48 protein-coding genes and 1 tRNA gene (1 of these 49 running past the window's edge) are annotated in these 57,671 nt (G+C 56.0%); 20 read left to right on the top strand and 29 right to left on the bottom strand.

Annotation, left to right across the window (positions count from 1 at the left end; all coding sequences use genetic code 11):
• The 4 genes from mdtC to SB13_RS09105 all read right to left on the bottom strand — a co-directional run.
• Positions 1–978: the start of a multidrug efflux RND transporter permease subunit MdtC gene (gene mdtC / locus SB13_RS09120; protein ID WP_026740055.1), read on the bottom strand. Its footprint begins 2,103 nt before the window's first position; the window shows 978 of its 3,081 coding nt (coding positions 1–978); its start codon is at positions 976–978; its stop codon lies beyond the left edge, outside the window.
• Complete coding sequence (locus tag SB13_RS09115) at positions 978–4,100, bottom strand: MdtB/MuxB family multidrug efflux RND transporter permease subunit (protein ID WP_026740054.1); 3,123 nt, start codon at positions 4,098–4,100, stop codon at positions 978–980. Before SB13_RS09115 ends, mdtC begins: the two co-directional genes overlap by 1 nt.
• Positions 4,100–5,326, bottom strand: a complete 1,227-nt coding sequence (locus SB13_RS09110; protein ID WP_026740053.1) for an MdtA/MuxA family multidrug efflux RND transporter periplasmic adaptor subunit — start codon at positions 5,324–5,326, stop codon at positions 4,100–4,102. The genes SB13_RS09115 and SB13_RS09110 overlap by 1 nt, the downstream gene beginning before the upstream one ends.
• A 209-nt stretch (positions 5,327–5,535) precedes the next feature.
• Positions 5,536–6,720, bottom strand: coding sequence for a NupC/NupG family nucleoside CNT transporter (locus tag SB13_RS09105; RefSeq protein ID WP_026740052.1), 1,185 nt, complete (start codon positions 6,718–6,720; stop codon positions 5,536–5,538).
• Between the two features lie 255 nt (positions 6,721–6,975).
• Here SB13_RS09105 and SB13_RS09100 point away from each other — a divergent pair, with 255 nt between their 5' ends.
• Positions 6,976–7,941, top strand: a complete 966-nt coding sequence (locus SB13_RS09100) for an aldo/keto reductase (protein WP_026740051.1) — start codon at positions 6,976–6,978, stop codon at positions 7,939–7,941.
• A 616-nt stretch (positions 7,942–8,557) separates the two neighbouring features.
• Here the strand turns inward: SB13_RS09100 and ompA are convergent.
• Positions 8,558–9,610: a porin OmpA gene (ompA, locus tag SB13_RS09095; protein ID WP_026740050.1), complete on the bottom strand. Its 1,053-nt coding sequence runs from the start codon at positions 9,608–9,610 to the stop codon at positions 8,558–8,560.
• Positions 9,611–9,967: 357 nt separating this feature from the next.
• Positions 9,968–10,465 carry an SOS-induced cell division inhibitor SulA gene (gene sulA / locus SB13_RS09090; protein ID WP_026740049.1) on the bottom strand — a complete coding sequence of 166 codons (498 nt, stop codon included), beginning with the start codon at positions 10,463–10,465 and terminating at the stop codon, positions 9,968–9,970.
• A 216-nt stretch (positions 10,466–10,681) separates the two neighbouring features.
• Between sulA and SB13_RS09085 the strand changes: the two genes are divergently transcribed.
• The gene (locus SB13_RS09085) at positions 10,682–11,308 is read left to right on the top strand and encodes a TfoX/Sxy family DNA transformation protein (protein WP_026740048.1); all 627 of its coding nucleotides are present in this window, start codon (positions 10,682–10,684) and stop codon (positions 11,306–11,308) included.
• A 112-nt stretch (positions 11,309–11,420) separates the two neighbouring features.
• Here the strand turns inward: SB13_RS09085 and yccS are convergent, their stop codons facing one another.
• A complete protein-coding gene (yccS, locus tag SB13_RS09080; RefSeq protein WP_152545797.1) occupies positions 11,421–13,553 on the bottom strand; it encodes a YccS family putative transporter in 2,133 nt (710 codons plus the stop codon).
• A 39-nt stretch (positions 13,554–13,592) separates the two neighbouring features.
• Positions 13,593–14,039, bottom strand: a complete 447-nt coding sequence (locus tag SB13_RS09075; RefSeq protein WP_026740046.1) for a YccF domain-containing protein — start codon at positions 14,037–14,039, stop codon at positions 13,593–13,595.
• A gap of 166 nt (positions 14,040–14,205) precedes the next feature.
• Between SB13_RS09075 and helD the strand changes: the two genes are divergently transcribed.
• Positions 14,206–16,263, top strand: coding sequence for a DNA helicase IV (gene helD / locus SB13_RS09070; protein ID WP_026740045.1), 2,058 nt, complete (start codon positions 14,206–14,208; stop codon positions 16,261–16,263).
• Between the two features lie 102 nt (positions 16,264–16,365).
• On the opposite strand, the gene SB13_RS09065 is transcribed toward helD, so the two are convergent.
• A complete protein-coding gene (locus tag SB13_RS09065) occupies positions 16,366–16,830 on the bottom strand; it encodes a methylglyoxal synthase (protein ID WP_036150203.1) in 465 nt (154 codons plus the stop codon).
• 124 nt (positions 16,831–16,954) lie between these two features.
• Positions 16,955–17,626 carry a DUF2057 family protein gene (locus SB13_RS09060; protein ID WP_026740043.1) on the bottom strand — a complete coding sequence of 224 codons (672 nt, stop codon included), beginning with the start codon at positions 17,624–17,626 and terminating at the stop codon, positions 16,955–16,957.
• 222 nt (positions 17,627–17,848) lie between these two features.
• Between SB13_RS09060 and SB13_RS09055 the strand changes: the two genes are divergently transcribed.
• Positions 17,849–18,265 carry a CoA-binding protein gene (locus SB13_RS09055; protein WP_036150205.1) on the top strand — a complete coding sequence of 139 codons (417 nt, stop codon included), beginning with the start codon at positions 17,849–17,851 and terminating at the stop codon, positions 18,263–18,265.
• A gap of 55 nt (positions 18,266–18,320) precedes the next feature.
• Here the strand turns inward: SB13_RS09055 and hspQ are convergent, their stop codons facing one another.
• Positions 18,321–18,632: a heat shock protein HspQ gene (hspQ, locus tag SB13_RS09050; protein ID WP_026740041.1), complete on the bottom strand. Its 312-nt coding sequence runs from the start codon at positions 18,630–18,632 to the stop codon at positions 18,321–18,323.
• Between the two features lie 159 nt (positions 18,633–18,791).
• Here hspQ and yccX point away from each other — a divergent pair, with 159 nt between their 5' ends.
• The gene (gene yccX, locus SB13_RS09045) at positions 18,792–19,070 is read left to right on the top strand and encodes an acylphosphatase (RefSeq protein ID WP_026740040.1); all 279 of its coding nucleotides are present in this window, start codon (positions 18,792–18,794) and stop codon (positions 19,068–19,070) included.
• 2 nt (positions 19,071–19,072) lie between these two features.
• On the opposite strand, the gene tusE is transcribed toward yccX, so the two are convergent.
• Both tusE and yccA read right to left on the bottom strand, forming a co-directional pair.
• Positions 19,073–19,402 (bottom strand): sulfurtransferase TusE, encoded by a 330-nt coding sequence (tusE, locus tag SB13_RS09040; RefSeq protein WP_026740039.1) that lies wholly within the window; start codon positions 19,400–19,402, stop codon positions 19,073–19,075.
• A gap of 119 nt (positions 19,403–19,521) precedes the next feature.
• The gene (yccA, locus tag SB13_RS09035) at positions 19,522–20,178 is read right to left on the bottom strand and encodes an FtsH protease modulator YccA (RefSeq protein WP_026740038.1); all 657 of its coding nucleotides are present in this window, start codon (positions 20,176–20,178) and stop codon (positions 19,522–19,524) included.
• A 234-nt stretch (positions 20,179–20,412) separates the two neighbouring features.
• Between yccA and SB13_RS09030 the strand changes: the two genes are divergently transcribed.
• Positions 20,413–20,500 (top strand) — tRNA-Ser (locus tag SB13_RS09030).
• A 476-nt stretch (positions 20,501–20,976) separates the two neighbouring features.
• Here SB13_RS09030 and SB13_RS09025 read toward each other — a convergent pair.
• Positions 20,977–21,678 carry a LexA family transcriptional regulator gene (locus SB13_RS09025; protein ID WP_152545796.1) on the bottom strand — a complete coding sequence of 234 codons (702 nt, stop codon included), beginning with the start codon at positions 21,676–21,678 and terminating at the stop codon, positions 20,977–20,979.
• A 365-nt stretch (positions 21,679–22,043) separates the two neighbouring features.
• On the opposite strand from SB13_RS09025, the gene SB13_RS17025 reads away from it, so the two are divergent.
• A complete protein-coding gene (locus tag SB13_RS17025) occupies positions 22,044–23,438 on the top strand; it encodes a glycoside hydrolase family 32 protein (RefSeq protein WP_051619087.1) in 1,395 nt (464 codons plus the stop codon).
• Positions 23,439–23,583: 145 nt separating this feature from the next.
• Here the strand turns inward: SB13_RS17025 and SB13_RS09015 are convergent, their stop codons facing one another.
• Positions 23,584–23,946 (bottom strand): DUF4186 domain-containing protein, encoded by a 363-nt coding sequence (locus SB13_RS09015; protein WP_026740036.1) that lies wholly within the window; start codon positions 23,944–23,946, stop codon positions 23,584–23,586.
• Between the two features lie 219 nt (positions 23,947–24,165).
• Between SB13_RS09015 and SB13_RS09010 the strand changes: the two genes are divergently transcribed.
• Positions 24,166–24,594, top strand: a complete 429-nt coding sequence (locus tag SB13_RS09010) for a universal stress protein (RefSeq protein WP_026740035.1) — start codon at positions 24,166–24,168, stop codon at positions 24,592–24,594.
• A 37-nt stretch (positions 24,595–24,631) separates the two neighbouring features.
• Here SB13_RS09010 and SB13_RS09005 read toward each other — a convergent pair whose 3' ends face one another.
• From SB13_RS09005 to ppiB, 9 genes are all read right to left on the bottom strand, one after another.
• Positions 24,632–24,898, bottom strand: coding sequence for a DksA/TraR family C4-type zinc finger protein (locus tag SB13_RS09005; RefSeq protein ID WP_026740034.1), 267 nt, complete (start codon positions 24,896–24,898; stop codon positions 24,632–24,634).
• A gap of 132 nt (positions 24,899–25,030) precedes the next feature.
• Positions 25,031–25,222 (bottom strand): YfgG family protein, encoded by a 192-nt coding sequence (locus SB13_RS18030; protein ID WP_235202396.1) that lies wholly within the window; start codon positions 25,220–25,222, stop codon positions 25,031–25,033.
• A gap of 193 nt (positions 25,223–25,415) precedes the next feature.
• Positions 25,416–26,960: an exopolyphosphatase gene (ppx, locus tag SB13_RS09000; protein ID WP_026740033.1), complete on the bottom strand. Its 1,545-nt coding sequence runs from the start codon at positions 26,958–26,960 to the stop codon at positions 25,416–25,418.
• 9 nt (positions 26,961–26,969) lie between these two features.
• The gene (gene ppk1, locus SB13_RS08995; RefSeq protein WP_026740032.1) at positions 26,970–29,033 is read right to left on the bottom strand and encodes a polyphosphate kinase 1; all 2,064 of its coding nucleotides are present in this window, start codon (positions 29,031–29,033) and stop codon (positions 26,970–26,972) included.
• Between the two features lie 193 nt (positions 29,034–29,226).
• On the bottom strand, positions 29,227–30,510 hold the full coding sequence (locus SB13_RS08990; RefSeq protein ID WP_026740031.1) for an HAAAP family serine/threonine permease: 1,284 nt from the start codon (positions 30,508–30,510) through the stop codon (positions 29,227–29,229).
• Positions 30,511–30,981: 471 nt separating this feature from the next.
• A complete protein-coding gene (gene purK, locus SB13_RS08985; RefSeq protein WP_026740030.1) occupies positions 30,982–32,052 on the bottom strand; it encodes a 5-(carboxyamino)imidazole ribonucleotide synthase in 1,071 nt (356 codons plus the stop codon).
• On the bottom strand, positions 32,049–32,558 hold the full coding sequence (gene purE / locus SB13_RS08980) for a 5-(carboxyamino)imidazole ribonucleotide mutase (protein WP_026740029.1): 510 nt from the start codon (positions 32,556–32,558) through the stop codon (positions 32,049–32,051). The genes purK and purE overlap by 4 nt, the downstream gene beginning before the upstream one ends.
• A gap of 183 nt (positions 32,559–32,741) precedes the next feature.
• Entirely contained in the window at positions 32,742–33,464 is a 723-nt protein-coding gene (gene lpxH / locus SB13_RS08975) for a UDP-2,3-diacylglucosamine diphosphatase (RefSeq protein WP_026740028.1), read from the bottom strand.
• Between the two features lie 10 nt (positions 33,465–33,474).
• On the bottom strand, positions 33,475–33,969 hold the full coding sequence (gene ppiB, locus SB13_RS08970; protein WP_026740027.1) for a peptidylprolyl isomerase B: 495 nt from the start codon (positions 33,967–33,969) through the stop codon (positions 33,475–33,477).
• 341 nt (positions 33,970–34,310) lie between these two features.
• Between ppiB and SB13_RS08965 the strand changes: the two genes are divergently transcribed.
• Together SB13_RS08965 and cysS are read left to right on the top strand one after the other, a co-directional pair.
• Positions 34,311–34,733 (top strand): DoxX family protein, encoded by a 423-nt coding sequence (locus SB13_RS08965; protein WP_081821844.1) that lies wholly within the window; start codon positions 34,311–34,313, stop codon positions 34,731–34,733.
• A gap of 340 nt (positions 34,734–35,073) precedes the next feature.
• The gene (cysS, locus tag SB13_RS08960) at positions 35,074–36,459 is read left to right on the top strand and encodes a cysteine--tRNA ligase (RefSeq protein WP_026740025.1); all 1,386 of its coding nucleotides are present in this window, start codon (positions 35,074–35,076) and stop codon (positions 36,457–36,459) included.
• 306 nt (positions 36,460–36,765) lie between these two features.
• On the opposite strand, the gene ybcJ is transcribed toward cysS, so the two are convergent.
• Together ybcJ and folD are read right to left on the bottom strand one after the other, a co-directional pair.
• Entirely contained in the window at positions 36,766–36,978 is a 213-nt protein-coding gene (gene ybcJ / locus SB13_RS08955) for a ribosome-associated protein YbcJ (RefSeq protein WP_026740024.1), read from the bottom strand.
• 9 nt (positions 36,979–36,987) lie between these two features.
• Complete coding sequence (gene folD, locus SB13_RS08950) at positions 36,988–37,857, bottom strand: bifunctional methylenetetrahydrofolate dehydrogenase/methenyltetrahydrofolate cyclohydrolase FolD (protein WP_026740023.1); 870 nt, start codon at positions 37,855–37,857, stop codon at positions 36,988–36,990.
• 345 nt (positions 37,858–38,202) lie between these two features.
• On the opposite strand from folD, the gene SB13_RS08945 reads away from it, so the two are divergent.
• Positions 38,203–39,291, top strand: coding sequence for an iron-containing alcohol dehydrogenase family protein (locus SB13_RS08945; RefSeq protein WP_026740022.1), 1,089 nt, complete (start codon positions 38,203–38,205; stop codon positions 39,289–39,291).
• A gap of 39 nt (positions 39,292–39,330) precedes the next feature.
• Here SB13_RS08945 and SB13_RS08940 read toward each other — a convergent pair whose 3' ends face one another.
• Positions 39,331–39,963, bottom strand: a complete 633-nt coding sequence (locus SB13_RS08940; RefSeq protein ID WP_026740021.1) for a LysE/ArgO family amino acid transporter — start codon at positions 39,961–39,963, stop codon at positions 39,331–39,333.
• Positions 39,964–41,209: 1,246 nt separating this feature from the next.
• Here SB13_RS08940 and SB13_RS08935 point away from each other — a divergent pair.
• The 8 genes from SB13_RS08935 (at position 41,210) to SB13_RS08900 (ending at position 50,454) form a co-directional block, all read left to right on the top strand.
• Entirely contained in the window at positions 41,210–42,742 is a 1,533-nt protein-coding gene (locus SB13_RS08935; RefSeq protein ID WP_026740020.1) for an ABC transporter substrate-binding protein, read from the top strand.
• A gap of 63 nt (positions 42,743–42,805) precedes the next feature.
• Complete coding sequence (locus SB13_RS08930) at positions 42,806–43,723, top strand: ABC transporter permease (RefSeq protein ID WP_026740019.1); 918 nt, start codon at positions 42,806–42,808, stop codon at positions 43,721–43,723.
• A 9-nt stretch (positions 43,724–43,732) separates the two neighbouring features.
• Positions 43,733–44,662 (top strand): ABC transporter permease, encoded by a 930-nt coding sequence (locus SB13_RS08925; RefSeq protein WP_026740018.1) that lies wholly within the window; start codon positions 43,733–43,735, stop codon positions 44,660–44,662.
• Positions 44,663–44,672: 10 nt separating this feature from the next.
• The gene (locus SB13_RS08920) at positions 44,673–45,662 is read left to right on the top strand and encodes an ABC transporter ATP-binding protein (RefSeq protein ID WP_026740017.1); all 990 of its coding nucleotides are present in this window, start codon (positions 44,673–44,675) and stop codon (positions 45,660–45,662) included.
• Positions 45,659–46,534 (top strand): ATP-binding cassette domain-containing protein, encoded by an 876-nt coding sequence (locus SB13_RS08915; RefSeq protein WP_036151612.1) that lies wholly within the window; start codon positions 45,659–45,661, stop codon positions 46,532–46,534. The genes SB13_RS08920 and SB13_RS08915 overlap by 4 nt, the downstream gene beginning before the upstream one ends.
• A gap of 104 nt (positions 46,535–46,638) precedes the next feature.
• Positions 46,639–48,069: a M20 family metallopeptidase gene (locus SB13_RS08910; RefSeq protein ID WP_026740015.1), complete on the top strand. Its 1,431-nt coding sequence runs from the start codon at positions 46,639–46,641 to the stop codon at positions 48,067–48,069.
• A 127-nt stretch (positions 48,070–48,196) separates the two neighbouring features.
• Complete coding sequence (locus SB13_RS08905) at positions 48,197–49,129, top strand: LysR family transcriptional regulator (RefSeq protein WP_026740014.1); 933 nt, start codon at positions 48,197–48,199, stop codon at positions 49,127–49,129.
• 308 nt (positions 49,130–49,437) lie between these two features.
• A complete protein-coding gene (locus SB13_RS08900; RefSeq protein ID WP_026740013.1) occupies positions 49,438–50,454 on the top strand; it encodes a 1-aminocyclopropane-1-carboxylate deaminase in 1,017 nt (338 codons plus the stop codon).
• An 89-nt stretch (positions 50,455–50,543) separates the two neighbouring features.
• Here SB13_RS08900 and SB13_RS08895 read toward each other — a convergent pair whose 3' ends face one another.
• Complete coding sequence (locus tag SB13_RS08895) at positions 50,544–51,056, bottom strand: Lrp/AsnC family transcriptional regulator (RefSeq protein WP_026740012.1); 513 nt, start codon at positions 51,054–51,056, stop codon at positions 50,544–50,546.
• Between the two features lie 273 nt (positions 51,057–51,329).
• Positions 51,330–53,003 (bottom strand): methyl-accepting chemotaxis protein, encoded by a 1,674-nt coding sequence (locus tag SB13_RS08890; protein WP_026740011.1) that lies wholly within the window; start codon positions 53,001–53,003, stop codon positions 51,330–51,332.
• Positions 53,004–54,852: 1,849 nt separating this feature from the next.
• Between SB13_RS08890 and SB13_RS08885 the strand changes: the two genes are divergently transcribed.
• The gene (locus tag SB13_RS08885; RefSeq protein ID WP_026740010.1) at positions 54,853–57,633 is read left to right on the top strand and encodes a flavocytochrome c; all 2,781 of its coding nucleotides are present in this window, start codon (positions 54,853–54,855) and stop codon (positions 57,631–57,633) included.
• Positions 57,634–57,671 lie beyond the last annotated feature (38 nt).

Raw genomic sequence — 57,671 nt, 5'->3', positions numbered from 1 at the left:
CGTGGGGGAGCGGTCTTGCGCGACGTTTAAATGCACGGATGCGGGCAGTGTGGCGCTCAATTCGGGTAATGCGGCGCGGATGCTGTCGACGGTGGAGATGATGTTGGCTTCGGGCGCGCGGCGGATAATGACCAGCACGGCGGGTTCACCGTTCGTCATCCCCGCGTTGAGCGTGTCCTGCACGGAGTCTTCGACTTTCGCGACATCGCTGAGTCGCACCGGCGCGCCGTTATTGTAGTGAACGATGAGCGGACGATAGACCTTCGCCGTCTTCAGCTCGTCGTTGGTTTCAATCTGCCAGTGTGTCGTCTTGTCATTCACGCTGCCGACGGGCAGGCGCACATTGGCGTTATCAATCGCCTGGCGGACTTCATCCAGCGATACGCCCTGATTGAACAGCGCCAGCGGGTTAAGCGATACCCTCACTGCCGGGAGCGAACTGCCGCCGATGGTGACATCCCCCACGCCCTCCAGCTGTGAAATGCGCGGATAGACCTGATTGGTGGCGATATCGTACAGCTGGCTGGGGGAGTAGGTGTCCGAAGTCAGCGTCATAATCATGATCGGCGCGTCTGACGGATTCACCTTACGGTAGGTAGGGCGGCTGGCCATGCCGGAAGGCAACAGACTCTGGGCGGCGTTGATGGCGGCCTGCACGTCGCGGGCGGCGCCGTTGATATCACGATCCAGCTCAAACTGCAGAATGATGCGGGTGCTGCCGAGTGAGCTCATGGAGGTCATTTCGGTGATGCCCGCAATGCGGCCGAGCGCCCGCTCCAGCGGCGTCGCCACCGAGGATGCCATGGTTTCCGGCGAGGCGCCCGACAACGAGGCCGAGACCGAGATCACCGGGAAGTCGACCTGCGGCAGCGGCGAGACCGGCAGCAGTCGGAAGCCGAGCACGCCGCACAGCGCAATCGCCAGCGCCAGCAACGTGGTCGCGACGGGACGATGAATAAACAGCGCGAACAGCTTCATCAGACTTCTCCCTGCGTTTCAGCCGGTTTGCGGCGAAGACGAAGAGAAAGGCGGTCAAACAGCAGGTAGATCACCGGCGTGGTAAACAGCGTCAGCACCTGGCTCATCACCAGGCCGCCGACCATACAGATGCCCAGCGGACGCCGCAGTTCGGCGCCGACCCCGGTGCTGAGCATCAGCGGCAGCGCGCTGAGCAGCGCGGCCATTGTGGTCATCAGGATGGGGCGGAAACGCAGCAGACAGGCCTGATAAATCGCGTCATACGGCGACATGCCCTGTTGGCGTTCGGCGGCCAGCGCGAAGTCGATCATCATGATCGCATTCTTTTTCACGATCCCGATCAGCAGGATGATGCCGATGATAGCGATAATATCCAAATCGCTTCCGGCGACCAGCAAGGCTAGCAGCGCGCCAACGCCCGCCGTCGGGAGGGTGGAGAGGATGGTGACCGGATGAATGAAGCTTTCGTACAGCACGCCGAGCACGATATACATCGCGATCACCGCGGCGACAACCAGCCAGACGGTGCTGGTCAGTGCGGACTGGAAGGCGAGGGTGCTGCCCTGGAAACGCGTCGTCATTTCCGACGGCAGTTCCATGCTCTGCTGCGCTTTCTCGATGGCTTTGACCGCATCTCCCAGCGCATAACCGGGCGCCAGATTAAAGGAGACCGTCGCGGCCGGGAAGCGGTCGATGTGGTTGATCGCGAGCGGTCCCTGACGCTGTTCCACCGTGGCGATACTGCCCAGCGGGACGACGCCGCCATCGCTATTGATCAGCCGGATATCGTCGAGGGCCGCTAATCCGTCGCGCTGGCGGGTGTCTTGTTCCAGAACGACGCGGTACTGGTTCGACTGCGTGTAGATGGTGGAAATCAGCCGCTGTCCGAAGGCGTTGTAGAGCGCGTTGTCGATATCCGACATCGAAATACCGAGCCGGGTGGCGCTGTCCCTGTCTACCTTCACGTAAGCGACGGCGGCTTCGTCCTGCCAGTCGCTGCTGACGTCCTGCAGTTCGGGCAGGGCGGAGAGCTGTTCCACCAGCTTCGGCACCCAGGCGCTGAGCGTATCCAGCGAAAGCGTTTGGACGGTTAGCTGGTACTGGGTTTTGCTGATCTGGGTATCGATAGTCAGATCCTGAACCGGCTGCAGATACAGCGTAACGCCCGGCAGCTGCGCCGTCTGCTGCTGCAAGCGCGTGATGACCTCGGTCATGCTGTCGCTGCGCTCGTTCTGCGGCTTAAGGTTGATTTGCAGACGTCCGCTGTTGAGCGACGGGTTAGTGCCATCCACGCCGATCAGCGACGAGACGCTTTGTACGTCCGGATCTTTCATGATGATGGAGGCGACCTGCTGCTGTTTTTGCGCCATCGTGGTGAAAGATACGGTCTGGGAGGCGTGTACGGTGCCCTGAATGATCCCGTTATCCTGCTGGGGGAAAAAGCCTTTCGGAATCACCAGATAGAGTAAAACGGTCAGTACGAGGGTGCTTAACGCCACACAGAGCGTCAGCCAGGGATGTTGCAGCACGCGTGTTAGCCCGCGGCCATAGGCGGCAATTACCCGGTCGAAGAAGCGTTCGCTGGCGCGCGTGAAACGGTTTTGACGACTCAGGCCTTTGTGGCTCAGCATGCGGGCGCACATCATCGGCGTCAGGGTGAGCGACACCACGGCGGAAATCAAAATGGAGATTGCCAACGTCATCGCAAATTCGCGGAAGAGCCTGCCGATGATATCCCCCATAAACAGCAGCGGGATCAGTACAGCGATAAGTGAAAACGTCAGGGAGATAATGGTAAAACCGATTTCGCCTGCCCCCTTCAGCGCCGCGTTCAGCGGTTTCTCCCCGCGTTCGATGTACCGGGCGATGTTCTCGATCACCACGATGGCATCGTCCACCACGAAACCGGTGGCGATGGTCAGCGCCATCAGCGTGAGGTTGTTGATGGAGAAGCCGAGGAAATACATGGCGGCGAAGGTGCCGATCAGCGACAGCGGCACCACGATGCTGGGGATGAGCGTGGCGACCGCGTTACGCAGGAACAGGTAGATCACCATGATAACCAGCGCGATGGCCAGAATCAGTTCGAACTGCACGTCATCGACCGAAGCACGGATGGTGGTGGTGCGGTCCGTCAGCAGCGACATTTCAACCGATTTTGGCAGGCTGGCCTGCAAAGACGGCAGCAGGCGACGGATATTGTCCGCCGTCTCGATAACGTTGGCGCCCGGCTGGCGCTGCACGTTGATAATGATGGCCTGTTGGCGGTTCGCCCACGCGGACAGATAGGTGTTTTCCGGCGCCTGTTCAACCGTGGCGACGTCGCGTAGCCTGACCGGCGCGCTGTTGCTCCAACTGATGATGAGCTGGCGATAGTCGTCAATCGAGCGCATCTGGTCGTTGGCGGAGAGCGTTACCGAGCGGGCTGGGCCATCGAAGCTCCCTTTCGGCGCGTTGACGTTCGCGGCGGTGATGGCGGTGCGCACGGTTTCGCTGCTCAGGCCATAGGCCGCCAGCGCGGTTGGATTCAGGCGTACCCGAACCGAGGGGCGTTGCCCGCCCGCGAGCGATACCAGCCCGACGCCGGAGACCTGAGAGATTTTCTGGGCGATGCGGGTTTCCACCAGATCCTGCACCTGCGTCATCGGCATGGCGGTGGAGGTCACCGCCAACGTCATAATCGGCGGATCGGCCGGGTTGACCTTACTGTAAACCGGCGGGTTCGGCAGATCGCTGGGCAGCAAATTGGTGGCGGCGTTGATGGCGGCCTGAACATCTTGCTCCGCTACGTCGAGCGCCAGATTGAGCTGGAACTGCAGCGTGATGACCGAGGCGCCGCCGGCGCTTTGGCTCGACATCTGCTTTAGCCCGGAGATGCCGCCGAACTGCCGTTCCAGCGGCGCGGTCACCGCAGACGTCATGACGTCCGGGCTGGCGCCGGGATAGAGCGTGACCACCTGAATCGTCGGGTAATCGACTTCCGGCAGCGCGGAGACGGGCAGGGCGCGATAGCCGATGATCCCGGCCAGCAGAATCGCCACCATCAACAGCGTGGTGGCGACCGGACGCAGAATGAAGAGTCTCGACGGGCCGCCGCCCTGATTCGGCGTGCTCTCCTGCATCAGGGCGTCTCCGCTTTTTTCGCCTGACGATCGTCAACGGCGGTCGCTGAAGTGCGTTCGGTCGTGGAGGATGGAATGACGTCCACCTGCATGCCTTCCGTCAGGCGGTCGATACCGTCCGTCACCACCTGTTCGCCCGCGTTCAGACCGCTATTAACGACGACGTTTTGTCCATACTGGATACCGATGGAAATCAGATGCTTACTCGCCTGATTTTTGTCATTCAACAGCCAGACGAAGTGGCCTTCGTTACCCATTTGCACGGCGGCGGCGGGCGCGATGACCGCGTTCAGCAGCGTATCCACCTTCATCCGGATATTCACAAACTGATTGGGAAACAGGAGGTCGTCGCTGTTTGCGAAACGCGCTTTCAGTTTGATAGTACCGGTGGTGGTGTCGATCTGGTTATCCATGCTGAGCAACTGGCCCTGCGACAGCATCTGCTGATTGGCGCGGTCCCAGGCTTCGACGACGACGGGCTGGCCGGATTTCTGCGCTTTGATAATGGTGGCGATGCTGTCTTCCGGCAGCGAGAAAACGGCGTCGATAGGATGCGTTTGCGTCAGCACCAGCAGGTTATCCGTACTGGTAATGTAGTTGCCGATATCCACCTGACGTAGCCCGACGCGTCCGCTGGCGGGCGCGGTAATCTTGCTGTAGTCCAGCTGTAGTTGGGCGCTGTCCAGTGCGCCCTGATCTGACTGGACGGTGGCTTCGTACTGTTTCACCAGCGAGGTCTGAGTATCCAGCTCCTGACGGGATACCAGATTGGTTTTCACTAGTCCCTGGTAACGCGCCAGATCCTGACGCGCGTTGGCGAGCAGCGCTTTGTCTTTGGCCAACTGTCCTTTCGCTTGCGTCACCTCGACGTCGAACGGGCGCGGGTCAATTTCCGCGAGTAGCGCGCCGGCGGCGACCTGTTGGCCTTCTTCGAAGTGCAGTGCCATCAATTGTCCGCTGACCCGGCTGCGTACGGTGACGGTATTCGCCGATGTGACGGTGCCAAGCCCAGTCAGGTAGTAAGGAACCGAGGAGGTAAACGAGCGAGCCACCTGCACGGGCGGCGTGGTCATGGATCGACGGCCTTCTCCTCTGCCGCTGCTGGACGCAGTTTTCGCCGTTGAACCCGCGGGTGGGGTAGTGGAGTGGAAATACCGCCACGCAATGACGGCGATGGCGACAACGGCGATCAATGACAGCCAGCGAAAGAGACGTTTGGTATTCATAGTAATGAAACGAGATCTCCAATGCCCCAAACTGGGGGAGTTAGCAAAGGGNTAAGTGCTTATGCTATCGGGTGAAGTGCGTATAACTATAGAGAGTAAATAAGAAACATAAATGAAGACAATAGGGAAGAGATCTTCGTGCGGATAAAAAATACCCGGTCAGTGTTTTTGACCGGGTTGAGTGAAGTCAGATGTTCAGCAGGACGGGGTTATAGTACCAGTCCTGCGATGGCCGCAGACAGCAGGCTCACCAGCGTGGAGCCGTAAACCAGTTTCAGTCCGAAGCGGGATACCGCGTTGCCCTGTTGTTCGTTCAGGCCCTTGATCGCGCCTGCCACAATGCCGATGGAAGAGAAGTTGGCGAAGGAAACCAGGAACACAGACAGAATCCCAACGCTACGCGGAGACAGCTGAGCGGAAACTTTCTGCAATTCCATCATGGCGACGAATTCGTTAGACACCAGCTTGGTCGCCATAATACCGCCAACCTGGAGGGCTTCATTCGCCGGAATACCCATGATCCAGGCAAAGGGGTAGAAGAAGTAGCCGAGAATTTCCTGGAAGCTAAGGCCGAAGATCGCACTGAACAGGGCGTTAATGGCGGCGATCAGCGCGATAAAGCCAATCAACATGGCGGAGACGATGACGGCCACTTTGAAGCCGGTCAGAATGTAATCCCCCAGCATTTCGAAGAAGCTCTGATTTTCGTGCATGTTGCTGAGCTGCAGTTCAGGCTCATCGTTGACGCTGTAGGGGTTGATCAGAGACAGTACGATAAACGTACTGAACATGTTGAGCACCAGCGCGGCTACCACATATTTGGCGTCCAGCATGGTCATGTAGGCGCCGACGATAGACATGGAGACGGTGGACATCGCCGTCGCCGCCATCGTGTACATCCGTTTTTCCGACATTTTGCCCAGAATATCTTTATAGGCGATGAAGTTTTCCGACTGTCCCAAAATCAGCGAGCTTACCGCGTTGAAGGATTCCAGTTTGCCCATTCCGTTTACTTTTGACACGACGGTACCGATTACGCGGATGATAAAAGGCAGAACTTTGATGTATTGCAGGATACCGATCAACGCAGAGATGAAGACGATGGGGCAGAGTACTTTGAGGAAGAAAAAGGCCAGACCTTGAGCATTCATGTTGCCAAAGACAAAGTTGGTGCCTTCAGCGGCAAAACCGAGCAACTTGTCGAACATGCCCGCGAATCCGGTGACGAAACCCAACCCGACGGAAGAGTAAAGGAAGAAATAGGCCAGTACGATTTCGATGACTAAGAGCTGGATGATGTAGCGGATACGGATGCTTTTTCGATCGCGGCAGATCAAAAGCGATAGGCCGGCGATAACGATTAGCGCCAGGACGAATTGCACGAGATGGGACATGTTTGCTCCAGATATGATACAGGCCAAATTTTCACGTTAGGTTGGTAACGTCGGCGTCAACATTGAGAGTAGGGACGCTGGGCGCGAATTATATATTGGAAAATAACCTAAACTAAAGCGTTGGTCTCATAGCATTAACTTTTATTCGGCGCGGTGGTGCCGGAGACCAGCGCTTCGTTGACTAAGTCTTGTACGAATACGGCCGCTTTTTCCGCGGCCACCTTAAGGCGAGTTTAAGTAAAAAGGAGATTGCCTATGACTGCTTCAACCCCTTCCCGAGAGCTTGGACGTTCTGGGATCCACGTTCCTCTGATCACTTTTGGCGGTAACGTTTTCGGCTGGACCATCGATGAGCCGACCTCGTTTAATCTGCTGGACGCATTGGTGGATCAGGGACTCAATTTCATCGATACGGCGGATGTGTACTCCGTATGGGCTGATGGCAACCAGGGCGGCGAATCGGAAACAATTATCGGCCACTGGCTAAAGAAAAGCGGTCAACGCGACAAGGTCATCATCGCGACCAAAGTTGGCATGGAGATGGGAAATGGCGCCAAGGGGCTGGCGCCTGCCTACATTCGTCGCGCCGTTGAGGACTCTCTGCGTCGTCTGAACACGGACTATATCGACCTCTATCAGGCCCATACCGACGATAAATCGACGCCGCTGGAAGATACGCTGTCAACGTTCGATGCGTTGATTCGTGAGGGTAAAGTTCGCGCTATCGGCGCCTCGAATTATGAGGCTGACCGATTGGCTCAGGCGCTACAGATTAGCAAAGACCACCAGTTGGCTCGTTACGAAACGCTGCAACCTGAATACAACCTGTACGACAGACAGCATTATGAGTCGGGTCTAGAAGCGATCGCCAAAGAGCATGGACTAGGCGTGATCAGTTATTACTCGCTGGCTAGCGGATTCTTGTCCGGTAAATATCGCCACCCGGAAGATGCCTCCAAGAGCTTACGCGGTAAAGGCGTCGTAGATCGTTATCTCAATGATCGGGGTATCAAGATTGTTGAGGCTCTGGATCAGGTCGCGAAGGCGCATAACGTATCGTCCAGCCAGGTCGCGCTGGCCTGGTTGATCGCGCGCCCGAGCGTGACTTCGCCCATTGCCAGCGCCACGTCGGTTCAACAGGTCGCCGACCTGGCTGCTGCGACCCGGTTGTCTCTGACAGCGGAAGATATTGCTGTGCTGAATAGCGCAAGCCAGTATTGATGAGGTAAACATAAGCGCGCGTACTTGTTTTTACAGGGCGCGCGCGTCCCCCCCATTACGGCGGCGCACTTTCATCTGACGTCTACAATCGCCTAAAAGAGGAAGAAAACAACCGAAGATTACCTATGTTGTTATTCCTGCTCACTTATTTTCTGTCGTTCCACTTTTTAATGGCAAGCACTTCGGTCTTGTCATAGACCCCATTGTTATTTTTTGCACTTTCCCTTTCCTCTTTTTTATTCGTTTATTTAGTTTTCATATTATTTATTGGCACGATAAAAGTGTGCCTAATCCTTCGCTGGGTTAAAAATTAGCAGGAAAAGGAGTTGGTCATCAGGGAATGAAAGCGGCATTGAAAATTAATGGCGTATTTTATTTTAACGTCACTCGATTAATAAAAATCACACGATGACTTTTTGGCAGATAAAAATAGTTTGACGTGGGAAGGTGAAATAAAAACAGCAGTAAGCGAGGCAGTTTGCCCAGTCGGTGATTAGGCATGAATCGACATGTAAAAATAAAAAAATGGCCCCTGAAAATCAGGGGCCATTAATCATTCTTGGAATATGACGCAGTGAGTCACTACGTCATTATCTTCCATGAAAAGCGATTGCGATTAAGCCTGCGGCTGAGTCACAACGTCTTTGATACCTTTCACTTCGATTTCTACACGGCGATCCGGGGCCAGGCAGTCGATCAGGGCTTTACGGCCTTTCACGCTGTCACAGGTAGAACCGGTAACCGGGTTAGATTCGCCAAGACCACGGGCAGAGATTTTGTCAGCCGGGATGCCTTTGGCAACCAGGTAGTCAACGACGCTCTGAGCACGGCGAGTGGACAGGCCTTCGTTGTACTGTTCTGAACCCAGACGGTCAGTGAAGCCCAGAACGACTACGGAACCGTCTTTAGGATCCATGGTGCTCAGCTGAGTGTACAGCTGGTCCAGAGAGCTCTGGCCTTCAGGACGCAGTTCTGCTTTGTTGAAAGTGAAAAGTACGTCAGATTTCAGAGTGAAGCGTTTGGTCTGAACAACCGGAGCCGGAGCCGGAGTCGGCGCTACGACAGGAGCCGGAGTTTCCTGACCGAAACGGTAAGAAACGCCAACGCTCAGCATGCCGTTATCAGGACGACCACCAACGGTGCCTGCGTCGCCGATGTTGTTAACCCACTGGTAGTCCAGACGAGTAGCCCAGTTTTTGGTTACTGCGTATTCCAGACCTACTGCAGCCAGCGGAGAAATACCGGTGTCGTTGCCGCCGCGGCCAGTCACGTCATCGTGGCTGTCAGCACGCCAGAAGAAACCACCCAGACGAGTGTAAACGTCCAGATCGTCAACGATCGGGTAGCTCAGTTTAGCAGCCAGCTGAACGCCCTGTGCTTTGAAGTTACCACGGTTTTCGCCGGTGTACTTCATACGGCCCAGCCAGTCGTAACCCAGCTCGAAGCCCAGGTATTGGTTAGCCTGGTAACCACCGAAGGCGCCTGCGCCCAGCTGGTTTTCGTGCGGGGAGTTAGTGGTTTGGTAACCGTTGCCGTACAGACCAGTGTCATGGAACTGAGACCAGCCCAGTTTGGCGCCTGCGTACCAGGTATTGTCGTTAGGTGCTGCTTGAGCTACGGAAGCCAAGCCAGCCAGTGCCACTGCAACTGCGATAGCTGTTTTTTTCATTTTACGCCTCATTATCATCCAAACAGGTAATTAGCTCTTCGAGATAATAAACCTTTGGTTAAAATCTTTTGAAGGAGACATTGCTCTTAATTATTCTCACCAGTCAGCTGATGTTATATGAAGAGCAACTCCTGCGGGTAAAGTCTACAACGTGATGCAAAAGTTACAAGTATGATGTTAGAAGCCTCAGACAAAAACCTAGCGTTTCACACATACTTACTAACAAATAATAGATTAATTTGTCAGTTTGAACAGATTATTTATGGGCGGTGATGAGAGGCGGGGAGTAAAGAACTCAATGCCTGCGGGGGATCTTTAACTTGGCGGTCTTCCCCCGTAGGAATACTCTTAATTTACTTAATGATACAATCTGGAGTGAATTTTTAACGTAGAAAATGGTCTGTTGATGGCTTTTCGCTCTGGTCGCATGATAAATCCGTAGGTATTTCCGCTTTCCGCCGCCTCGCGCAGGCGCATTTTTTCTTCGTTTTCCAGCTCCGTCGGCAACCAGCACAACACCGCGCTATAGTTCCCCGTTCTTAAGGCTTTTTCCATTGCCTCTAACGTCCCCGCCGGATCGATATGATGAAGTTCAATCATCTTATCGAGCGGCAAGCCAGCTTGCTGCAGCCAGGTACGGCTGAGTTTTTGCTGGGGCGCCAGCCATAACAACCAGCGAGACTGCATCCCTAATTGCTGTAGCAACGGCAGCAGCAGGGGCGCCAGAATCGGCTGATCGTCGCTGTAGACAATCTCACTGATGATGCCGCCGCCGATGGGCGCGACCGCGGGCGCCTCTTGCGTGCGTAAAGATGAGTGAGAGAAGCGGCGAGCATTGACGAGTTGTGTGCGCATAAGTGAATTCCACCGGCAGGGTTACTGTATGCGCATACAGTAATGCGTGTATAAATAAAGATCAATCGGAATTTGAAAGCGCCTCGCATAATTTACAGGGAATGTCTAGCAACGCCATTTTGTATTTGAGGCAACCGTTTTCGTATGCTTAATTACTTGTTCCCGTTACGTATATTGCGATTTGGCAATCAGGGTGAACATGATAAGGACAATGTTATGAAGCAGTTATGTGAAAAAAGGATTCGGCAGTCTAAGTACGTTTTTTCCCCTTTGGGAACCATTAGTTCCCGGTCTCAATTTGGCGGCTACAGCATCGCAGCAGACAAGATTATCTTCGCGCTGGTGTCCAATGGTGAACTCTATCTGCGGGCGTCGCGACAAAATGAAGTGCATTTTCGCGCCCGGGAGATGGCGAGCATGGTTTACACCAACCGCGGTGTGCCTGTCCCGCTGAACTATTACGAGGTGGACAACACATTATGGAACAACGAGCCGGAACTCCTGCAACTGGCGTCGATGTCGCTGGAGGGGGCCCGGCAAGATAAAGCCATCAAGACGCGAAGTCTCAGGCTGAAAGACCTTCCCAATCTTAACCACTACACAGAGCGGCAGCTGTGGAAAGCGGGGATCCGCAACATTGAACAGTTGCATGAACTGGGGGAGATACAGAGCTTTCTTCGTTTAAGCGCTGTCAGACACGACCTTAATCTCAGCGTGTTGCTGGCGCTGGCAGGCGCCATTCGNGGCGTTCATCAGGCGGCGCTGCCGGAGCATGTTCGTCAGGAGTTGACTCAGTGGTTCGAATATCACCTCGCGAGCCAGGGAAAGCGACCTAAACACTGATTAGGTTGGTTATTCAGCCTGAGGCGTAAGGTCCCGTGNGCGCAGGGATACTGCGGCGCGCACGGGTTTTCGCTGAATAGCGATGAGGATGGGATCGCCAAAGTCGACGCGATTAAGCCTGCGCGGGTCCGGCCGGCGATTCCGCCATTTGGACTTTCAAGGCTTCTAACTCCGGCAGTAGCTCGCTCATCAGGCCAATCTGCTGCAAGACCAGCTGATCTTTGCTTTCAGACTCTGGATTGGCGGCGCGAATGCGCTCCTCCAGTGACTCCAGCCGTTGGCTGAGTTGTTCCCGATCGTTGCCTTCGTGATGCAAGGCGTCGTCCACGTAGCAAACGGCGTCATCCAGCAGCTGTAGCGTTTCCGGCGACGTGAGTTTTTCCCGGTGGGCGCCCAGCGTGGAGATATAGCTTAGCAACGTGTGGTTCAGACACATCAAGCGGAAAGCATGCTCGCGTATCTCTTTAGTGGCATGCGGCTCGGCGGACATATTAGAGACCACGGACGCCAGTTCGGCATCGCTGTTGTGTGCATCGCGGCGGGCGATACGATACGCCAGGCTGTTATTTTTCCCCTGGTGGTACTGCTCCATGATCGCATCCAGATAGCGGCAGTTGGCAAACAGCGTTTTATTGACGACCGCCGGCAGAGAGCGAAAACGCCAGTCGGGCCAAATAAAGCTGACTGCCGCCCAGGCGATGCCGCAGCCGATTAGCGTATCAAGCACCCTTGGCACGGTCACTTCGTACCCTTCGCCCAGCAGGTTGAAGCACAGCAGCACCAGCAGGGTGATGAATAGCGTCGCGTGGGCGTACTGGACGGTACGGAAGGCGAAAAACAGCACACCGCTGATGACGATCAGCGTCATTTGTCCTTCTATCGACGGTACGAAATAGAGGATGGGCAGTCCGAATAGCACCCCGGCCAGCGTGCCGATGACGCGCAGCGTAAGGCGATGACGAGTGGCGTTATAGTTCGGCTGGCAGACAAACAGGCTGGTAAGCAAAATCCAATAGCCGTGCTGCAGATGAGTGACCTGAATAAGCGCATAACCGCCGCACAGCAGCACGGACATACGCACCGCGTGGCGGAACAGCGCCGACTTCGGCGTCAGATGCCGGCTGATACGCAGGCAGATATCGCCCCAGCCGGTGATTTTATCATCCGCCAGCAGCCGGTTTTCCTTTTGACCGTCCGGTTCCACGGATTGTTCGGATTCAATGGTGGCTAGCTGGGCGTCGATGGCGCGCAGATTGTTGATCAGGTGGCGCATGGCCTTCAGTTGCGCGGCGGCCGTACCTTGCGTCGCCAGCTTTTCAAGGGTCAACTCCAGATGCGCGAAGGCTTTTTCAATACGCGGATCGTGCTGATATTTTTGGTGCAGCAAGATGGACTGAGCCATCTGTTCACAGGCGCGAGATTGCATCGATAGCAGTCGCTGGAAACGAAACAGCGCATCGCTGTAGCGCAGCGTTTCACGTAGCTGCGCATATTGCACATGGGAAGAGCTGGCGCGCTCGTGAATATCCTGCGCGACGAAATAGTAGTGCAGCGTTCTGCGGGTGCTGCGTTGACCTCGATCTCCCCGCAGACGAGTCAGCAGCGAAGACTTAGCCTGGTTGAGCGTCTCGACCAGTTGGCTGTTGGCCATCGCCACATCGATCAGCGGTTGATTGTCGTCTTCGATGTCGGGATCAAACAGATTCGATTTAGCATCAAGGTAGTGCGCAAGCTGGTGATAGCAGCGGGCCAGGCTATCCTGCAGAGGACGGATGGGAAAGAGGATATGCCCGAGCAGCGTGAGCAGGTTGTACCAGAGCGCGCCGACTAGCAGTAATGCGGGCTGCTGATACCAATTGTCGTAAAGCGAAATCCCGAGCATGGTGTAAATGGCGATCAGCAACGCGCCGAATGCAATCGTGGCATAGCGCTGCCCGAGCGCGCCCAGCAGAATAAATCCGCAGGTGGAAAGCGCGAGCCCAAGGCCAAACAGCCACGGGTAGGGAAACAACAGCTCGATGGAGACGGAGGCGATCAAAAAACAGCCCAGCGTGATGAGCAGATTCATCAGGCGGCCGGTCAGGCGATCGTCGAGATCCGCCAGCGCCGCGGCGACCACACCGAGCGTGAGCGGGATGGTGGTGGTTGGAATATCCAGCCACCAAGGAACGACGGCGGCGCCGGCCAGCGCCAGAAAAATACGGATGTTATAGAGCCAGTTACTGTTATAGATGTACCGGCGCATAGAGGCTGTAAGGGTTAGGATCACAATACTTCCGCCTGATTACTGAAAACGGCGTCGGGCATTCGCTTCCCGCGCGGCTCGGGCTTCTTCCACGGAGACCACGCGGCGACCGACCGGCCAGAGTGCGATGGCGGCAATTTTGAAGTTGGCGATACCGACGGGAATACCGATGACGGTCAGGCACTGTGCAATCCCGCAGGCGATGTGTGAAAGACAAAGCCACCATCCGAAAAAGATCACCCAAAAGACATTCAACAGCGTGCCGCCCACATTAAGTAAAGGGTTTTTTTCTGAAGGACGCAACTCGTCGACGTGTACGGCTTCATTGCCGTAGGGCAGCAGCGACAGTTTGGTGATTTCCCAGCAGGAGCGGGTCAGGGGGAGCGTAAAAATCAAGACGATGCTAATGCAGGTTGCCGCGAGCCAGGCTAGCGTGGTGAAAAAACCGCCCAGGACAAAATTCAGAATGTTGAGCACGGTGCGCATAGTTACTCCAGGACCTGTGTTTTGAATCAAACGCTATGATGGAGAAAGAATTATCACATTATTGGCAACGATATCCTAACGCGTTTTTATGGCTAGAGCGTGCGGTGAAATAGCGGTTAAACTAGCGGCTAAACAGCAAGATCTCACAAGGTACGGCGCGGAGATAATGGAACTTAAATCAACCTCAATGGGTAAGCATTTGGCGCAGCACCCTTATAACCGGGTGAGGTTGCTCAATGCCGGAGTCAAAGTCAGCGGCGACAAACATGAATACCTTATTCCGTTCAATCAACTGATGGCGATCCGTTGCAAAAAAGGGCTGATTTGGGGCGAGCTGGAATTCGAATTGCCTGCGCAAAAAGTGGTGCGCCTCCACGGCACGGAATGGCAGGAAACGCAGCAGTTCTTTCACTATGTCACGAAAGCCTGGCAGGGATGGAGCGAAGAAATGAGCCAGGTCAGCGCCGAGGTGCTGACGCGCCAAATTGAGGCGATTCACCGCCTGGAAACACGCGACCGCTGGTTTGGGCGTAAAGAGCTGGCGCAGTTGCAGCAAGCTATTCGCGATGCATTTTCCGCGTTACCGTTGCCGCTGGAGAGGCTCCGCGAATTCGACAACTGCCGGGATCACTATTTACGCTGCCGGCAGTGGCTGGAGGCGGGAGAACCGCAGCGTGAGAAGGCGAACCAGCACTGGACGGCGCAGACACTCGATGCGCAGCAGCATTTTTTCGCCAACGTGGAAACTTCGCCGCTGAATCCGTCCCAATGTCAGGCCGTCATCAACGGCGAAGACGCCGTGCTGGTCCTCGCGGGCGCGGGCAGCGGCAAAACGTCGGTGCTGGTGGCGCGGGCCGCATGGTTGCTCTATCGCGGCGAAGCGACGCCGGACCAGATTCTGCTGCTGGCCTTCGGCCGGCAGGCGGCGGAGGAGATGAACGAGCGCATTCAGGCGCGCCTCAATACCGACGATATCAAAGCCAAAACCTTCCATGCGCTGGCGCTGCACATTATTCAAAGCTGCAGCCGCAGCGTTCCCGCCATCAGTAAATTGGAGACCGACTCAGAGCATCGCCGTCACTTTTTGATCAAAGAGTGGCAGAAGCAGTGCAACGATAAGAAAGCACAGGCTAAAGGATGGCGGCAGTGGTTGACTGATGAACTGGCGTGGGAGGTGCCTGAAGGCGACTTTTGGCGAGATAAATCGCTGTCCTCGCGCCTGGCGGGCCGTCTTGAGCGTTGGCTGGGGCTGATGCGTTCTCATGGCGGTACGCAGAGCGAAATGGTGGAACTGGCGGATGAGGAGCGGCGCGCGGTATTCCAACAGCGCATCAGGCTGATGGCTCCGCTGTTGAAAGCCTGGAAAAAAGCATTGAAAGAGGAAGGGGCGGTCGACTTCCCGGGATTGATCCATCAGGCCGTGAATCTGCTGGATAAAGGGCGTTTTATCAGTCCCTGGAAACACATTCTGGTCGATGAGTTTCAGGATATCTCGCCTCAGCGAGCGATGCTGTTGTCTGCGCTGCGGCGGCAAAATCGTGAAACCAGTCTATTCGCAGTGGGGGATGACTGGCAGGCTATTTATCGTTTCAGCGGCGCCGAACTGGCGCTGACGACCGCGTTTGAGCGCCATTTTGGCGTTGGGGCGCAGTGCGTGCTGGATACGACCTACCGTTTCAACCGGCGTATTGGCGAGGTCGCCAGTCAATTCGTTCAGCAGAATCCCAGCCAATTAAAAAAGGCGCTTCACAGTCTGCGCGAGGGGAACAAGAAGTCGGTTGTGCTGCTGCCTGACGAGCAGTTGGAAGGGCTGCTGGATAAAATGAGTGGTTATGTGAAGCCCGAAGAGCGCATTTTGGTGCTTGCGCGTTATCACCACTTACGACCCGAGGCGCTGCAAAAAGCCTCCACCCGCTGGCCCAAGCTGAATATCGATTTCATGACCATCCACGCCAGTAAAGGGCAGCAGGCCGACTTTGTGATTATCGTTGGGTTGCAAGATGGCAAGGATGGTTTTCCCGCGCCGGGACGAGAGTCAATGCTGGAAGACGTGCTGTTGCCGAAGCCGGAAGATTTTCCCGACGCCGAGGAGCGTCGACTGCTTTACGTGGCGCTGACGAGGGCGAAACATCAGGTCTGGCTGCTGTTCCGTAAAGATGAACCGTCGGTCTTCGTCGAACAGCTGCATCGTCTGGGCGTGCCTAAGCAGCGCAAGCCGAGTTGAAATCCTGCGGCAATGCGGTAGAAGAAGCGTGCGTTGAGGGGGGGGATCGCGTCTGAGCAGGAAGGCGGGCCAGCAGCGGCCCGCGTTTCTCCGTCCTGACGCTTATCTCAGGCGGGCCTGCAGGTAGCGCTGGTAGTCAGGAATGGCGATATCGACGGGTTGAGTGAACAGATCGGAGTTCACCAAGAAATCCGCCGTGGAACGGTTGGTGGCGACGGGGATATTCCAGACGGTGGCCAGACGCAGCAGCGCCTTCACATCCGGGTCGTGCGGTACGGCATTCAACGGATCCCAGAAAAATATCATCATGTCGATTTTACTCTCCGCGATCAGCGCGCCGACCTGCTGATCGCCGCCCATCGGTCCACTCATCATGCTTTTAACCGGCAGGCCGGTGTGGAGCTCAATCAGGTTTCCGGTCGTGCCCGTCGCATAGAGGTGGTGTCCGACGAACTTCGGTTTATTGGCGGTAATCCATTCCAGCAGCGATTCTTTGCAGTGGTCGTGGGCGACCAGCGCAATGTGTTTGCGCGCTTCGATTTTACGGGTAGTGAGCTTGAGCTCCATCATGACTTCCTTAGCACTGTGTGTCTGTCAGGTGACAAAACCAGATTTTCAATTGAATTCAAAAAGGGTGATGCCTGCACGGATTTCCGGGGACCGTTTCTCAACGTCCGGAAGTGTGTTCCGGCTATTGACCGTCTTTGCCCGCTGCCCATTGAAGAAAACGTTGTCGGGTTTTTTGGTCGGCTTTTTGAAACCAGTACTGCATCAGGATAAATGGATCGGTTTTATCCGCAGCGGGCGTCAGCGGCTCGGCATTGACATCCTTTGCAGGCGGCATCACGGGCTGCGACGGCGGCAGGGCAGTGAGCGCCGGGACGGAGGCCGGGTGCGCTGCGCTGTTATAGGCAATCATTTTTTTCTCGATGTCGCCGCTCAGATCGGCCTCGGTCAGCGTTATCCGGTCGGTCGTCGCGCTGATGGGCTGGTTGTTATCGCCCATCAGCTGATAGTGCGCTTTTTGCTTAAACTGTTTGCGTAACTTTTGCGTAGAAAGATCCGGCAGGTGGATGGTTATCGCGCTTTGATTGTGGGTATTGAAGGTGGCGATCAGCCCATTGCTGTGGAAAACCTCTTTCATGCCTTTACGGACGTCGATCGTTTTACTCACCCGGAACAGGAGTTGGTGGTCGCCGCCATTTAATTCCAAACTGCCCGCGCCTTTAAGCAGCGAGGCGGGCACTTTTCTGCCATCGACGACGATCAGCTCGACATCGGGGCCGAGTTTCAACGTCGTGGCCATCGCAGGCGTTGCGCACATGACCAGTGACAGGCAGATAAAGGCAAACTTGAATTTCATCATTTCCCCAGAATATTCGGCGACCGCAATATTGTTTAGTAAGGTGCTGCATGTGTCAAAGTTTCCACCGAGAAACCCCACACAGTTTATGTTTCGTTAAAAGACGGCGAAGAATAGCGTTTTGTTGACCCGGCGGAAAATGATATTTCATGGGAGGCTCTGCCTGCCCGGGAGATGAGATACACTAAAATCATCGTCTCTGTATCGATGAGGGGTAGCAAGATGTTAAACGACGTTGAGATTCAATCGGTGCTCGGCTCCGTCAAGACCATCGCACTGGTCGGCGCCAGCGAGAAAAGTACGCGGCCCAGCTATGGCGTCATGGCTTATTTGCTGGGTCAGGGATATGACGTGATCCCGGTGAGTCCCAAACTTGCCGGACAGACGCTGTTGGGGCAAACGGCCTATGCCTCGCTGAGCGATATTCCCCGGCCGGTGGACATGGTGGATGTCTTCCGCCAGCCCGAAGCGGCGTTCGGCGTTGCACAAGACGCCATCGCGATTGGCGCGAAGGTGCTGTGGCTGCAGTTAGGCGTTATCAATGAAGAGGCTGCCGTGCTAGCCAGCGACGCGGGGCTGAAGGTCATCATGGACCGCTGTCCGAAAATTGAAATCCCGCGGTTGGGACTGGAGAAATAGCCTGCCGGGCCTTATGACTTACGGGAAGTGATAAGGCGGGCAGTGTGCGATGAGGTTAGTGCAGCAGCTTAGGGGCTCGGCTTTTGATGCGGGCCGCAAGCTCATCCAGCGGCGAGTCCGATTCCGTTTCGGCATGCTCATTCTGCTGCAACTGCTCTTCCGCCAGATAGGTATGGACCGGCTGCCCGGCTTCATCTTCCATGACCACGTGATACCACGGCGCCGTGCGCTGCGTCTCGGCAGCGGCTAGCTCCTCCCACGCGGGCTTTTCCAACGAATACTCAGGGTCGATGTCGACCACTACTCCGGGAAATCCCAGCAGTTTATGACGAATCTGCTGTCCGATGCCAAATTTACAGATAATCATATAACCTCCCGAGAGACGAATTTGACTTACTATAAATGGGGTACGCCAACGGCAATTTCAAGCGTGGCGAACAGGCGTTTTTCAGGGGTATGTGGCACGGCTAAGGCGCGTTGCGCCAAGGTATAAGGCGTAGCTTTAAGACGAAATTGAGGAGTGTGGATGTCTCAGGTGGCGGTGAAAGTCTATGTTTACGGTCTGGTTCAGGGGGTAGGGTTTCGTTTCCATACGCAGACCCGGGCGCAAATATTGGGGCTGACCGGGTACGTCAAAAACTGTGATGACGGTAGCGTCGAGCTGGTCGCCTGCGGCGAGTCAGACACGGTGGAAGAATTAGTGGAATGGGTGAGGGAAGGTGGGCCGAAACATGCCCGCGTCGACCGGGTGTTGACCGAGCCGCACGGCAATACCGACTACCGTGCGTTCGATATTCGCTATTGAATTCAGATACATTTCACCGGTTTCGGCAATCCGGCGATTTTGGTGGCCTGCTTGGCGGGACCTTTGGGGAATAAACGATAAAGGTAGCGGCTATTCCCTTTTTCCTCGCCATATTTCTGCGCCATCGCTTTGACCAACATCCGGATCGCGGGCGAGGTGTTGAACTCCAGATAAAACGCCCGCACAAAGCGCAGCACTTCCCAATGGGCTTCCGTCAGCGCGATCCCCTCTTCTTCCGCCAGCAGGGGCGCCATCTCTTCCTGCCAGTCCTGGCTATTTTTCAAATATCCCTGCGCGTCTGTCTCGATGACGCGGCCTTCAAACGTAAACATAACACCTCGGAATGACGTCAAAACGCGCCTAGTTTACCAAACTTTGGCTGAGGGAAGGCGGCGCAAAAACAAAAGCCCCACCGGAGTGGGGCTCTGACGAGAGGGGAAGGCACTAAAAGTTAGTTACTGCGGCTCATCCCCAGCAAGCTCAGCAGGCTGACGAACACGTTGTAGATGGAAACGTACAGGCTGACCGTGGCGCGGATGTAGTTGGTTTCGCCGCCGTGAATGATATTGCTGGTTTCCCACAAAATGGCGCCGGCGGAGAACAGAATAAACATGACGCTAATCGCCATCTGCAGCGCAGGAATGTGCAGGAACAGGTTGGCGATGGTGGCGACCAGCAGCACGACAAAACCGGTGATCATCATCCCGGACAGGAACGACATATCTTTACGCGTGGTCAATACGTAGGCGGAACAGCAGAAGAACACCAACGCGGTGCCGCCCAAGGCCAGCATGATGATGTCGCCCGCGCCGGACGCGATGAGCGTGCTCAGAATCGGTCCCAGTGTATATCCCATAAAGCCGGTCAGCGCGAAAACAGCCAAAATCCCCGCCGGGCTGTTCGCCAGCTTATAGGTCAGGAACATCAGACCATAGAATCCCACCAGCATTAGCAGGAGGCCAGGGGCAGGAAGGTTGAAGACGGTGCTGAGCGTCGCGGTGACGGCGGAAAAGCCCAGCGTCAGCGACAGCAGGAAGTAAGTATTGCGCAGCACTTTGTGGGTACTGAGCAGCGATTGTTCACGTGATGAGGTAACAATGCGATCCATAATGGCGACTCTCTCTTTAAGGGGTCTTTATTTCACGCCTAGATTAGGTAGTCACGCTGTGTGATTAAAGGTGTTTTACCCTTCTTTACTTGTGTTCGCCGCCGTCCACAGAAGAAAGAGTGAGCGAAATGCTGAATTTGCAGCCATTTAATCGCCATCAGCCTATTTTTAAGGCAGTTGAACCGGTTGTCGCTTTACAATATCAGGCGCTCTGTTTATAGTTCGCCTCGTTGCGGAGGAGTGGCCGAGTGGTTGAAGGCACCGGTCTTGAAAACCGGCGACGGGAAACCGTTCTAGAGTTCGAATCTCTACTCCTCCGCCATCCATTTCAAGGGGTTGCTTAATAGCAGCCCCTTTTCTTTTTGCGTTATTCTACGCGTGATTCCCCCCGGCGTTGTTTCTCGTTTTTTATCAATAGGATTGCCCAGCGCTGTTTAGCCTGAGCTGGCGCATCATCACTGCACTTACTGCACTTACTGCACTTACTGCACTTACTGCACTTACTGCACTTACTGCACTTACTGCACTTACTGCACTTACTGCACTTACTGCACTTACTGCACTTGCACCCACGGCACCCAGTTTTTCCGTCTATCGTATGCCCGATTATGGACGAAGCGACGTGGCGCCGGAACGCGCTGCGCTACCGGCGTTGTGTCAGCAGAGTCGTTTCTTGGATGGGGAAGGCGGTGAATGCGTCTTGGCGAGGATGAAATGCCCCGGTTTTACGCGGTGTCGTGGTGACGCGCGGTCAGGGCGCCTCTTTCGTTGGGCGGTCTGCGACCGGCATGATGTTGCTTACCCGAACCGCTTGAAGTTGACGGACTGACTGAGCAGCACTTTCGCAATGACGTGAAATTCGTCTTGCTCCCCATCTTCGATATGCCAGGACTGGTATTTAGCGTTGTCGGAGAGCACCAGCAGCCGATGTTTCAGCATTTGCAGACGTTTGACATACAGCATATTGCCGAAGACAAATACATAGATCCCATCTCCGTCGAAGGTGTCGACAGACACATCGACAAAAATCATATCCCCCGGCTCTATCGTGGGCGCCATGCTGTCGCCTTTGACCGTCACCATTTTGATGGCGCTGGCGGGTTTGCCNCCAAACAGCTGCCGCGCCTGTTCATGGGTGTATTCAATGGCTTTCACGGTTTCAACAAACTCGGAGGAAGACACGGCGCCATGTCCCGCGCTGACCTGAATGGGCAGCATATCAACGCGATAGCGCTGGCTTTCGCCGCGCTTGGCGGGTAGCTGTGCAGCCGGCGGCGTAGCGGGAGAAACCACGGTATCAGCGGCGGCGTCCCGGGGCATAAAGAACCAATGCGCAGGATAGCCGCTAACCTGAGACAGCTTTTGCAGGTGAATGCCGCGCGGCATTGTTTTACCCGACACCCAGCCCTGAACGGCCTGAGGAGTAATCGACAGTTTGCGAGCCAGATCAGACTGGCTCCAGCTTTTCTCTGCAAGTAAATCCGCGATGCGCGATGCCATAAGTAGGCGATTCTCTTCGTTCATTTTATCTATGTTACAAGTGTATCTTTAAATTTTCATTTAAATTAATATTTGTAATTCTGTCGATCTGTTGTAAGTTTAAATTGTCAACAACCTATAAGGAGCCAATATGACAACTTGTATCAACGTATTAATAAACAACGCCGCCAATTCATTACACGGTATTTGGCCGCATACGCCCACTGTGAGGGAGAGCGAAATCGCTGCATCTCACGCCTTACTGCCAGAGGATTTCTGCGTCTCACGTAGCGAATCCGCCAAATTAAACGCTCTGGAATCCTTAGGAAAAGCTTTCGTCAGAGTCTGCAGAAGATGGTTTATGAGCAAACGAGAGGAGGTTCACCATGGCCGAAGTCATTGAACAATTTGTTTTCAGCAACGGTTTTCACCTATCCAGTGAAGAACCGGGTTTTATGAATGATATCCAGACGTTTCTGTACGACAGCGAGACCTCTCTGTGGCACGGATACTTTTTATGGAATGGGGACTATTCCTGGGGGGGTAATGGCACGGAGTGGCGTCATTTCACGACGTCTGACTGGGTGACATTCGAAGATCATGGAGTGGCAATCCCGAAATACACCACGCCACAGGGAGACATCGCCACCGGTTCGGTGGTGATCGATCAAAATAATCTGGTGGGTTACGGCGCGGGTGCTTGGTTGGCTTATGTCACCAGCTATAGCGATGGCGTGCAAACCACCAACCTGTGGTACTCAAACGATAAGGGTTATACCTTCAAATCCTGCGAGTCCAATCCCGTACAACCTAATGAACTGCAACTTGAAAATTATCGCGACCCGTTTGCGTTCATTCAGAATGGCGCGGTATATATCTATCTGGCCGAAGGCGGCAAGATCGGCATCTATCGTTCCCTGACGGGTAAAGCGCCGTTCACCTATATCGACAGCATAGTGATTGACAATATGGGGTTAATCGAGTGCCCTACGTTGTTAGAAGTGCGGTGCAGCGATCTTGGATACAACAAGTCCGTACTGGTATTCGGTGCCAACGGCGGAACGTTGGGGACGACGGGGACGTTTATGCATGTGGGAACGGTGGATTACGACACGATGGTGTTCGGCAATATCGAAACACCTGCGCCGGTGGTCATCGACCATGGTCCCGATTTCTACGGCGCGCGTGCCGGGTATGATGAGATGAAAAGCTTCGATCGTCTGTACTGCCTCGGTTGGGCCTCAAATTGGGGTTATTGGCAGGATGCGGATGCGCAGCCCATCGTCGACAAGTCCAGCAACATCGGCATTGCGACCCTCATGCGTAAACTCAAACTGCGCTACGTGGACAATGAGTACTACATCGAAAACAAACCGGTATCTTCTTTCTCGGATGCGATTGTTTCAGAAATTACTGAAACCCTCGACAGCGGGGATACTGCGCTGCCCTTAGTGATTGATGGGCGGGGCTATATCGGCTTTGACTTTCAGGGCAGTACCGCCAGCGAGATCAAAATCGAGGNGGGAGGTAGTGACTGGAATTTTGTCGTGACCTATATCCCCGCGACCCGCGATTGCAGCATTGTTCGCCGGTCGGCAAAAGCTGAGGGGATCACCGAGTTTGAAAAACCTCATGCGTTCACGTTAAGCAAAGACATTTCATGGATGAACATGTTTATTGACTTTGGCGTGATCGAACTGTTTTTCAGTTCGGGCGAATCCTGCACGTATGTCACTTTTTCTTCGGCAGGCGATGTTCAGGTTAATATCGTGAGTATGTAATTGCCCACACGGTCCGCTTTCTCTTTCGAGAAACGGACCGATAAAAGTTTGTCCCTCGCTGTCGCGCCAACAGAAACGACAGCGCTTATCAATCAGGTAGGGGTTTTCTTGCTACCCGCCATTGTTTCCCGAGCCGGGTTTCTACCTAAGATACAGCGGCTAAATCTCTTTCAATCCACGCCAAAACCACCTCGACGATATAGCGTTGCTCCTCCGCCGTCAGCGGCCGTTGTTTGGCTATGCCGTGCCATTTCAACAAGCACCCTCGGCAGCACGTCGCTGTGGCATGTTGGGCGATAAAGACCGGATGCCCGCGCATCGGCGTCTGTTTTCCATCATTGTTCGGCGTCGCGGGCGCCAGCCGTTGCGCGATGAAGTCGGCGGCGTGTGAAGCGACCACGCTTTTGCCTTTGCTGTAGCAATAATCACGCTCTTTGGGGCCGAGATGGAACCGCTGGCGAAAAGTAGAGCGCGAAAGGCGGAGAAACAAATCGTGATTGGCAGACATGATGTAATGCTCGTAAACGTCGGTGTACGGAAACAGAGGAAGCATAAAGGCTTTTGGACGACAGGCAAATGGTGATGGAGTAACTATTTGTATGTTAAGTATATTTAATTCATGTGACGCATTGCCTTCCCTCTCACAAAAGTGATCTCTCGCCATTTATCTCAACGGAAAACAGAGCTACGCTGAAAGTGTCAAAGTACACAGTCAAAGGGGGCTGTTATGTATAAGACTATCTTAGTGCCTGTCGATATCGATGAAGAAGATTTGACCCAAAACGCACTGTCTCAGGCCACGTTTCTGGCAAAATTATCCGGTGCGAAACTGCATATTTTTCATGTTCTTCCGGATGTTTCCGCCTATATTTCCGCGTATGCGTTCGGTCTGGAGGAGTTTGAAAACGAGGCGGTGGTCAAGGCGGATGAAAAGCTGCATGAACTATTGAACCAAATCGATCTTCCGGCCGAGCAGCTCGACCACAGTATTACCTTTGGTACGCCGCGTGATGAGGTATTGGCGCTGGCCGAGGAGATCAAGGCCGATCTGATCGTGGTCGGTTCACGCCGTCCAAGCGTGAAAACCTACCTGCTGGGGTCCAACTCCTCGGCGATTGTGCGCCACGCCAAAACGTCGGTGCTGGTGGCGCGGTAACAACGTAACGATGCTGCGCAGTCGCGGCGTCCGCCACTCAACGAAGCTGGCTGTCTTTACTGCCGCGGCGGTTGTAGCCAGCATTGATGCTGCGCTGTTTGTCGATTTTCCCCTGACAGGCAACGCAGTAGCGCACGCCCGGTAACGCCTTACGCCGGGCTTCCGGTATGGGCTCTCCACACTCCTCGCAATAGTCAGCGCTTTCGCCTCGATGTAACTGGCTGCGCGCCTGCGCGATGGCATCATCGACGGTGGCGTCGATTTGTTCCTGTACGGAACCATCACTTGACCAACCACTTGCCATTATTGACCTCCTGCCTGCTGGATGACGCGGTCATCGTTTGCATCGTCTGTAACACGAATGCACAACGTCCGCCTCGATGCGAGTCGGTAATCATAAAATAGCTGAAATCAGCAGAACGCGTGGGCTAAGCGACTATTCTCGTTGAGCAGGGGTGGTGACGGTAGATGTGGCCAGGGAATGCTCAACGCGTGTTTGCTGCTGAATTTCCTGGTGATAAAGAAAGGCGCCGACGGCGGAATAAACAAAGCGACCTAACAGAATGATGAGACTGATCATGAGTACGGTACGGGCTATACGCGTACTACTTCGTCGTTGACGTAACATGATTCTTCGCCTGTGGGTAACCGTAGACATTACCGGATGTATTCCTGATGAAAGCGGACATTCGCTGTTGTTTATTTAGGCACAAGCTGACAGCGGGGTCAATGCGCCTGGGGCAAAAAATCACCCCCAGGCGAAAATGTGAAAAATTTCACAATGTGAAGCAGGAGTAAGGCGCTGGGGCTGCCGACCTGCCCTAAATCTGCGTCGGCGACTCTTTTTCCTCTTCAATCAACAACGTCCAGTCGCTGATGCCTTGCCAGTATTCCTGCTCTTTTTCCAGATCGAGCTGCACCAGCGTATTTTGACTGAAATAGCCGAACGGGAAAATCAGAGTCCAGGTGCGATCGTCCGTCGCCAGACGCAGCATTTGCGGCGATGTCGTGGCCTGGCGCTGATTGTTCAGCAGCGTAGCCAGCCGCAGCAGCAGTATCATCGGCATGTACTGCTTCTTTTTGAACTGATTCAGGCGCGGCAGCTCGTCTGTTTTTATCGCCTTGCGATGCCAGCGCACCAACAGCGACAGCACCATCTGCTGTTCCTGATTGAAGCCCGGCAGATTGGTATTTTGCAGTATGTAAGCGGAGTGGCGATGCATTCCGCTGTGATTGATGCCGAGGCCCACTTCATACAGCATGGCTGCCCATTTCAAAATGGCCTCCAACTGCGGATTCACCAGCGAGGGATTCTGTTCTTCCCACTGGGTGTACAGCAACTCTGCCGTTTCACGTACGCGATTGGCCTGCTCGCGGTCGATGTTGTAATGGCTGGCCAGACTTTTCGCGGTGCGGATACGGATATCCTGATGACGGAAGCGGCCCTCCATTTCATACAGCACGCCTTCGCGCAACGCACCGTCCGACAGCCTGAGCTTATCGATAGCCAGCGTATCGAAGACTCCGCAGAGGATGGCAAGGCCGGGAACCAGCACGTTCTGTCGCTCATCCGTCAGGCCCGGGAGACTTAGCGCCTTCACGTTCTTATGCTTCAGGATCTCATCGCGTAGCATTTCGAGACGTTCCAGCGTTATTTGACCGTCTTTTTCGCCCATCGCCAGCAGGATCTCGTTGGCGGCTTTAATGGTGCCGGAGGCGCCCAGCGCATAGTCCCATCCGTAGATGCGGTATTGCCAGGCCAGATTTTCCAGCTGCTGCGCGGCGGCAAGACGGGCGCGTTTGAAGTTGTTGGCGTTGATTTCGCCGTCGGGGAAAAACAGTTGGGCGAAGCTGACGCAGCCCATGCGGCGGCTTTCCACCAGCTTAGGCTCGAAATCTTCACCTATCACCAGCTCCGTCGACCCGCCGCCGATGTCGATCACCAGCTTACGGCCTTTTTCCGGCTGCGTGTGCTCCACGCCCATAAAGATCAGTCGTGCTTCCTCATGTCCGGAAATAATAGAAATCGGATAGGGAATGATTTTGGCGGCGCGATGCAGAAATTCCTGCGCGTTATGCGCTTCTCGCAGGGCGTGCGTGCCGACGATAGAGACATTGGCCGCCGGGAATCCCTGCAGGCGCTCGGCGAACAGCGCAAGACAGTTCAGACCCCGTTCCATGGACTCCTCGCTCAACCGATTCTGGCTGTCGAGTCCGTCTACCATATGCACCCGTTGTTTCAGGCGGCTAAGCACCTGAAGCGCGCCATTGACCACGCGGGCGACCACCATATGAAAACTGTTGGAGCCCAGGTCGATGGCGGCGAATTCCTGGGGTTTTTCAGCGATATTGTCGGTTAAAGGCATGGCTCTGGCCTACTCTTCGGGTTGCTCAAGGACCTTAAGATATTCATAGATCGCATTCTGGGCGCGGACTTTGCGCCGGTTGCCACGGGTGACATAGTGATTGTTTAACTCTTTGTCCAGCACGCGGGCTTTGACCGTATCGCTGAACAGAATCTCCAGAATGTCGAGGATTCGCGCTTTCAGCGTCTGGTCCAGCACTTCCACGGCGACTTCGATGCGGTAATCGATGTTGCGGGTCATCCAGTCGGCGGAGGAGAGAAACACCTGCTGGTCGCCGCCGTTGTGGAAAACGTACAGCCGGTCATGCTCCAGATAACGGTCTATGATGCTGGTGACGCGGATATTATCACTGATCCCCGGGATACCGGGAATGAGCGAGCACATCCCGCGGACCAACAGGTTCATTTTCACTCCGGCGCCGGACGCGGTATACAGCCGGTCCACCAAACCCTTGTCCACGAGGTTGTTCACCTTCAGGGTGATTTTCGCCTCCACTCCGTTCTGCGCGTTGGCAATTTCGCGGTCGATCAGCTCATAGAGACGGCTGCGGGAGTTCTGGGGGGACACCAGAAGGTGATCGAAGCTCACCGGCCGGTACGGGTTTTCGATGAAGTTGAAGACTCGGCGCACTTCGTTGGTGATACGCTCGTCGGCGGTCAGCAGCGAATAGTCGGTATACAGCCGCGCGGTTTTTTCGTTGAAGTTACCCGTGCCGATATGCGCATAGCGCACCACGTTGTCGCCTTCACGCCGCGAGATCAAAAACAGCTTGGCGTGAATTTTCAGCCCGGGGATGGAGAAGATAACGTGCACGCCGGCTTCCGTCAGTCTTTTCGCCCAGTGGATGTTGGCGGCCTCATCGAAACGCGCCTGCAATTCCACCACCACCGTGACCTTTTTGCCGTTGTGCGCGGCGTGGATCATGGAGTTGATAATGCGCGAATCCTTGGCGACACGATAGATGTTGATTTTGATCGCCAGCACGCTGGGGTCGAAGGACGCCTGCCGCAGAATCTCCAGCACGTGCTCGAAGGTATGGTAGGGGTAGTAGAGCAGCACATCGCGCTCGCGGATAGCGTCAAAGCCGTTGCGGAAGTGGTTGAACCCCAGATGACGCAGGCGCGGCAGCGGCTTGTTGACCAGATTGGCGCGGCCCACGTTCGGAAAGCCGATAAAGTCTTTGAAGTTGTGATAGCGGCCGCCGGGAATGACCGAGTCGTAAGAGGTGATATCCAGTTTCTTCAGCAGGCACTCCACCATCGCATCCGGCATGTCGCGCTGATAGACGAAGCGGACCGGCTTGGCCGTCAGCCGCTGTTTAAGGCTGGACGACATCAGCTCCAGCAGGCTGGACTCCATTTCCGTCACCAGATCGTACTCGGCGTCGCGGGTCATCTTCATGGAGTAGGCGTTTAGTTCGTCGTAATCGAAAAAGCCCCAGAAAATATCATCCAGACAGTAACGGAGGATATTGTCGATGAGAATCATGGTTTTGCGACGATGTGGCGCTTCCGGCGGCAGATCGACGAAGCGAGCGACCTTGTCGGACGGGATTTCCAACAGCGCGTAGTCCGTCTTCTCACCGCGAATGATTTCGATAGCCAGATAGGTGTAATCGTCTTTCAAAAACTGAATCAGATTGGTTTCAGGCAGCAGCAGAATCGGGGTGATATGCGGACGCAGGTAGTGCTTGAAATAGTCGCGTAGCCACGCTTGCTGGTTGGGCGACACCTGCCGCTCGTTGACCAAAAAAATCTGGTTGCGCGCCATCTCCAGCAGCAGCTCGTTATACAGGTTGTCGAACAGCTGGTCGGTTTTCAGTACGCGCATCTGAATTTTGCTCAGCAGATGACGTAGTCCGCTGGCGGAACCTTGTTCTTCGTTAATCAGAATACGACGTTTCAGTTCGGCGAATCGGACCTTGTAAAATTCGTCCAAATTGCTGGAGTAGATGCCCAGAAAGCGCATACGTTCAATCAGCGGATTATTCTTGTCGGCGGCTTCTTGAAGTACGCGTTCATTGAAAGATAACCAACTCAACTCTTTGTCTATGTAGAGTTTGTCCTGACTCATTCTCACTCCGTTAAATGATTTTACTGAAGTGTTTCTACTATCCATTACCATTATGGCGCGTGAATGACGGGCATGGCGAGTATTCAAATGGACTTTTTATTACGCCGTTGAGCGAGGGCGGGGATGTGTTGTGTGCATTAACCTGTATAAAAAACGTCAACGGTGTGCGGCGCGAAACGCCGCACACCGGGGCTTACTGACACAGGCTGTAGATAATTGCGGTCATTGCAATCAGTCCCGTCAGCGTCACGAAGAGATTGCTGAGCTGACCGCTGTAGCGCCGCATCGCAGGGACGCGATGGATCGCATACATCGGCATCAAAAACAGCAGGCAGGCGATAATCGGGCCGCCCAGCGTTTCAATCATCCCCAAAATGCTGGGGTTCCACGTGGCCACCAGCCAGGTGGTCAGCAGCATAAAAAGGGTAGTGATACGGTTCAGCGTGCGATGAGCCAGCGTTTTGCCGCCCCGCCGCAGCGTTTTCACCATCAGTCCGTTGAATCCCTCGCCCGCGCCAAGGTAGTGACCCAGGAACGACTTGGAGATAGCGACGGTTGCGATCAGCGGCGCCGCATAGCCAATAAGCGCGCTGTCAAAATGGTTCGCCAGATACGACAAGATCGAAATATTTTGCGTTTTCGCCGCCATCAGCTCTTCCGGCGACAGCGCCAGCACGCAGCTGAACACGAAGAACATGACCGTCAGCACCATCATCACATGGCTGTAGGACAGAATACGCGTGCACTTCTTCTCCGCCGCTTCGCCATACTCCTTGCGCTTGGCGACGGCGAACGAAGAGATAATCGGCGAGTGGTTGAAGGAGAACACCATCACCGGGATCGCCAGCCACAGCGTCGCGGGCAGGCTGCTGCCGTTCACGGCCCCGGACAGGGACAACGTGTGGAATACCGATAGATTCCAGTGCGGCACCAGATAGCAGGCCAGCAGCAACAGCACGGTCAAAAACGGATACACCAGCACGCTCATTGCTTTCACGATGGTGGCTTCCCCGAAGCGCACCACGAACATCAGGCACAAAATCAGCGTCAGTGCGAGCAGCGCGCGCGGCGGTGAAGGCAGGTGCAGCTGGTGGGTGATGAAGCTGTCGACAGTATTGGTGATCGCCACGCTGTAGACGAGCAGAATGGGGTAGATGGCGAAAAAGTACAGCAGGGTGATGAGATGACCAGCCCGGGCGCCGAAATGTTCCTCCACCACCTCGGTGATGTCCTCCGCGTCCCCTTTGCCTGACAGGACGAAACGGCATAGCGCGCGATGCGAATAGTGCGTCATGGGAAACGCGATAATCGCCATGATGATGAGCGGCAACAAACCGCCGATACCAGCATTAATGGGCAAAAACAGCACCCCGGCGCCGATGGCCGTGCCATACAGTCCCAGCATCCAGACGGTATCGCTTTTGCGCCAGGTGGAGGCGGTGTCAAAGACCGCGCTGCTTTCCTGAATTGAGCTCATACAACTCTCTCCTGAGCGAGTCATGCATATAAAACAGACGTCCGGCTCACGACGTGCGGCCGGGCGAAGTGTGCGAGGGTGGATGACATCAGGACCGCGATCGTCGCGCGATGCTGACATCCTTGTCACAGGCGGCGGGCGACGCAGCGGATAGGACAACACGTGACGGCGAGAAGCCGGGAGAAACACCGTTGAACAGAGGAGAAATCTTCATTGCGGGAAATACATCCTTAAATACCAGTTTCCGTTAGCGCCACGATGAAAATACGCGGTCATCGCATTCAGGCAAAATCTGATGGCCGGAATGACGGCGCTATTATCTCGCGAAATAAATCACGGGTGCAAACCCGGTTGCCTGTCACGCCCCCTGACGAGGCGACGGACAAGCACGGTGTTAAAACGTGGCCTCGACACGCTATGCCCTTGCCGCATCGGCGCGCGGATCTCCGGGGACATCCGCGCAGCCACAGATCAGGCCGACAGCGTTTGCTGCGCCCACGTAAGCCCTGACTGATACTCCGTCGGCAGCATCGGCGCCAGCGCCTGCAGCGTCTCGCGGAGGAGAGTGGCGTCCGGATCGCTGAGATTCAGATGCCCGACCTTCCGGCCCGGACGCACTTCTTTCTCATACCAGTGCAGATGCGTCAGCGGCAGCGTCAGCCAGTCGACATTCACGTCGGTGCCGATAAGGTTGACCATCACCGACGGCGTGCTGACGACGGGCGCGGGCATCGGCAAATCGATAATTGCCCGCAGATGCAGTTCGAACTGGCTGATAGACGCGCCGTTCTGGGTCCAGTGGCCGCTGTTGTGTACGCGCGGCGCGAGCTCGTTGATCAGCAGTTGGTCGCCGACGATAAAGCACTCCATCGCCATCACGCCGACGTAGCCCAGATGATTCAAAATGGCGGACAGCATCTTTTCAGCCTGCCGTTGCAAGGCCGGTTGAGGATGCGGCAGCGCAACGCTGGCGCGCAGAATGCCGTCCTGATGCAGATTGTGGGTCAGCGGATAAAATACACACTCGCCCAGTGCGTTGCGCGCGCCGACCAGCGACACCTCGCCGGAAAAGTTGATCCCCTGCTCGACGATGCACTCGCCGTAGCAGTCCGCGGGCAGCGTCGCCTCATCACCGGGGCGCAGACGCCACTGGCCGCGACCGTCATAGCCGCCGACGCGGCGCTTGACGATGGCCAGCTCGCCCAAGCGGCTAAAAATCGCGGGCCAGGTGTCGGCGCTGCTCAACAACTGCCACGGCGCCGTCGCCAGCTGTAGCTCGTCCAACAGCTGCTTCTGCGTATAGCGGTCCGCCAGACGTGGAAAAATATCGCGGTTGATGAACGCAGGCTGCGTCGCCAACTGGCGGGTGAGGGCGGTTTCCGGCCAGCGTTCGATCTCTGCGGTGATGACGCTGTGCTGGTAGGGGATCGATTCAGGCTCGGCGTCCAGTCCGACTGGATAGACTGCGATGCCCAGCGGCTCNCCAGCCTGACGCAGCATGCGTCCCAGCTGGCCGTTACCCAATACGCATACCGGTTTCATGCATCCTCCCGCGGATCGGAATGCTGGAGCACTTCGTCGGTTTGGCGCTGACGCCAATCCGTCAAGCGCGTAGACAGTTCCCGGTCATGCAGCGCCAGAATCTGTGCAGCCAGCAGGGCGGCATTGGCCGCGCCGGCTTTGCCTATCGCCAGCGTTCCCACCGGAATGCCGCGCGGCATTTGCACGATGGAGTACAGGCTGTCCACACCGCTCAGCGCTGCGCTCTGTACGGGAACGCCCAGCACCGGCACCAGCGTTTTGGCGGCCAGCATGCCAGGCAGGTGCGCAGCGCCGCCGGCTCCGGCAATGATGACGTCAAAGCCGTTATCCGCCGCGGTTTCGGCAAAACGGAACAGTTTGTCCGGCGTGCGGTGCGCGGACACGATTTCAACGTGGAAAGGGAGATTCAGCGTGGTGAGGATTTCTGCTGCGAACTGCATGGTGGCCCAGTCACTCTTTGAACCCATCACGATGGCGATTTTTGCCGGGGCAGCGTTGGATGACATGCCTGTAGTGCTCCTGTGAGTGTGCCTGACGCCGGTCAGTGCACAGGGTGATAAGACGCATCGCCGCCGAGTCGGCGCTCCGGCGACGAGGGCGTAGAGCATACCATGACCCCAGAGGGAGGAAAACGGTTGCGTCGCGATGAACGTCGGGGTTTTGCGTGAAAAACGAGGGGAAAGCAGAATTTAGAACGGGAATGCGTGCAGCGAAATACCGTCGGGCGTGACTTTGATGACCGAGCCTTCCTCATGCCAGGCGCCGAGAACGGCCCGCTGGGCGGTCTCGCCGTCGACGGTCAGCGTATGGATCGCCGGTCGATGCGTATGACCGTGGATCAAGGTCTTGACCTGGAAGTGGCGCAGCCGGTCTATGACCTGCTGAGGATTGACGTCCATGATCTCGAGGGATTTGATCTGGTTGGCCTGCTGGCTGGCTGAGCGCATGCTTGCGGCGATGCGTAGCCGGATGCGCAGGGGCAGCCACAGAAACAGACGTTGAATCAGCGGGTTGTGAACGCGGCGGCGAAAACGCTGGTAGGCGGCGTCGTCAGTGCACAACGTGTCGCCGTGCAGCACCAGATACTCGTGACCGTATAGCGTAATTCGGTTTTCCTCCGGCAGCAGCGTCATACCGCTCTGGCGGGCGAAGCGCTTGCCGATCAGGAAATCCCGGTTGCCGTGGACGAAGTAGCAGGGCACGCCCTGCTGATGCAGCGCCAGCAGCGCGGCGGCGACGGTGTGATGCAGCGGCTGCGGATCGTCATCGCCAATCCAGGCGTCAAACAGGTCGCCCAGGATGTACAGCGCGTCGGCTTGAGCCGCTTCTTCGCGTAAAAAACGCAGAAAACCGGCGGTAATAGCCGGTTCCTGTTCGCTCAGATGCAAATCGCCAATAAACAGCGTCGCCATGCAGGGAAAATTACTCGCTGACCGTAACGCTGGTCACAACGACATCTTCCTTCGGCACATCCTGGTGCATGCCGCTGCGGCCGGTTGACACGGCTTTGATTTTATCGACCACGTCCAAGCCTTCCACGACTTCGGCGAAGACGCAGTAACCCCAGCCGTCGGCGCGTTCGGAGCGGAAGTTCAGGAAGTCGTTGTCCACCACGTTAATGAAGAACTGAGCGGTGGCGGAGTGCGGGTCGTTGGTGCGTGCCATCGCCAGCGTGCCGCGGGTATTTTTCAGGCCGTTGTTGGCTTCGTTTTTGATCGGCGCTTCGGTGATTTTCTGTTCCATACCCGGAGCAAAGCCGCCGCCCTGAATCATAAAGCCATTAATCACGCGGTGAAAAATGGTGTTGTTATAGAAGCCGCTACGGCAGTATTTCAGAAAGTTTTCAACGGTAGCCGGCGCTTTGTCAGCGAAAGTGTTGATGACGATATCGCCATGGTTGGTATGAAACGTAATCATAATGATGATTCCTACTTAGCCATAGTACATAGAATAAAGGAGAGGTTTACAGAGGCGGTGAGCCACCAAGAGCGCTCTTATAACATAAGTGAATGGCTGAGTCAGCAAAGGCCGCCTCGCGCGAGAGCCTGACGGCGGGGCGGAGGCTATCAGCCAGCGGCGTGACATGCGCTTTGGCCTCTGCTTTACCGTACGATCTAGAACCGGAAAACGGGGGCGCTCACTCGTCGTCGCAACAGGGGAAGAAACGATTTTTCAAACGTGACGCGGCGATCGGTAAAAGGCCCCGGATTAAGTGATAATCATTCTCCTTAATCAGGTAATCACAAGGGAGGTGCATGATGCTTAACGGGTTCAATTCGCTCTTTGACAGGCCGGATTTCGGCAAGCTGGTACTGCGCGTTTCATTCGGTGCCATGATGCTGTTCCACGGCGTTCATAAGCTGATCGCCGGTATTGGCGGCATCCAGTCGATGGTGATGGCGCATGGGCTGCCCGGTATCGTCGGTTACGGCGTCTATGTGGGTGAGGTGATCGCGCCCGTGTTGATGATTCTGGGCATTCTGACCCGGCCGTCCGCGCTCATTTTCACGCTCACGATGTTAGCCGCGTATGGGCTGACCGACCTGAATGCGGCCCTCACGCTGGACAAGACCGGCGCATGGGGTATTGAGAACATGGCGGTGTACTTTTTCGCTGGTCTCGCCATCTTGTTGCTCGGCGGCGGTCGTTACTCGCTGGCGTCTAACCCCCGCTGGCGGTAGCGCGACACCGTTTCTGACGCCAGGGCGCATTGAGTCACGCCGCGCCTTAGACGAGACAGGTGCGCTGCACACGAAGAGACAAAACTTTAACCCCTTTATATGAAGGGTTATTTTCCCACCTGACTCTTGCCCGAACCGCCGGTCGGGCTTTTGTTTTTTCACGTAAAAATCTTTTTCTCAGGATGAAATAACTTCCGCCGCTTGATGGTACCGATCTTGCAATAGGTCAGGGTTCGGGGTTCAATACGCTGCCTGGGCCCGAAACGCTGGCCACTCATATTTTGATACGCGTACTGCAAACAGTGATGCTCATATCCTGCGAACACCATGGAATGTCCCGATGCTAAAGATTTTTAATACCCTGACTCGTCAAAAAGAGGAATTCAAACCCATTCACGCTGACAAAGTCGGTATGTATGTGTGCGGGATAACCGTTTACGACCTGTGTCACATTGGTCACGGGCGGACTTTCGTGGCGTTCGATGTGGTCTCGCGTTATCTGCGTTACCTTGGCTACGAGGTGAAGTATGTCCGCAATATTACGGACATTGATGACAAAATCATTCAACGCGCAGCTAAAAACGGCGAAACCATCGAGCAATTGACCGACCGCATGATTGCCGAGATGCACGACGATTTCAGTGCGTTGAATATTCTGCCGCCGGACGTTGAGCCGCGCGCCACCCGGCATATTGATGAAATCATCGCGCTGGTACAGCAGTTGATGGAACGTGATCACGCCTATGTGGCGAAGAACGGCGACGTGATGTTCGCGGTCGATACCGATGCGGATTACGGCATCCTGTCCCGTCAGGATTTGGAACAGCTGAAGGCCGGCGCGCGGGTTGAAATCGCCGACGTTAAACGTAACCCAATGGATTTTGTCTTATGGAAGATGTCGAAGCCCGGCGAGCCGAGCTGGCCGTCGCCGTGGGGCAACGGTCGTCCTGGCTGGCATATCGAATGCTCCGCTATGAACTGCAAGCAGCTGGGTGAACACTTCGACATCCACGGCGGCGGTTCGGATCTGATGTTCCCGCATCATGAAAACGAAATTGCTCAGTCTACCTGCGCCCACGGCGGCGAATACGTCAACTACTGGATGCACTCCGGCATGGTGATGGTCGACCGGGAAAAGATGTCTAAATCCCTGAACAATTTCTTCACCGTCCGCGACGTATTGGCGCACTACGATGCTGAAACCATTCGCTACTTTTTGATGTCCGGGCACTACCGTAGCCAGTTGAACTACAGCGAAGAGAACCTCAAGCAGGCGCGCGCTTCTCTGGAGCGTTTATACACCGCGTTGCGCGGCATGGACGCATCGGCGGCCGCCTGCGGCGGCGAAGCCTTCGAGGCCCGTTTCCGCGAGGCGATGGACGACGACTTCAATACCCCGGAAGCCTACTCCGTGCTGTTTGATATGGCGCGCGAAGTCAACCGGATGAAGGCGGAAGATCCCGCGGCGGCAAATGGTCTGGCCGCCGCGCTGCGACAGTTGGCGAAAGTGCTGGGCCTGCTGGAGCAAGAGCCGGAGCTGTTCCTGCAGAGCGGCGCGCAGGCGGACGATGACGAAGTGGCGGAAATCGAAGCGTTGATCAAGCAGCGCAACGATGCGCGTCAGAGTAAAGACTGGGGACTGGCGGATGCCGCGCGCGATCGCCTCAACGAAATGGGGATCGTGCTGGAAGATGGCCCGCAGGGGACAATCTGGCGCCGTAAGTAAGCCGTCTTTCCTCCCTTCGCGGCGGAGCGCTTCGTTTCGCCGCCCCCACGCTCCTCAACAGGCCGGAAGCTGATTCGCTCCCGGCCTGTTTTCATTGATTCTCCGTTGCTGACTTCCCTTCTTCCCTCCTGAACCCGAATCCTGGATATCTCGCGCACAGGCGAGATTGGGCGCATTGCGATGGCGCGTCATGGCAGAGGAAGGAGAACGTGACAGGGTGGGGGAGAATAGGGGATAACCCCACATCTCCGCGAGGGCGGGATGTGGGTGAAATACGCGATGCTTCGGCTATCGCCGTCGGGCGATCTATGCCTGAACAGTGACCGCCTGGTCCGCGAAACGCACGACCTGACCGGCGACGATTTTGCAGCGCTTACGCGTTTCGATATGGTCGTCGACGCTCACGTCGCCGTTGGCGATGAGCTGTTTGGCGGAGGCGCCGCTGTCGCTCCAGCCGAGGAGTTTCAGCAGATCGCACAGTTCAACGTGCGGATGTTGGTTCAGGTGAAAAATTTCCATAATCTCAGTTTATGCCTTTGCGGGTGTGTCGTGATATTCCTCGCAGGCCTGCAAGGTATTTTGAATCAGGGTGGCGACGGTCATCGGGCCGACGCCGCCGGGGACCGGCGTGATGAAGGAGGCGCGTTCGCTTGCACCGGCAAAATCAATATCGCCCACGACTTTGCCGTCTTCCAGTCGATTGATGCCGACATCGATCACGACCGCGCCGGGTTTGATCCAGTCGCCCGGAATAAAGCCGGGNTTACCGACGGCGACGACCAGCAAATCGGCGTTTTCAACGTGCTGACGCAAATTCTTCGTGAAACGGTGCGTCACGGTCGTGGTGCAACCGGCCAGCAGCAGCTCCAGACTCATCGGGCGGCCGACAATGTTCGATGCGCCGATGACGACGGCGTTCAGGCCGAACATGTCGATCTTGTACTGCTCCAGCAGCGTGATGATCCCACGCGGCGTACAGGAGCGCAGCAGCGGCGCGCGCTGGCAGAGGCGGCCGACGTTGTACGGGTGGAAGCCATCCACGTCTTTGTCGGGCGCGATGCGCTCAATGACGCTGGTGTTGTCGATGCCCTGCGGCAGCGGCAACTGCACCAGAATACCGTCGATGGTTTCATCGGCGTTCAGCCGGTCAATCAGCGCCAGCAGTTCGCTTTCGGAGGTGGTGGAGGGCAGATCGTAAGAGCGGGAAATGAAACCGACTTCCTCACAGACCCGGCGTTTGCTGCCGACATAAATCTGAGAAGCAGGATCGTCCCCTACCAGGATAACCGCCAGACCCGGCGCTCGCTTACGGGCGGCCAGACGCTCTTGGACACGTGCAGCAACGTCGCTCTTAACTTGCTGCGCAATCGTTTTACCATCAATAAGTTTCGCAACCATCTACAGAAAATCCATCATTTCACAAACGGGGGATGGCGCGTATTTTGTCAGAAGCGGCGCGTGCTGTCAGGCGTTGTATCGACATTAATTGCTGACGCTCCATCGTTTCCGTCCGTCATCGCCCTGAGAGGACCCTCGATATACGTCGGATAAAGGGGAAGGACGCTGGCCTGTGAGATGCCACGCGATCCTGACGACCAAGAGCGGATACGCGTTCCATCGCCGCACGTGCTAACGTGGAAAGAGGCCGTCAAGAACGCCGCACGGAGGACGCTCGCTTGGGCGCCCTCCGTGCGGTGTCTGAGTAACTCATTGGTTTTATGCTAAAAACAGGCAGGAAAGCACATGACACAACAGGTTATTTTCCCCGCAAAAATCGTACGCGGGGCGGACGCCAGCCGTCAGCTGGGGGACATCTGCGCCGGGTTAGGGACGCGTGTATTGGTTGTCGGCGGTCATCAGGCATTGGCGGCGACGGAGGAGAAAATCCGCACCCAACTGACGCAGGCCGGTCTTACGTTAAGCGCTGTTGAGTGGTTCGGCGGGCATTGTAGCGACAAGCAGGTCGAACGACTGTGTGCCCGCGTGGCGGAAACCCATAGCGACGTGTTGTTGTCCGTGGGCGGCGGGAAGTCGCTGGATACCGGTAAGCTGGTGGCGCATCAGGCGGGTATCCCCGTCGTGACGCTGCCCACCATCGCCGGCACCTGTGCGGCGGTCACCCCGCTTTCCGTGCGTTACGAAGAGGACGGGCACTTTGTTGACTTGTGTCATCTGCCGTCTGCGCCGAATGCGGTCATTATCGACAGCACGCTGCTGGCCGAGGCGCCGCTGCGGTGGCTCGCCGCTGGGCTTGGCGATACGCTGGCGAAGTGGTACGAATTCCGGGCGATTGATTCGGGGCACAACCAAAGCGGTTTGGCCGCCTCGTCCCGCGCTCACGGCGAGATCTGCTTCCAACTGATCGAGCGTTTTGGCGCCGAGGCCTGCCGCGCGGTGGCGGAAAATCGCGCCAACGAAGCGCTGGATCAGGTACTGGATGCAATTTTCCTGTTCGCCGGACTGACCTCCATTATGGCCAGCGGCGCGCATGCCGCTGCGGCGCATGCGTTGTTCGAAGGTTTCACCGTGTGCGACAAAACTCGCGACTTTGGTCACGGCCTGCTGGTGGGCTTCGGCAATCTGTGCCTGCTGGCGCTGGAAGCGCGGAGCGACGAAGAGCTGCTGGAGGCGCTGTCGCTGGCGCATGCCTGCGCTGTGCCGCTGACGTTGGCGGACATCAGTCCCGATCTGACCGATGTCGAACTGCAAGCTATCTTGCAGGCGGCGGTTAAAACAGCGGATATGGACGCCATGCCGTTTACGGTGACGGAAACAATGCTGCGGGAGGCGATTCGCCGCGTCGAGTCGCTGGCGGCCCGCATCGCCCGCTAAGGCGCGCGATGGNCGAAGAAGAGGCGGCGGCGGGCGTCATTACGCCGCCGGATACATAATGAGCCGCAGCAGCTGCCAGGCGATAAACAGCATGTACACGCCGATAAAACTATCCAGCACGCGCCAGGTGCTGCTCTTCTTGAACAAACGCGCGCAGGCGGAAGAGAGGTAGCCGATGGCGTAAAACCAGAGGCCGGACGCCAGCAGCGCGCCTGCTAAGTAGAAGATTTTGTGCTCATGACTCAGCCCGGACGATATGCCGCCGATGATGGCGATGGTATCCAGGTACACGCTGGGGTTGAGGAGACTGACCGCCAGACAGGCGGTGACAGCGGAAAGGCGGCTGGCACGCGCGTCGCCGGTCGCGCCAAGACGCAGACTTTGGTTGCCGCGCCAGGCGCTGCGAAGCGCGCAGTAACCGTAGTGAATCAAAAACAATACGCCTGCCAGCGTCAGGCATTTCAGCGCCCACGGGTGTGCGCTGAGCAGTTCGCCGACGCCAAAGACGCCCGCGCTGATCAATAAAATGTCTAACATGAAGCAGAGGGTACAGACTAAAAAGACATGTTCCCGACGCACTCCCTGACTCAACACAAATGAATTCTGTGCGCCGATAGAGATCAGCAATCCGGCGCTGGTCATAAAGCCCGTCATTAATATGGTCGTAGACATACTCTTTAATTCGCTCTGGTTGGTTAGTGAAAAAGAATGAACGCGTGTCTTGGCGATAATCAAAAAGAAATAAACGGCTGGTGATGTCAGCATCATTTAATAAAGGCAGCGCTTATTTTCTCTGTTGTTGAAATATTCCATGTGTTGCGACGGATAAATAAATTCGCGTCAAATATAACATTGCCGAAAGGGTCATTGAATCAATGCCGCTATCATCCCTTTCCACGCCTCATGAGGCCAATTAATAATAGTGATTGTCGATTAGCAAAAGCGATAAAGGCCGAAAAACGGTCACGAGATTGTGATTCAGGCGCGATGTGAGAGGATTTATATGGAAAAGGGTGAGATCTTTTCTCTAAATTTAAACATTAAAAACAATAGGATAGTATATTTCCCCTTTGTTCCTGCTTGCGGCGGTTTTGTGCCTTGGGCGTCACTCACGGCGAGCGGAGAGGTGACCCCACCCTAAACTCAGGCATACCCTCCACCACAATACGTCTGTGCGGCGAGATATTTGTCGATATTGTCGCTGTCTCGCTAAAATAGTCGCGCCTCCTAAAATACAATGGTGTCTGGCGAGGTGGGGTAAATACATTCTCGCCGAATGACATTGAATAAAATATTCAGCCACCCACGGCGAAATTTATTTTTCTCTGCGAATATTTTAATCGGCCTGGAGGCGCGTTGAATTGGAACGTTCAGCGATAAATAGCATTATCGCATCGCAATGAGTTTGGGGTTTATTCCATTTTCACCGCATGAAGAACATGATGGCCTGCTTCTCTACCGACGAGCGGAAATGTCCTCCTGCTGCAGCCTGTCGATTTAACGCGGGCAGCACGAAATAAGGCGCGAAGCAAACAGGTCACTTCCGGCGTTGAGTGGTGATGCTGTGGGGGAGGGGCAACGCCCGTGTTCGGGGGCGCATTGATGACGCCGATGCTGTCATCCATGGGGGAAGTCACTGTGCCTTAAAAGGGTGCGCGTCGATCATGCTGTTGCACCGCCGCTAAACGCCAATTCCCAGAACACCCGTCTATCAATAAAACCTATTCCACCGTAATGACCTGTGGTTTGCGCCGAAAGCAGCTCGGGTTAAGCGGTTTCTCATTATTAGAAAGCTTATATCTAAAATCAGTAAGGTTAGGAAGCCGGGGTTGGCTCCACTCTTGCAACTTCCTGTCGGAACGTAGGTGAGATTGTGGCGATTTAATTCTTTCATGAAGTGTATCGAATGGAGAATCCTATGGCTTGTTCACTGACAAGACAGATCAAACGCGGTGTTTTGTCTGCACTCCTCCTCGGCTGCGCATCTTCCAGCTATGCGGGAAAACAGAATGACACGCTGGTTTACGCCTCCGATAACGAGGTGGAAAACGTCAGCCCTTATCATAACAACCTTCGTGAAGGCGTGATCCTGGCCCACCTGGTCTGGGATACCCTGATCTATCGCGATCCCAAAACCGGCGAATACAAACCTGAACTGGCCTCGGACTGGACATGGGAATCGCCCACCTCCCTGCTGATACATCTGCGTAAAGGGATCACCTTCCACAACGGCGATCCCTTCACCGCGGAAGATGTGGCCTATACCTTCAACCATATCGCCGGCCCCGGTACGTCATCGGTAATGCCGCAGAGCGTGGATTGGATCGACACCACCGAAAAGGTGGATGACTACACCGTCCGGCTGAAGCTGAAAAAACCGTTCCCCGCTGCGCTGGAATATCTCTCCGGTCCTACGCCTATCTATCCGTCAGCCTATTACCAGAAGGTGAAGCTGGCCGGATTCAGCCAGGCGCCAATCGGCACCGGCCCTTACAAAATCACCAAAGTCACCCCGGCTCAGGGCGTGAGTATGGAAAAGAACCCCGATTACTTTGCAGATAGCCCGCAGGGACAACCGAAGATCGGCAAGCTGCAGTTTGTGGTCATCCGCGATCCGGAAACGCGACTGGCGCAGCTGATGACCGGTCAGGTGGACTGGATCTGGCGCGTGCCCGCCGACCAGATCACCTCGCTGGAGACCATGCCGAACCTCACCGTCAAAAGCGGTGAAACCATGCGCATCGGCTTTATGGCCCTGAACACTCACGCCAAGGGACCGGGCGGCGAGCCGTTTAAGGATTTGCGCGTGCGTCAGGCGGTGAACTACGCCATCAACCGCGAGGCCATCGTCAATAATCTGGTGCGCGGCGGCAGTCAGCCGGTGTATTCCGCCTGTTTCCGTACCCAAACCGCCTGCGACACCAGCAAGGTCATCAAATATGACTACAACCCGGAGAAGGCTAAGCAGCTGCTGGCGGAAGCCGGTTATCCGAACGGCTTTGATACCGATATCTGGGCCTATCGCGAGCGCGACTATGCTGAAGCGATCATCGGCGATCTGCGCAAGGTCGGTATTCGCGCCCGTCTTCACTACGTTCAGTACACGGTGCTGGCGGCGGATCTGATCTCCGGTAAAGCGCCAATGGCGATCCGCACCTGGGGATCGTTCTCCATCAACGATGCCGCCGCGTTCACCACGCCGTATTTCGGCGGCCGGGGCGATGATATCTGGAAAGACGCCGAGGTCACCGCCACGCTGGCGAAGGCGGATGAAACGCTCGACCCCAAACAGCGCAGCGCCCTGTACGCGGAGGCGCTGGGGCGGATCTCCTCACAGGCTTACCTGGCGCCGATGTTCTCCTACTCCACCCACTACGCCTTCACCTCCGATCTGAACTTCGAGGATTGGCCGGATGAGCTGCCGCGTTTCGCGATGGCCAGCTGGAAATAAGACGTGAAACGAGCCGGAAGACGCGCGACGCCTTCCGGCGACGGCCCGCAGGAGGAGTGACTGATGCTTATCTATATTTTGCGACGGCTGCTGGTGGCGCTGGCGGTGCTATTTACGGTAGCTGTGGTCAGCTTTTCGCTACTGCACCTATCGGGCGATCTGGCGGCCGCGATTGCGGGTCCGGACGCCTCCGCTGAGGTGATCGAGGGAATACGTCGGCAGTATGGGCTGGACCAGCCGCTGATCACCCAGTTCGGCCAGTGGATGTGGGCGGCGCTGCATCTGGATTTCGGCCGCTCGTTCTATTTCGAAAACACGGTGATGGAGCTGATTGGTCAGCGCATGCCGATTACGCTCAAGCTGGGCGGCGTCTCACTGCTGCTGGCGCTGGTGGTGGCGATCCCGCTGGGCGTTCTGGCGGCGGTGTTCCGCGATACCTGGGTTGACCGGGGCTCCATGTTCATCGCCGTCATCGGGCAGGCGATGCCGAACTTCTGGTTCGCGCTGATCCTGATTCTGCTGTTCGCCGTCGGGCTGAAATGGCTGCCGGTGGCGGGCAACAGCAGCTGGCAAAATTTCGTCCTGCCCGCCGTCGCGTTGGGCTACTACGCCATGCCGTCGCTGATGCGACTGACGCGTTCCGGCATGCTGGACGTGCTGGGCGCGGACTATATCCGCACCGCCCGGGCCAAGGGACTCAGCGCGTTTCGGGTGATCGTCAAGCATGGTCTGCGCAACGCCATCATCCCGGTGGTGGCGCTGGCGACGGTGGAACTGGGCTTTATGCTGGGCGGCTCGGTCGTGATCGAATCCGTGTTCGCGTTGCAGGGGCTGGGCCAGCTGGCCTGGGACTCAATCTCCCGCAACGACTTCCCGGTGGTGCAAGCCATCGTGCTGATTATCGCGGTGTTCTACATCGTATTGAGTTTTCTGGCGGATGTGCTGAATGCCGCGCTGGACCCTCGACTGCGGACGCAATAAGGAGCTTTCATGAAACCATCCTCACCGCTTTCCTCCGCCGTCATCGCATCGACGCCGCCCGACACGGCCCTTCTGCCCGAGCCGGGTCCGGCCCGGCGCTGGCTGCGGCGGATGATGGGCCATCACAGTATGGCGATAGGCGTGGTCATCCTCGCCGTTATTATCGTGGCCGCGATGCTGGCGCCGCTGATCAGCCCGCACGATCCCTATGCGCAAGACATCAGCCAGCGCCTGATCCCGCCGGTGTGGCATGAAAAGGGCGGCTGGGACCATCTTCTGGGCACCGACAAACTGGGGCGCGACTACCTGAGCCGCCTGCTGTACGGCGCGCAGGTCTCGCTGCTGATCGGACTGGTGTCCGTGCTGGTGGCCGGTTTCATCGGTATCACGCTGGGGGTGACGGCGGGCTATTTCGGCGGCCGCGTCGATGCGGTGGTCAGCTATATCCTGACCGTGCGTCTTTCCATGCCGGTCATTCTGGTCGCGCTGGCGATGGCGTCGATGGTGGGCGGCTCCGTCAAAGTCGTGATCATGCTGTTGGGACTGCTGCTGTGGGACCGCTTCCTGATTGTCTCCCGTTCGGTGACGCGTCAGCTGCGCGAGGCGGAGTTCGTGGCGGCGGCGAAAACGCTGGGCGCATCGTCGCTGTTCATCATGCTGCGCGAGATCCTGCCCAACCTGCTGGGGCCGCTGACGGTGGTCGCGACGCTCGAGATCGCCCACGCCATTCTGCTGGAGGCCACGCTGTCGTTCCTGGGGCTGGGCGTCCAGCCGCCGATGCCGTCGTGGGGGCTGATGGTCGCCGAAGGCAAGGCCTACATGTTCTTTCAGCCGTGGGTCATTCTGATACCGGGCGTCATGCTGGCGGTACTGGTTCTGGGCATCAATCTGGTCGGGGATGGTCTGCGCGACATCACCGCGCTGGACGGACGGGGTTAAGGAGTCAGCGATGAAAGATGACATTTTGCTGGACGTGAAGAACCTGCGGGTCGATTTACCGACGCCGCGCGGCCTGTTGCATGCGGTGCGCGGCATCGACTTCTCCGTGCGCCGGGGCGAGATGCTGTGTCTGGTCGGGGAGTCGGGCTGCGGCAAATCCATGACGTCGCTGGCGCTGATGGATCTATTGCCGCGCAAAGCCGTTCGCACGGCGGACCATATGCGTTTCAAAGGTCACGATCTGCAAACGATGACGCCCCGCCAGCGGGCCGCGATGCGGGGCGACGAGATGGCGATGATTTTTCAGGAGCCGATGACGTCGCTCAACCCGTCTTTCACGCTGGGCAATCAACTGTGTGAAACGCTGCTGGCGCACCGTAAGGTGTCGATGTCGACCGCGCGAGACCGGGCGGTGTGGCTGATGGAGCGCGTGGGGATTCCGATGGCGGCGGACCGGCTGAATCAATATCCCCATCAGCTGTCCGGCGGCCTGCGCCAGCGCATCATGATTGCGATGGCGCTGATGTGCGAGCCGGAACTGATCATTGCGGACGAACCCACCACGGCGCTGGACGTCACCATTCAGGCGCAAATTCTGCGGATGCTCCGCGAGCTGCAACAGGAGTTCGGCACCGCGGTGATCTTCATTACCCACGACCTGGGCGTAGTGGCCCGCATTGCCGATCGCGTGTCGGTGATGTACGCCGGGCAGATCGTCGAAACCGCCCCCGTGATGCCGCTGTTTCATCAACCGCAGCATCCTTATACGCGTGGGCTGCTCGACTGCATTCCGGTGCAGGGGAAGACGATGCCGGGGCAGCCGCTGCGTGCCATTCCCGGCGTGGTGCCGAGCCTGGTCGGGCCGCAGCAGGGCTGTGCTTTCTTCAATCGCTGTTCGCGCTGTACCGACGCCTGCCGCCGGGAGATCCCGTATGTTGATGTCACCGACGCGCACGCGGTGCGCTGTGTTCAGGCCGAAAAAACCGTGGAGGCGCTATGACGATAGACATCGTGGAAGGGCGGCGGGCGCCATCGCCGCCGTATATTCCCGGCAATGAGGATCTGGCGCTGGAACTGTGCGTGCTCAGCCGGGTCTTTCGCCTGAATCGTGGCATCTTCACCAAACCGGGAGAAATCCGTGCCGTGAACAACGTTTCGCTGCGCATCCGGCGGGGAGAAACGCTCGGGCTGGTGGGCGAGTCGGGCTGCGGCAAAAGCACGTTGGCGAAGATGCTGCTGGGACTGCTGCCGCCGACCTCCGGCAACGTATTGATCGAGGGGCGGGAGATCGACGCGGGCGACCGTAAAGCGCTGGCGTCGCGTATCCAGCCCATCTTTCAGGACCCGTACTCTTCGCTGAATCCGCGTCGCACCGTGGCGGATATCGTGGAGGTGGCGCTGCGACTGCACAACATCGGGACGCCGGAGGAGCGCAAAACGCGGGTAAAAGAGATGCTGGACGTCGTGGGTATGCCCGCGCGGACGCACCAGCAATATCCCGGTCAGCTTTCCGGCGGTCAGCGCCAACGGGTGGCGATCNCCCGGGCATTGATCATGCGACCGGCCATCCTGATCTGCGACGAGCCGACCTCCGCGCTGGATGTCTCGGTGCAGGCGCAGATCCTCAATCTGCTGCTGGCGCTCAAGCAGGAGTTCGGACTGACCTACCTGTTTATCAGCCACAACCTGTCCGTCGTGGAGCATCTGGTCGACCATGTCGCCGTCATGCAAAAAGGCACGATTGTGGAGCAGGGGACGCGTGAACAGATCTTCCGCTCACCGCAGCATCCCTATACCAAAACGCTGCTGGCGTCGGTGTTGACGCCGGAGCCGGGGTTGGGCATCCCGGATATCAGCCAGTTCGGCGAGTAAGGCCAACGACACGACGCGCGACCGTCAGGGAGCTGGGCCTGGGCCTTGCTCTCCGGGCCGCTGCGTGCCGAATCACTATCATCGAAAGAGAGGACGGACAGATTATGACGCGTGAAGACACGATCCGAGCAGCGGAAGAGTACTTCCACAGCGGCGCATTCAGCGAGACGCTGGCGCGCCGGGTAGCCTATCGGACGGAGAGTCAGGACGAGGGAACCGGGGCGGTGTTGATGGCTTATCTGACGGAAGAGATGGTGCCACGTTTGCAGGCTATCGGCTTCGACTGCCGGGTTGTGGACAACCCGATAGCGGGGAAAAGTCCTTTTCTGCTGGCGCGGCGGATGGAAGCGGACGCGCCCTTGACGGTGCTGACCTACGGTCACGGTGACGTGGTGCGGGGCTATGACGATCAGTGGCGCAGCGGGCTATCGCCGTGGCGGCTGGTGCAGGACGGCAATCGCTGGTATGGCCGCGGGACGGCGGATAACAAGGGCCAGCACACCATTAATCTGGCGGCGCTCGAGCAGGTGCTGAAGGGACGCGACGACCGGCTGGGCTACAACATCAAGCTGATTCTGGAGATGGGGGAAGAAGCCGGATCGCCGGGGTTGAACGACGTCTGCGCGCAGTACCGTGACTGGCTGGCGGCCGATCTGTTCATCGCCTCGGATGGCCCACGCATTTCCGCCGTACGTCCGACGCTGTTTCTGGGATCGCGCGGCGTGTTTAACTTCGAGCTGCGGCTGACGCCGCGCGAGGGCGGTCATCACTCAGGCAACTGGGGCGGACTGCTGAGCAACCCAGGCATTCGACTGGCGCACGCCATCGCCTGTCTGGTCGATGCGCGGGGACGGATTCTCGTGCCGGGGCTGCGGCCTCCGGCGGTGTCGGAGAGTTTGCGCCGGATTCTGGCGGATATTGAACTGGGCGGCGGGCCGACCGACCCCGAGGTTGACCCGGAGTGGGGCGAGCCGGGGCTGACGTCGGCCGAGAAAGTGTACGGGTGGAATACGCTGGACGTGCTGGCTTACGTCACCGGCAATCCCGACAAACCGGCGCACGCCATTCCCCCTTCCGCCTCGGCGCATTGCCATATGCGCTACGTGGTCGGCAGCGACGTGGCTCACTTCGCGGATCATTTGCGGCAGCATCTGGACGCCAATGGGTTCGAAGACGTCGAGATCGTCAACGCCGTCAGCTGCTATCAGGCCACCCGGCTCGACCCTAACGACCTGTGGGTGGAGTGGGGCGCGGCGTCAATCGCNCGCACCTCCGGAAAAGCGCCAGCCGTGTTGCCCAACTTCGGCGGCGGGCTGCCGAACGCCTGTTTTTCGGAAACGCTGGGTCTGCCGACGCTGTGGGTGCCGCACTCCTATCCGGCCTGCTCGCAGCATGCGCCCAACGAACACATTCTGGCGGACATGACGCTGGAGGCGCTGCGGATCATGACCGGGCTGTTTTGGGACTTGGCCGAACAGGGCGCGGAGCAACTGCGCCTGCGCCAGCAGGCTGAGTCCACGCAGACCACCGCCTGACGCGCAGCTGCTCATCCCCCGTGGGGCTCTCGCGCCTGTTCTGGTTGACGCCGGAGCGGGCGCGGTTCGTTGAGGGAGAGAAAGGGGGTAGACTTTGACAACCCCTTCGAGATGAACGGAGCGACCGATGCACAATAACGAAATTCGTTACTTCATGGCCGTGGCGAGCACCGGATCGCTGAGCGCCGCCAGCCAGCAGCTGTTCGTCGCGGTGTCCGCCATCAGCCGTCAGATCCAGCAGTTGGAACATCGGCTTGGCGCGCCGTTGTTCGAACGGCACCCGCGCGGCATGGTGTTGAACGCGGCGGGCCAGATTCTGGAACATCACGTGCGGCGCAGTATGGCGGATATGGAGCTGGCGGTGGCCGAAATCGAGGGGTTGAAGTCGGTTCGGCAAACCACCATCCGGGTCGTTTGCACCGACGGTATCGCCTTTAATCTGATGCCGACGCTGTTGGCGAAGTTTCGTCTGACGCACTCATCGGTCAACTTCGTGCTAACGGTGGGTTCCACGCGGCAGGTGCCGGATCTGGTGCGCAGCGGCGAATGCGATGTGGCGCTGAAGTTCAGCCTGTCGTTGGAGCACGGCGTCGACATTGTCGCCTCGTATCCGGCGCCGGTGCTGGTGATCATGCAGGACTCGCATCCGCTGGCGCATGTCGGGCTTAAACTGGCCGATCTGAACGGCTATCCGGTCGCGCTGCCGGATCAAGCCGCCACCATTCGCCAACTGTTCGATCTCTCCTGTCGTATGAACGGCGTATTCATCGACCCGATACTGACCTGTAATCACTTTTCCACCCTCTATGACTTCGTGCTGAATACGCCGGATGCCGTCGCCATCTGCAGCCATTTCTCGGTGTTGTACCGAGCGCGCCGCGATGGACTACAGATGCGCTCGATCGATGGCGAACCCTTCAGTCAGCGGACCATGCAGATTCAAACCGATGCGGCCAAACCGCGAACGGCGGTGCTGAACGCCTTCTGCGATTTTCTGAAACGGGAGCTGACCGAGCAAGATGAGCGGATACGCCGGGAGTATGCCATCTCCGCTCGCTGAGCGCGGAGGGTGCGGGCGCCGCGCGTAGGGCCTCACCCTGTTCGTCCCCCTGTGAATGCCGTGGATAAAATACGGGGATAGCTCGCTGGGTTTTGAGGGTGAATTTAATTTCTTTATGATGGGTAATAATGGGTTTTATTGAGGTTTTTACCCTTATTTTTTGAAACTTAGAGCAGATATTAGGTGTTTTTTTGCAATTTTAATCATTCCGCATTCGGGTAGTATCTAACTCAAGGGTCACTCTTTTTCCCGTGAAATCGCGACCACCAGTGACTGTTATGTTCCCTTTTACCTGTCGGAGCCTGATGATGAATTTAGAAAAATTCCCGCGTTATCCGTTAACCTTCGGACCGTCGCCGATTACGCCGATGAAACGACTCAGCGAGTATCTGGGCGGCGAAGTTGAAATCTATGCCAAGCGCGAAGATTGCAATAGCGGTCTGGCCTTCGGCGGCAATAAGACGCGCAAGTTGGAGTATCTGATCCCCGAGGCGCTGGAGCAGGGCTGCGACACGTTGGTCTCCATCGGCGGTATTCAGTCGAACCAGACGCGCCAGGTGGCGGCGGTCGCCGCGCATCTAGGGATGAAATGCATCCTGGTGCAGGAAAACTGGGTGAATTACGCTGACGCCGTCTATGATCGCGTGGGGAACATCGAGCTGTCCCGGATCATGGGGGCGGATGTGCGTCTTGACGCCGCGGGATTCGATATCGGCATCCGTCAAAGCTGGAAAGATGCGATGGAAGAAGCGGCGAAGAACGGCGGGAAACCCTTCCCAATCCCCGCCGGCTGTTCTGAACACCCGTACGGCGGCCTCGGCTTCGTCGGTTTTGCGGAAGAAGTCCGCGAGCAGGAAAAAGCGCTGGGATTCAAATTCGACTACATCGTCGTGTGCTCGGTCACCGGGAGTACGCAGGCGGGAATGGTCGTGGGGTTTGCCGCCGACGGCCGCGCGCGCAACGTTATTGGAATCGACGCCTCGGCCAAGCCGGAGCAGACCAAGGCGCAGATCCTGCGTATTGCCCAGCAGACGGCCAACCTGGTCGAGCTGGGACAGGCGATTACCGAAGATGATGTGGTGCTGGATACCCGTTACGGCGGCCCGGAATACGGCCTGCCCAATGAAGGCACGCTGGAAGCGATTCGCCTGTGCGGACGTCTGGAAGGCGTATTGACCGATCCGGTGTACGAAGGCAAATCCATGCAGGGGTTGATCGATAAAGTTCGCCGCGGCGAATTCCCGAAAGGCGCCAAAGTGCTATACGCCCATCTGGGCGGCGCGCCGGCGTTGAGCGCCTACAGCTATATCTTCCGCAACGGCTGAGGGGAGAACGCCCTTGGTGTCACGATCAAAGCCCGCGTTAGCGGGCTTGTTCACGTCAGGCAAACAGGAGCCTATTAGGAAACGAGTTTTCAGAACGGTAACTGAGTGGTGGACAACACTTCCCGCAGGCCGATGAACGACCGAATTTGACGTACGCCCGGCAGGAACAGCAGTTGTTCGGCGTGCAGGCGGTTAAAACTCTGATTGTCCTTAGTGCGGATCATCAGCATATAGTCGAACTCGCCGGTGACGACGTGACACTCCATACAGCCGCTGATCTGTTGAACCGACGTCTCGAAATCCTTAAATGCGCCGGGGGTCGACCTGTCCAGCACGACGCCGATGATGACGACCATGCCCGCGTTCAGCGCCTCGGGGGCGAGCAACGCGACATAACCTTTGATCAGTCCCCATTGTTTCAGCCGCTCCACGCGCCGCAGGGTCGCGGGCGGACTCAGATTCACGTTCTCCGCCAGCGCAACGTTGGAAATGGACGAATCGGCCTGCAGTAGCCGCAGGATGGTGACATCAAAGCGATCCAGCTCGTAGGTTTTGGTCTTGTTGTCCGCATCGGCGGGCGACGCATCAGATTTGAATTTCATGAGTTCCTCACAAAAGCCGTCGAATCGGCGTTGGCGCATGATTGCGTCAGTTCCGTCTTTGTCGGTGAATCACTTCGCTCGGTGGCGCCTGGTCCTATTTAAAACCATAAAAAAAGCCGTGGACAAGCAATATCGTTAAATCGAATGGAAGGCGGTGCGGTGAGAACGCGCGGAGAGCAAAATTCAGGAGGACGAAAGTAAAACGGCTCCCCGGCGAACCGGAGAGCCGTCACGATTGGACGCGGATGGCGTCACAGCGTGGTTAGCGTGGGGTTAGAACTTTTCCCAGTTACCGTCAGCCGGCGCGCTCGTGCCCAGTTTTCTCGGCGCGATAGCTGGCGCAGCCTGCGCCGATTTGACCGGTGCGGTCGCTTTGGTGCGAGATTCGGACTCAGCCAGCTGGAAGATGGAGACCACTTCCGTCAGGCGACGCGCCTGATCTTCCAGCGACGACGACGCGGTGGTTGATTCTTCCACCAACGCGGCGTTCTGCTGCGTCACGCTGTCCATTTCGATGACGGCCTGACCCACCTGAGTAATGCCCTTGCTCTGCTCGTTCGAGGCGGATGCAATTTCACCCATAATGTCGGTGACGTTGGTGATGGCGCGAACAATGTTGCCCATCGCGTCGCCCGCCTGCGTGACCTGCTCAGAGCCGATTTTCACGTTGCTGACGGACTCATCGATCAGCCCTTCGATCTCTTTGGCCGCTTCGGCGCTGCGCTGCGCCAGACTACGTACTTCACTGGCGACCACGGCAAAGCCGCGACCCTGTTCACCGGCACGCGCCGCTTCAACGGCTGCGTTCAGCGCCAGAATGTTGGTCTGGAACGCGATGCTGTTGATGACGTTGATGATATCGGCGATTTTCTGCGAGCTGCCGCTGATGTTGTTCATCGTTTTGATGACGTCATTGACGACGTTTCCGCCTTCATTGGCCGTTTTGGAGGCGTTCTGAGCCAGCACGCTGGCCTGGTTCGCGTTCTCGGCGTTCTGTTTCACTACGGCGCTCAGCTCTTCCATGCTGGCAGCGGTTTGCTCCAGCGCAGAAGCCTGCTCTTCGGTACGTGAGGAAAGGTCAGTGTTGCCCGCGGCAATTTCACCCGAGCTGCGGTAAATTTCGTCGGCGCTCAGGCGAATATCGGAAACGGTATTGACCCAGTTGTTCTGCATCTGCTGCATGAACGGGATCAGGCTGCCGACGCAGTTTTTGCCTAGGTCTGCGATTTTGGTGTGCAGCTGACCGACGGCCAGCACCTGCAGGTGTTGTTTGATCTGTTCGAGCGGGCGTACCACAAACTTGGCCAGGTAGCGATCGGTCAGCAGCACGATGATAAGGCCGACAGCCAGCGCCGCCATCAGAATGTATTCACACCATTTCACCCAGTTGCCGATGCGGCCCTGAGCTTCGCCTTTCAGCCCGCTGATGACGGTATTGTACTGAGTAATCGCCTTGCTGAACTGCATGCGCAGCGGGGTATAGGTCTGCTGTGCGATCTGCTTGTAAGTATCCGGGCGATCGGCTTCCAGCGCGTCATACATCGGGACAACGGCTTCGCTGTACAGACGGTATGAGCTGGTATAGATATCGTCGATCGTCGCCTTGTTGATGTTAGCGTGATCGGTCNCCTGAAACTGAGCGAGACCTGCTTTCAGACGCGCGATTTCTCCTGCGGCTTGCTGCATCTCTGACTTGAACCCGGTCGGGTTGTTATTCAGTTTTTGTTCTAAGGCCCGGTTCAGGATGTTCTGGACCCGGTAATACTGTCCGCTGGCGCCGTTAATAATGTCGCCGTTGCTCTGCTGGACGTTGGTCAGTTTAATTTCTGAGGTCAGTTGGCCCAGAGAATAAAGTGCGAAGGCAGATACGCCTCCCCATAATAAGGAGAACACGATAAGGATAAGAACCATCATGGTTCTGATTTTGATGTCACGAATAAAATTCATAGTCGTAGCCCTGGTATATTGGGGTATTAGTTCTTGAATAATCAGAACTATGTTTTATGCATCCGTTCATTGGGACGCTTGTAAGGGAACATGCGAGCCAGCTTTAAATCCATCAAGGTTTTCATTTCTTCGAAGCTGTTATCGGCAAACAGGTAATCGACTTCATCGCTTTTTTTCGAAAAGAAGGTAATTAAATGTCAATGAGCGTTTCAGAATTTAATATATTTCTGGAGTGATGATGATCAGCGAAACTATTATTGAATCCGTAATAGAGTAGAGCTTTTAATCTAATAAGCGAAAGCTGGGTGGTGAAGTTTTTCATTGCCATTCGGTACAGTAGGTGGCTGAGTTTTATTAAAAGTAAAAAAATAGCCGAAGATGGGGTGTGAAAAGCGACGACTTCTCGAGGTTTTTCTATATCTTAATGATTATAATGGTTATTTTCCCTTGTGTTTTTAGCGGTAAATAACGGTGAGAGAATGCTCGAAAATTAATAAATCACGGTAATGTTTAGGGCTAAACTAAAATGAAAAAATTCAGATGCAGGCTAATTATCAACCTTATCGAGTCTGATTCGAAAATGAACCGCGCTGAACAGTTATCCCATGAGGGTGACGTTAGGGCAGGAAAAGTTAATTTTTGTGACGGATCTTAGTCAGGCCGTGTTAGCGAGATAGTGCCAAACGCTTTTTTATGAGAAGTAGAGCGGTGGTTAAAAAACAGCACAGTTGATGAGGGGGAGTAAAAATGAATTGCACACCGTGTTATCTAAAAATGGATAATATAAATTTTAATACATTTAACGCAGTTGTTAGCCGCATGGGGGAAGCATGTCTGAAAAATAAGATAAAGGGTGAAACAGTAAAATGCGGAATGACTCTTTATTATTTTGATCGACATTTTTATTAGTGATAATCGGGTTGTTTTAAATAAATAACGGGGCAGAGAAATCATATTAATTGCCGCACTGTTTTTGAATGAATGTCGTTCTCATTAATTGCATGGGAAAATGACTCACTCATTCCATACCGAGAAAATCTCGTTGCCCCCAAGATGTTCTCTGCGGAACATTTTCAATGAAGATGGACTGACGGTCCATCCTTCCGGTCAATGTTCTGCGCCTTGATATAACCCTCGCACCGATTAATCAGTAATAAAAAAACCGTCGAAATAATGAATGATCATACTGAGAAAAATCCTGACAAAGGCCCGCTTTTTTTATGTTGCCCTCGCAGGAAGATTTTTTGCTGAAAGAATGTACAGAAAGGAAACAAACTGGCGTTTATTAAACGCCATCGCCGTGTTATGCGGCTAATAAATACCCGGCCTTCCAAAGGTAAAATAGATTTAACGAACTCTAATCTTACTTTGGTTTTATCTTAATGTGTTGTTTTTAAGGTGATTTTTTTCGGTGTTGTTTGCGGCGGAGATCGACTGTTGACGTTCAGAACAAGCCAGTTGAAAAGGGGAGTGCATAAAACCAGCAATGCTGGAAATAGCCGTTAATTCTATATGGGTATGGTGGGGTTGTGAAATGAGCGAAGAAAAAAACGACAGGGCGCGTTTAATGAACACGTTGAGGAAATAAATGGCGTGTCATTTTATCGTCGATAAAAACCCTACACTTTATAATGTTTTTACATTAAACGTTTTTATTTAAACAGAGTGGTAACATAACTGCAAATACTAAATAATTAAGACATTAAAAAAAAGTATTATGACATTAAAAAAACCACATAATAAAAGAATAATAATCGTAGGCAACTAAAACACGAACAATAAAAAAGCAGCCTGCCATTTCCGAATTTAAGAATTTGCTAAAAATTTGTGAAAATTAGGTGGTATTTTAATGACAAACATCAACGATAGATTATTGCAGCCGTTCACGTTGCCTAATGGCGTCACCCTGGAAAACCGGGTCGTTATGGCGCCAATGACAACCTGCACCGGCTTTTTTGATGGTTCCGTCACCAGGGAACTGATCGAATACTATCAGGTGCGTTCCGGTAAGATCGGTGCGCTGATTGTGGAATGCTGCTTCATCGACGATCGCGGACGGGCTTTCCCTGGCGCGATCGGTATTGATGACGACAACAAGATTGAAGGGTTGTCCAAAGTCGCGAGCGCGGTCAAAGAGCAGGGTTCTAAAGCTATCCTGCAGATCTACCACGGCGGACGCATGGTCGATCCCAAACTCATCGGCGGCGAATCTCCGGTAGGGCCGAGCGCCGTTGCCGCACCTCGCCCCGGCGCGCCGACGCCTATCGCGCTGACGGCGGATGAAGTGGAAGAGATGGTCGCCAAGTTTGGTCGCGCCATTCATCGCGCCATCCAGGCCGGATTCGACGGTGTGGAAATCCACGGCGCCAACACCTATCTGATTCAGCAGTTCTATTCTCCGCACTCCAACCGCCGTGAAGACAAATGGGGCGGCAGCCGCGACAACCGTACTCGTTTCCCGATGGCCGTGCTGGATATCGCACACCAGATGAAAGACAAGTATGCCGATCCGTCTTTCATCATCGGCTACCGTTTCTCGCCGGAAGAGCTGGAAGAGCCGGGTATCCGTTTCGACGATACCCTGTACCTGCTGGAAAAATTGGCGGCGCGCGGTCTGGACTACGTGCACTTCTCCATGGGCCACACCCTGCGTCCTTCTATCGTCGATACGGAATCTGCGACCCCGCTGATCGAAAAATATGTTGCTATGCGTTCCGACACGCTGGCGCAGGTGCCGGTTGTCGGCGTCGGCGGCATCGTCAATAAGGCGGATGCCGACGTCGCGCTGGAGCACGGTTATGATCTGGTTGCGGTGGGTAAAGGTTGCATCGCCTACCCGGACTGGATGGATCGCATCACGGCGCAGGAACATATCGACCTCTACATCGACAGCACCAAGCGTGAAGAACTGACTATCCCGGAACCACTGTGGCGCTTCTCGCTGGTTGAAAGCATGATCCGCGATATGAGCCTGAACGCTAAAAAGTTCAAAGCGGGTGTCTACCAGGAGAAAGTGCAGGACAACGATAAAGAACTCATCGTTAACGTCAGCCTGGAAAAAGACCACATCAAAGACATCGCGCTGGCCGATACCGCCGGATGGGATGATGAGCTGATCGGCAGCTTCGAAATCATCAGAACTCGTATTCTTGATGCCAACAGTTCGCACGTCGACGCCGTGACCGGCGCCACTGAGCAGAGCGAAGCCATCAAAAAAGCGGTGACGAAGGCGATGACGAAGTCGTTTAAAGAAGCGATTATCGAAGAAGGCGGCAACCCGGACGAAGTTCAGCAGTATGACGTGGTTGTCGTCGGCAGCGGCGGCGCAGGTCTGGCGACGGCGATTCAGGCCGCTGATGATGGCGCCAAAGTGCTGATCGTCGAAAAAATGCCGGTGATTGGCGGGAACACGATCAAAGCCTCTGCGGGGATGAACGCAGCGGAAACACGTTTCCAGAAAATCAAAGGTATCGTCGACGATAAAGAGCTGTTCTATAACGAAACGCTGAAAAGCGGCCAGAACAAGAACAACCCTGAACTGGTGAAATACTTCGTCGAACACGCCCATGAAGCCATCGACTGGCTGGCCGATCGCAACATTGAGTTGAGCGACCTGACGACCACCGGCGGCATGAGCGTCGACCGAACTCACCGTCCGGCCAGCGGCGCGGCGGTAGGCGGCTACCTGATCAGCGGACTGGTGAAAAACCTTAACCAGCGCAACATCGACGTGATGTTGGAAACGTCTGTTACCGAGATTTTGCAGGAAGACGGTAAGGTTTCCGGCGTTCGCACCATCAACGACGAGAACGAAGAGCGTGTCATTCCGACGAAAACCGTCATCATGGCGACCGGCGGATTTAGCGCCAATCAAGACTTGGTGGTGAAATACCGTCCGGACCTGAAAGGCTTTGTAACGACAAACCACAAAGGGGCCACCGGTAGCGGGATTACCTTGCTGGAAGCGCTGGGCGCGGATACCGTCGACATGGGTGAAATTCAGATCCACCCGACGGTGGAGCAGAATACGTCTTATCTGATCTCTGAATCTATCCGCGGCGGCGGTGCGATTCTGGTTTCCCAAAGTGGCCAGCGTTTCTTTAATGAATTGGAAACGCGTGACAAGGTGTCCGCGAGCATTATCAATCTGCCGGAAAAATACGCCTATATCGTCTTTGACGACCACGTCAAAGAGAAAAATATGGCGGTCGGCGAATATGTTGCTCAGGGCTTCGTCGAAGTCGAAGACTCCATTGCGGCGTTGGCAGACCGGTTGGAAATTGAACCCGCCGAGCTGACCAAAACCATCGAACGTTACAACACGTTTGTTGAAAAACAGCACGATGACGATTTCGGCAGAACGACCGCGTTGCGTAACCCGATCAATAAGGGACCGTTCTACGCCATAAAGATCGCCCCGGGCGTTCACCATACAATGGGTGGCGTGGTTGTTAACACGGCGACAGAAGTGCTGGATAACAATAAAGAGGTTATTCAGGGCGCCTACGCCGCGGGTGAAGTGGTCGGCGGCATTCACGGCGCCAACCGCATTGGCGGAAACGCCGTAGCCGATATCATCATCTTCGGTATTCAGGCCGGTAAACAAGCTGCGGCATATGCTAAACGGTAACGTTGGGTTATAGCGTTCGCAGTCCACAGGCGGGGCAA

Origin of the sequence: Lonsdalea quercina subsp. quercina (genome assembly GCF_000688695.1) — a bacterium.
Classification (GTDB): domain Bacteria; phylum Pseudomonadota; class Gammaproteobacteria; order Enterobacterales; family Enterobacteriaceae; genus Lonsdalea; species Lonsdalea quercina_D.
The sequence above is the reverse complement of the archived record's forward strand: the minus strand, read 5'-3'. Positions and strand labels throughout refer to the sequence as shown.

What these genes read in the sequence shown, in the direction of transcription:
- SB13_RS08945 (WP_026740022.1), top strand. Translation starts at nt 38,203, where the DNA reads ATGACACAACAGGTTATTTTCCCCGCAAAAATCGTACGCGGGGCGGAC.
- SB13_RS08885 (WP_026740010.1), top strand. Translation starts at nt 54,853, where the DNA reads ATGACAAACATCAACGATAGATTATTGCAGCCGTTCACGTTGCCTAAT.
- SB13_RS08925 (WP_026740018.1), top strand. Translation starts at nt 43,733, where the DNA reads ATGAAACCATCCTCACCGCTTTCCTCCGCCGTCATCGCATCGACGCCG.
- SB13_RS08940 (WP_026740021.1), bottom strand. Translation starts at nt 39,963, where the DNA reads ATGTCTACGACCATATTAATGACGGGCTTTATGACCAGCGCCGGATTG.
- ybcJ (WP_026740024.1), bottom strand. Translation starts at nt 36,978, where the DNA reads ATGGAAATTTTTCACCTGAACCAACATCCGCACGTTGAACTGTGCGAT.
- lpxH (WP_026740028.1), bottom strand. Translation starts at nt 33,464, where the DNA reads ATGGCGACGCTGTTTATTGGCGATTTGCATCTGAGCGAACAGGAACCG.
- ppk1 (WP_026740032.1), bottom strand. Translation starts at nt 29,033, where the DNA reads ATGAGTCAGGACAAACTCTACATAGACAAAGAGTTGAGTTGGTTATCT.
- SB13_RS08900 (WP_026740013.1), top strand. Translation starts at nt 49,438, where the DNA reads ATGAATTTAGAAAAATTCCCGCGTTATCCGTTAACCTTCGGACCGTCG.
- SB13_RS09015 (WP_026740036.1), bottom strand. Translation starts at nt 23,946, where the DNA reads ATGTCTGCCAATCACGATTTGTTTCTCCGCCTTTCGCGCTCTACTTTT.
- SB13_RS08935 (WP_026740020.1), top strand. Translation starts at nt 41,210, where the DNA reads ATGGCTTGTTCACTGACAAGACAGATCAAACGCGGTGTTTTGTCTGCA.
- purE (WP_026740029.1), bottom strand. Translation starts at nt 32,558, where the DNA reads ATGTCATCCAACGCTGCCCCGGCAAAAATCGCCATCGTGATGGGTTCA.
- SB13_RS09100 (WP_026740051.1), top strand. Translation starts at nt 6,976, where the DNA reads ATGACTGCTTCAACCCCTTCCCGAGAGCTTGGACGTTCTGGGATCCAC.
- yccS (WP_152545797.1), bottom strand. Translation starts at nt 13,553, where the DNA reads ATGCGCCGGTACATCTATAACAGTAACTGGCTCTATAACATCCGTATT.
- SB13_RS08930 (WP_026740019.1), top strand. Translation starts at nt 42,806, where the DNA reads ATGCTTATCTATATTTTGCGACGGCTGCTGGTGGCGCTGGCGGTGCTA.
- SB13_RS09075 (WP_026740046.1), bottom strand. Translation starts at nt 14,039, where the DNA reads ATGCGCACCGTGCTCAACATTCTGAATTTTGTCCTGGGCGGTTTTTTC.
- tusE (WP_026740039.1), bottom strand. Translation starts at nt 19,402, where the DNA reads ATGTTTACGTTTGAAGGCCGCGTCATCGAGACAGACGCGCAGGGATAT.
- ompA (WP_026740050.1), bottom strand. Translation starts at nt 9,610, where the DNA reads ATGAAAAAAACAGCTATCGCAGTTGCAGTGGCACTGGCTGGCTTGGCT.
- SB13_RS09065 (WP_036150203.1), bottom strand. Translation starts at nt 16,830, where the DNA reads ATGGAGCTCAAGCTCACTACCCGTAAAATCGAAGCGCGCAAACACATT.
- SB13_RS08895 (WP_026740012.1), bottom strand. Translation starts at nt 51,056, where the DNA reads ATGAAATTCAAATCTGATGCGTCGCCCGCCGATGCGGACAACAAGACC.
- ppiB (WP_026740027.1), bottom strand. Translation starts at nt 33,969, where the DNA reads ATGATTACGTTTCATACCAACCATGGCGATATCGTCATCAACACTTTC.
- SB13_RS08905 (WP_026740014.1), top strand. Translation starts at nt 48,197, where the DNA reads ATGCACAATAACGAAATTCGTTACTTCATGGCCGTGGCGAGCACCGGA.
- SB13_RS18030 (WP_235202396.1), bottom strand. Translation starts at nt 25,222, where the DNA reads ATGTTACGTCAACGACGAAGTAGTACGCGTATAGCCCGTACCGTACTC.
- sulA (WP_026740049.1), bottom strand. Translation starts at nt 10,465, where the DNA reads ATGCGCACACAACTCGTCAATGCTCGCCGCTTCTCTCACTCATCTTTA.
- ppx (WP_026740033.1), bottom strand. Translation starts at nt 26,960, where the DNA reads ATGCCTTTAACCGACAATATCGCTGAAAAACCCCAGGAATTCGCCGCC.
- yccA (WP_026740038.1), bottom strand. Translation starts at nt 20,178, where the DNA reads ATGGATCGCATTGTTACCTCATCACGTGAACAATCGCTGCTCAGTACC.
- SB13_RS09115 (WP_026740054.1), bottom strand. Translation starts at nt 4,100, where the DNA reads ATGCAGGAGAGCACGCCGAATCAGGGCGGCGGCCCGTCGAGACTCTTC.
- SB13_RS09010 (WP_026740035.1), top strand. Translation starts at nt 24,166, where the DNA reads ATGTATAAGACTATCTTAGTGCCTGTCGATATCGATGAAGAAGATTTG.
- yccX (WP_026740040.1), top strand. Translation starts at nt 18,792, where the DNA reads ATGTCTCAGGTGGCGGTGAAAGTCTATGTTTACGGTCTGGTTCAGGGG.
- SB13_RS09060 (WP_026740043.1), bottom strand. Translation starts at nt 17,626, where the DNA reads ATGAAATTCAAGTTTGCCTTTATCTGCCTGTCACTGGTCATGTGCGCA.
- SB13_RS09110 (WP_026740053.1), bottom strand. Translation starts at nt 5,326, where the DNA reads ATGAATACCAAACGTCTCTTTCGCTGGCTGTCATTGATCGCCGTTGTC.
- SB13_RS09005 (WP_026740034.1), bottom strand. Translation starts at nt 24,898, where the DNA reads ATGGCAAGTGGTTGGTCAAGTGATGGTTCCGTACAGGAACAAATCGAC.
- helD (WP_026740045.1), top strand. Translation starts at nt 14,206, where the DNA reads ATGGAACTTAAATCAACCTCAATGGGTAAGCATTTGGCGCAGCACCCT.
- SB13_RS08965 (WP_081821844.1), top strand. Translation starts at nt 34,311, where the DNA reads ATGCTTAACGGGTTCAATTCGCTCTTTGACAGGCCGGATTTCGGCAAG.
- hspQ (WP_026740041.1), bottom strand. Translation starts at nt 18,632, where the DNA reads ATGATTATCTGTAAATTTGGCATCGGACAGCAGATTCGTCATAAACTG.
- SB13_RS09105 (WP_026740052.1), bottom strand. Translation starts at nt 6,720, where the DNA reads ATGTCCCATCTCGTGCAATTCGTCCTGGCGCTAATCGTTATCGCCGGC.
- SB13_RS08990 (WP_026740031.1), bottom strand. Translation starts at nt 30,510, where the DNA reads ATGAGCTCAATTCAGGAAAGCAGCGCGGTCTTTGACACCGCCTCCACC.
- SB13_RS08920 (WP_026740017.1), top strand. Translation starts at nt 44,673, where the DNA reads ATGAAAGATGACATTTTGCTGGACGTGAAGAACCTGCGGGTCGATTTA.
- cysS (WP_026740025.1), top strand. Translation starts at nt 35,074, where the DNA reads ATGCTAAAGATTTTTAATACCCTGACTCGTCAAAAAGAGGAATTCAAA.
- SB13_RS09055 (WP_036150205.1), top strand. Translation starts at nt 17,849, where the DNA reads ATGTTAAACGACGTTGAGATTCAATCGGTGCTCGGCTCCGTCAAGACC.